Origin of the sequence: Allobosea sp. MMO-172 (genome assembly GCF_037147855.1) — a bacterium.
Taxonomy (GTDB): domain Bacteria; phylum Pseudomonadota; class Alphaproteobacteria; order Rhizobiales; family Beijerinckiaceae; genus Allobosea.
This window is the reverse complement of sequence record NZ_JBBCUM010000005.1, coordinates 166,730-222,862: the sequence shown is the minus strand read 5'-3', so window position 1 is coordinate 222,862 and position 56,133 is coordinate 166,730. Positions and strand designations below refer to the sequence as shown.

Sequence of the window (56,133 nt, the reverse complement as noted above, 5' to 3'; positions counted from 1 at the left end):
AAGATCACCGAGGCCTTGGCGCTGCGAGCCGTGATCGCCCCGCCCGCGAAATTGCCGAAGAAGCCGCCGACGCCATAGGCCAGCAGGACGAGCGAGATCGCCTCGACCGAGAGCTTGGGGATCTGCTCCAGGAACGGGCGGACATAGGTGAAGCCCGCGAAATGGCCGGAGATCACCACGACGATGCCGGCGAGCACGATAGCGATGCTGGGCTGGCCGAGCAGGCGGAACAGCGTGCGGATATCGGGCGAGCCCCGCGCCGGCAGCCGCGGCAGCACCGCGATCTGGACGACGAGCGTCGCGACGCCGACCAGCGCCGAGAGCCAGAACACGAAGCGCCAGCCCATCACGTTGCCGAGATAGGCGCCGATCGGCGCGGCACTGACGGTGGCGAGGGAAACGCCGGCGAAGATCAGCGACATCGCCTTGGGCAAGGCGCTCGGCGGCACGAGCCGCATCGCGGTCGCCGCGACCATCGACCAGAAGGCGCCGAGCCCGATGCCGAGCAGGACGCGGGCGAAGAGCAGCGTCGGCAGATTGGTGGCGACAGCCGCAATGATGCTGGAGACGATCAGCAGGCCGGTCAGCGACCAGATCACGAGGCGCCGGTCGATGCCGCGCGTCACGATGGCCGCGGCGAGACCCGCGATGGCGCCGACCACGGCAGTCGCGGTCACCGCCTGCCCGGCCGCGCCGACGGAGACGCCGACATCGGCCGCCATCGGGGTGAGGAGGCTCGCCGGCAGGAACTCGGCCGTGACGAGGCCGAAGACGCCGAAGGTGAGGGACGTGACGGCAGCCCAGGCCGGCTTGTCGCGGGCCTCCTCGGCTGTGTCGTCGAATTCGAGTGCAGTGGCAGACAGGGAATCTGACATGGGGTTCTCCATGAGGTTGCCGGAAGATGGGCGTGGCCCCATGGAGTTTCCATGCTATATCATCCGCATCTCATGACCGTTCGTCCAGGATTGCCATGACTGCTTCCACCGACCACCTGACCGAGATGCTGCGGGGCCTGAGGCTCGACGGCGTCGATTACAGCCGCTGCCAGTTGGCGGCCCCCTGGGGCGTCGTCTACCCGCCGACCCATCAGGCCTATTTCCATTTCATCTCGCGCGGCAGCTGCTGGCTGAAGACGCCGGCCGGCGAATGGCTGCAGCTCGCGGATGGCGATGCCGTGCTTTTGCCGCGCGGCGGCGGCCATGTCCTGGCCAGTTCGCCCGAGGTCCTCGCCTCCCCGCCCTGCGACTGCCGGGTGCTGGAGGCCTATGGCAATGTCTTCGATGTCGAGGGCGGCGGCTCGGGCGCGCATATGCTGCTCTTCACCGGCCGGATGACCTTCAATGTCGATCTCGACCATCCGCTGCTGCGCCTGATGCCGGACCTGATGCGGATGAGCGATTTCATCGCCGACGAGCCCGGCCTCCCGCACCTGCTGGAGGCGATGGGCCGCGAGGTCATGATGGACAGGGTCGGGGCAGGCGGCATCCTCGCCCGCCTCGCCGATGTGCTGGCGGCGGCGATCATCCGGGCCTGGGTCGAGCGCGGCTGCGGCGCCGCCAAGGGCTGGGTCGCGGCCGCACGCTGCCCGACCATCGGCAAGGTGCTGGCGGCGATCCACGCCCATCCCGAGACCGACTGGACGGTCGAGAGCCTCGCCGAGTTGATGGGCGCCTCGCGCTCGGGCTTTGCCGAGCGCTTCGCCGAGGTCGTCGGCGAGACGCCGGCCCGCTATGTCGCGCAGGTCAGGATGCATCAGGCGCGGCAATGGCTCGCCCGCGACAAGTTGCGGATCGCGGTGGTGGCGCAGCGCCTCGGTTACGAGTCGGAAGCCTCGTTCAGCCGCGCCTTCAAGCGCATCACCGGCCTGGCCCCGAGCCAGGTGCGCACCGCAGGCGAAGCGCCGCCAGCCGCGATGTTCACGCCGGCGGTGGCAGCGGCGGAGTAAAGCTCAGCCGCCCACCAGATCGAACCAGCCGGCCTCGTCGATCACCTCGACGCCGTGCTTGGCCGCATCCTTGAGCTTCGATCCCGCACCGGGACCTGCGACGAGCAGATCGGTCTTCGACGACACCGAGCCCGCGACCTTGGCGCCGAGCCGCTCGGCCATTGCCTTGGCCTCGTCACGGGTCATCCGCTCCAGCGCGCCGGTGAAGACCACGATCTTGCCGGCGACCGGGCTGGCCGAGGCCACCGCTTCAAGCGGCTGCGGCGAGACCTGAGCTAGCAGGCGGTCGAGCAGTTCCTCGTTATGCGGCTCGCCGAAGAACTCGACCAGCGCCTCGACCACGGTCGGGCCGACGCTGTCGATGGCGCCGAGCTCCTGCCGCTCGGGCGAGGCCTCGTCGGCGGCGGCGATGCCGGCCGCGCGCAGTGCCTCGAACGAACCGTAATGCCGCGCCAGCAACCGCGCCGTGGTCTCGCCGATATGGCGGATACCGAGCCCGAAGATGAAGCGGTTGAGCGGCGGCGTGCGCCGATCCTCGATCGCATCGAACAGCTTCTTCGCACTGACGGCGCCGAAGCCTTCCTTGTCCTTGAGCTTCTTCAGGTTCGCCGCATCGCGGACGGCCAGCGTGAAGATATCGGCCGGCTCCCTGACGGGAAGCTCGGCATCGCCGTGGAAGAACTCGATCTGCTTATCGCCAAGCCCGTCGATATCCAGCGCGTCGCGCGAGACGAAATGCTTCAGCCGCTCGACCGCCTGCGCCGGGCAGATCAGGCCACCGGTGCACCGGCGGATCGCGTCCTCCTTGCCGCTGCGCGGATTGAGCTCGCGCGTCGCATGGCTGCCGCAGGCCGGGCAGAGCGTCGGGAACTCGTAGGGCTTCGAATCCGCCGGCCGCCTGGCGAGATCGACCGCCTCGACGCGCGGGATCACGTCGCCCGCCCGCTTCACCGTCACCGTGTCGCCGACGCGGATATCGGTGCCGTCGCGGATCGGCAGCCCCTTGGAATCGAAACCGTGGATATAATCCTCGTTATGCAGCGTCGCATTGGTCACGACGACGCCGCCGACTGTGACCGGCTTCAGGCGCGCCACCGGCGAGAGTGCGCCGGTACGGCCGACCTGGATGTCGATCGCCTCCAGCACGGTCGTCGCCAGTTCGGCGGGGAATTTATGCGCGATCGCCCAGCGCGGCGCGCGCGAGACGAAGCCGAGCCGGGCCTGCAGCGCGAGCTCGTCGACCTTGTAGACCACGCCGTCGATATCGTAGCCGAGCGTCGCGCGCTGGCTCTCGATCAGGCGATATTGTGCGATCAATTCCGCCACGCTCTCGCAGCGCTTCATCAGCGGGTTGGTGCGGAAGCCCCAGCGCCGGAAGGCCTCGACCACGCCGAATTGCGTCGGCGCCGGCAGCACCGGCATCTCGCCCCAGGCATAGGCGAAAAAGCGCAGGGGCCGCGCAGCGGTGACGCTGACATCGAGCTGGCGCAGCGAGCCCGCCGCCGCATTGCGCGGATTGGCGAATTCCGGCAGCCCTTTCTCGCGCTGGCGCTCGTTGATACCGGCGAAATCGGCGTGTCCCAGATAGACCTCGCCGCGCACTTCGGCGATCTCAGGCACATCCGGCCCGGCAAGCGTTTTGGGGATTTCGGAGATGGTGCGGGCGTTCAGCGTGACATCCTCGCCCTCCTCGCCATCGCCGCGCGTCGCGGCCGCGACCAGCTCGCCCTTCTCGTAGCGCAGCGAGAGCGAGAGCCCATCGATCTTGGGCTCGGCCGTGAAGGCGATGCCGTCTTCCTCCTTGCGGCCAAGGAAGCGGTAGACCCGTCCCACGAACTCGGCGACGGCCTCGTCGGAGAAGGCGTTGTCGAGCGAGAGCATCGGCACGCGATGGCGGATCTTGGCGAATTTGCCCGACGGCTTGGCGCCGACCTTGGCGCTGACGTCGCTCTCCTGCGCCAGCGCCGGAAAGGCCTCCTCCAGCGCGACGAGCCGGCGACGCTTCGCGTCATAGGCGGCGTCGTCCATGATCGGCTGGTCGTCCTGGAAATAGGCGTCGTTCGCGGCCTGCACCTGCGCCGCCAGCAGCTTGTGCTCGGCCTTCGCCTTGCGCGACGTCAGCTCCGCGATCGGCGTTTCGGAGGGGGCGGAATCTTCAGCGTCGCTCATGGCAAACCATTAGGCGAGATGATCGTGACGAGGAAGGGCAGCAGCCTTTGCGACAGATGCAAGGCTGCGCCGCCCCGAAAGCCTGCGACAAACCAGGCGTTCGCGCGTATAATTCCCGAGCTGGGAATTGGAAGCTCGACGCCGCAGGCCGTTGACGCCAAGGTTCACGTCGACAGCCATTGGCGAACCGGGCCGGAACCGGGAGACACGCCATGGCCAATCTCGACGGCACAGTTCACGACATTGTCTCGCTCTCGCAGCCGCGCATCAGGACCATCACCACGCGGGACCTGACCGAGGCGCTCCTGCGTGGCTGGGAGGATTTCAAGGCGCAGCCGAGCCACCTCGTCTTCATCGCCCTGATCTATCCCGTTGCCGGCATCCTGCTGGCGCAGCTCACGGTGAGCTACAACATCTTCCCGCTGCTGTTTCCGCTGCTCTCGGGCTTCGCGCTGCTCGGCTCCTTCGCCGCGATCGGGCTCTACGAAATCAGCCGCCGCCGCGAGAAGGGCATGGACTCGTCCTGGATGCATGCCTTCGCGGTGCTGCGCTCGCCCTCGATCGGGCAGATCGCCCTGCTCGGCGCCATGCTGACCGGGATTTTCCTCGGCTGGCTGTTCAGCGCCTGGTTCCTGTATCGCGGCCTGCTCGGCCTGCCGGCCGATGTCTCGACCGCCGATTTCCTGCGCGCCACGTTCACGACGGCGGATGGCTGGATCATGATCGTGATCGGCAATGCGATCGGGCTTCTGCTGGCGATCCTCGCCTTCTCGATCTCGGTCGTGTCCTTCCCGCTCATCATCGACCGGCATGTCGATGCACCAACCGCGATCCGCACCTCGATCGCCGCCGTCGAGGCCAATCCGCGCGTGATGATGTATTGGGGCCTGATGGTGACCGGCTTGCTCGTGCTCGGCTGTCTGCCGATGCTGGTCGGCCTGATCGTGGTCATGCCGGTGCTCGGCCATGCCACCTGGCATCTCTACCGCAAGGTCGCGGGCTGAGGTCCACGCGCGCCAAGGGGAACCTTTGGCGCCCAAAACGGGTTCACCCCCTGCCAGATCGAGCCGCAAGGCTCCATTCCGTCAGGGGTTTTCATGAACAACATCATTTATCTCGTCGGCCTCGTCGTGGTCGTGCTCGCCATCCTCTCCTTCCTCGGCCTGCGCTGAGGAGGGAGAGCGGGGACGTTTTCGACCCGCGCCGACGCGCGAGGCTCAGCCGCGCGGGCCACCACGCGGCTTGCCCTTGCCGAAAGGCTTGGGGCCGCCCGGGCGCCCGCCTTCGGGCTTGCCGGCGAAAGGCTTGCCCTTCCCCGCAAACGGCTTCTTGAAACCGCCGTCCGGCTTGCCATCGTCGCGACGCGGCGGACGCGCGTCATCGCGCGGAGGCCTGCTGTCGGCGCGGTAGGGCTTGCGGTCCTCGCCGCGCGGTGCGCGTTGATTCGCGTCCCGGGGCTCGAAGCGCGGCCGCTGCGGCCTGTCCTGGGCAGCCTGATCGTCACCCCAGCTCTTGCGCGGCGCGGCCGGACGCTCGGCCTTGTCGGCGAAGGACTTGGCTGGGCGGCGCTCGGCCTCGGTCGTCGGCTCGATCACGATCTTGTCGCGATCGGGGATGCGAACCGAATCGTAGAAGCGGTCAGCGACATCGGCATCGATCTCGACCTTGGTCTCGCGGTCGAAGATGCGGATCGCACCGACCTCGTCACGCGTGATCCGGCCACGGCGGCACAGCATCGGCAGGAGCTGGCGCGGATCGGCGCCCTGCTTGCGGCCGATATCGAGACGGAACCAAACGGTATCGCCACGCGGGCCGGCAGGCTTGCGCGGACGCTCGCCATCCTCGCCCTCGTCGCGCCCGGCGCCGAACGGGCGGCGCTTGGCAGCGTAATCCTCGTTGGTACGGGCCGGACGGCGCTCGTCGCGGCCGAAGCCGGGATCACCGACCTCTTCCGCCGCCGGCAGGCGGGCGCGATAGAGCCGCACCAGCGCAGCAGCGATGTCGCGCGCCTCGCGGCCTGCCATCAGCGCCTCGATCATGCCGGCATCGTCCTCGGAGCCGTCGCCATTCAGCAGCGGGTCGGAGAGCAGGCGCTCCTGATCGAGGACGCGGATCTCCTCCTCGGTCGGCGGGCCGATCCACTCGGCCTCGACCTTGGCCTCCATCAGCAGGCGCTCGGCCTTGCGGCGGCGCGACTGCGGCACGAGCAACACGCTCGTGCCCTTGTTGCCGGCGCGGCCGGTGCGGCCCGAGCGATGCTGCATCACCTCGGAATCGTTCGGCAGTTCGGCATGGATGACGAGGTCGAGCCCCGGCAGGTCGATGCCGCGCGCGGCCACGTCGGTCGCGACGCAAACCCGCGCCCGGCCGTCGCGCAGCGCCTGCAGCGCCGCGTTGCGCTCGTTCTGGCCGAGTTCGCCGGAGAGCGCGACCGAAGTGAAGCCGCGCTCCAGCAGGATCGCCTCGAGATGGCGCACCGCATTGCGGGTGTTGCAGAATACCAGCGCCACCGGCGCATTGTGGAAGCGCAGCAGGTTGACGACCGCGAGCTCGGCCTCCTTCGGGAAGACGCGCACGGCCTTGTAGGCGATATCGGCATGGCCGCGCCGGGTCGCTTCCACCTCGATACGCAGCGCGTCGTGCTGGTAGCTCTGGGCGAGCTGGACGATCGCCTTCGGGAAGGTCGCCGAGAACAGCAGGCTGCGGCGGCTCTCGGGCGCGGTCTTCAGGATGAATTCGAGATCGTCACGGAAGCCGAGATCGAGCATCTCGTCGGCCTCGTCGAGCACGACGGCCTTCAGCGCGGAGACATCGAGGCGGCGACGCTCGATATGGTCGCGCAGGCGGCCGGGCGTGCCGACCACGATATGCGCGCCCTCGTCGAGCAGCATCGCCTCGCGGCGCGGGTCCATCCCGCCGACGCAGGAGATCACCCGCGCCCCCGTCTGGGCATAGAGCCAGGCGAGCTCGCGCTGCACCTGCAAGGCAAGCTCGCGCGTCGGCGCGATGATCAGGGCCAGCGGCTCGGCCGCGGGGCCGAGCTTTTCGGCGGTGCCCAGCAGGGTCTCGCCGATGGCAAGGCCATAGGCGATGGTCTTGCCGGAGCCGGTCTGCGAGGAGACCAGCAGGTCACGCCCGCGGGCGGCATCCTCGATGACGGCGCTCTGCACCGGCGTCGGGTCGGAATAATTGCGATCGGCGAGCGCGCGCGCGAGCGGCGGGCTCGTGAGGGAAAACGACATGCGATAAAGGCCTAAGGGTTGCGGCGCCGATGAGGGAACGGCGCGAAAGCGTGAGCGATGGGTTCAGGCGGCACTAGAGCATCGGACCGAAAGGCAGAATGCGCTTTTCGGCAAATCCGATGCCAAAACAAAGAGCTAGATCGCCCCCCGTCGTCCCGAAGGACATATGGCGATCTAACGGGCATGCTGCACCATCGGATGACAGCGGCTCATAAAGCAAAGCGATACAAAAGGAAATGCGGCATTCCCGCGCCCCGCGCAGGGCTGAGCCGGGCCGGGCGCGCCTTGCCGGCTGGGTGGCGGCCCCACTAGCTTCCCGGCCAGACTGAACGCGCCTGATGCCGAAGCGGAGAACACCGATGGTCCAGCAGTCCCGCCGCATCGGCGCCTATGAGGTCTCGATCCTGCATGACGGCGTCTTCGAGGCACCGCTCGATGTCCTCATCCACGCCGATGGCGAGGCCGCCCGCGACGAGGCGGTCGCGCGTTGGGGCAAGCCGAAGGTCAGCATCGCCGTGAACTGCTTCGCGTTGAAGGGGCCGGACGGGCTCACCTTCGTGGATGCCGGCACCGGTCCGTCCTGGGGCGCGGCGATGGGCCATGCCCCAACCGCCATGGCGGCCGCGGGGATTGCGCCCGAAGACGTCGCCCGCATCCTGATCACCCATCTCCACGGCGACCACGCGCTCGGCCTGTTCGACGGCGACAAGCCCTTCTTTCCGAATGCGGAGATCGTCGTGCCCGAAGCCGATTTCGGCTTCTACGGCGACGAGGCCAATCGCACACGGACGCCGGAGAAGAAGCAGGGCGCCTTCGCGATCACAGCCACATTGAAGAAGCTCTATGCCGGCCGTATCCGCGCCGTCCCGGCGGGCGAAGCCCATCCGGGCATCACATTGGTCCCCCTGCCCGGCCACACCTTCGGCCATAGCGGCTACCTGATAGAAGGCGAAAGCGAGAGCCTGCTGCTCTGGGGCGATGCGCTGCATCTCTCCGACCTTCAGGCTTCCGACCCGGAGATCGGTTTCGTCTACGATTTCGACGCCGGCACGGCACTGGCCTCCCGCCGCGGCATCCTGGGGCGGGCCGCACACGAGAACTGGCTCGTGTCCGGCGGACATGTCGAAGGGTTCAGGCGGGTCGTGAAGAAGGGCGCGGGCTACGAACTGTTCGCCGCGTAGACGGCCTTTCAGCCGCGCAAGCCCGCGGCCTGCAGCAGGCGCCCGGCCGCCGCGCGAGCTTCCTCGGTGATCGAGGCGCCAGCCAGCATCCGCGCGATCTCCTCGCGCCGCGCCTGGTCCTCCAGTGCCGTGACCCGGGTCACGGTGCGCGAGGCTTCGCCCTCCCCCGCCGATTTGGCGATCAGGAAATGCTGCCCGGCCTTGGCCGCGACCTGCGGCGCATGCGTCACCGAGATCACCTGCACCCGGCCGGCCAAACGCGCCAAACGCTCGCCGATCGCATCGGCGACTGCACCGCCGACACCGGTATCGATCTCGTCGAAGACCAGGGTCGGCGCCGAGCCGCGCTCGGCGAGCACGACCTTGAGCGCCAGCATGAAGCGCGAGAGCTCGCCGCCCGAGGCAACCTTCATCATCGGCCCCGGCCGCGTGCCCGGATTGGTCTCGACCCAGAACTCGACCTTGTCGAAGCCTTCCGGCCCGCGCGCGCTCGCATCGCTGTCGATCCGCGTGATGAAACGGGCCCGCTCCAGCTTGAGCGGCGGCAATTCGGCCTTCACGGCCGCATCGAGCCGCGCCGCCGACGCTTGCCGCGCCTCCGACAGAGCCTGCGCCAGCCCGATGAAGGCCGTCTCCGCCTCGCTCAACTCCGCTTCGAGCCGCGACAGCGACGATTCGCTCTCGTCCAGCGCGGCGAGATCGCTCGCCATGGTCGCCGCCAGCACGGAGAGCCCGTCGACCGGCACGTCGTATTTGCGGCCGGCAGCCCTCAGCGCGAACAGCCGCTCCTCGATACGTTCCTGCTCGCGCGGATCATATTCGGCGGCGCGCGTCGCGGCGGCGAGTGCCTCGCCGGCCTCTTCCAGCGCGACAATCGCCGTGTTGAGCGCCGCGATCGAGGGGTCGACCAGCTCCGGCGCCTGCCCAGCCCGGCGCTCCAGACGGCGCAGCACGGCGGCTAACGTCGGTACGGCCGAGGATTGCCCGCCGACCGCCTCATAGGCTTCGTTCAGGTCGCGCGCGACCTTCTCGGCCTGCATCATGCCCTGGCGGGTGGCGGCGAGCGCATCCTCCTCGCCCGGCTGCGGCGCAAGCCTGCCGAGTTCCTCGACGGCATGGCGCAGGAAGTCCGCTTCCTTGCGCGCCGCCTCGACGCGAAGGCGCTGCGATTGCAGGGCCTGCCGGGCGCGCTTGAGCGTCTCGCTGGCGCCGGCGACGGCCTCGGCCTGTGCTTCCAGCCCGCCGAAACCATCGAGGATCGTGCGGTGCTGCGCCGGATCGGTCAGGGCGCGGTCGTCATGCTGGCCGTGGATTTCGACGATGGCCGCGCCGACCATCCTGAGGATCTGCACGGAAACCGGCTGGTCGTTGATGAAGGCGCGGGTGCGTCCGTCCGCATATTGCACACGGCGCAGGATGAGATCGCCGTCGGTGTCGATCTCCTGCGCCTGCGCCAGCTTGCGGGCGGGATGCACCAGCGGCAGGTCGAAAACCGCGCTGACCTGCCCTTGCGCCTCGCCATGGCGCACGAGCGAGCCGTCGCCGCGCCCGCCGAGCGCCAGCGCGAAGCCGTCGAGCAGGATCGACTTGCCCGCGCCGGTCTCGCCGGTAAGGACACTCAGCCCCTCATGGAAGCCGAGATCGAGCCTGTCGATCAGAACGATGTCGCGAATCGAGAGCTGCGCCAGCATCGGCGCTCACGCCTGTCTTCGGAGCCGGCAGGGTTGCCCGTGGCCCGTCATGCGAGGGGCCTCCTCTTTCGTCAGAGGCGGTTCAGCCCGACAATACCGCCGACCGTGCGCGAGAAGCCCTGGAAGGCGCGGCTGATATAGGAACCGCGATCCTCGCGAGGCTCCAGGCCGCCGCTCTGCAGCAGGGCGTAGGCGTCCTTGTACCAGGGGCTGTCCGGGAAGTTGTGCCCGAGCACGGCCGCGGCCGTCTGCGCCTCGTTGGTGATGCCCATCGCCATATACGCCTCGGCGAGACGCATCAGTGCCTCCTCGACATGGCGCGTGGTCTGGTACTTGATGATCACTTCGCGGAAGCGGTTCACCGCGCCGGTATAGTTGCGCTTCTCCAGATAGTAGCGCCCGACATTCATCTCCTTGCCGGCGAGCTGGTCGCGCGCCACCAGGAGCTTCTCCCGGGCGTCGAGCACGTATTCCGACTTCGGATAGTTGGCGATCAGCTGCTCCAGCGCCTGGATCGCCTGCGCCGTCCGCTCCTGGTCGCGGGTCGCGTCCGGGATCTGGTTATAATAGGACATCGCCATGATGTACTGGGCATAGGCTGCGTCCGGGCTCGCCGGGTTCTGCGCGATGAAGCGCTTCGAGGCGGTGATCGCCTCTTCCCACTTGTTGGCCTGGAAATTGGTGTAGGCCGTCATCAGCAGGCCCTTGCGGGCGTAAGGCGAGAACGGCGCGGTCTTGTCGATATCCTCGAACTTCTTCGAGGCCCCCTCGCTGTCGCCGTTCTGCAGGCGGGCGAGGCCTTCGTTATAGAGCTTGTCGGCCGGGGTCGGCGGCGTCAGGTCCGGCTTGTAGACCTCCGGCTTGTCGAAGGGATTGAGCGAGGACAAGGTATCGCAGCCGCCGAGCAGCATGGCGGCGCCCAGCGCAAGAGCGATGCCCCTGCGCGGCGAAGAACCGCGATGGATTGCCGGAAGGCTTTGCCGCGTCACGCTCACGTCGTCCGTCCTCTTTCGATCGTCCCTCAGGCATCGGATCGCCACTTTGCGTCTGAAAGGACGCATGGCGATCAAGCCTCCGGGAAGCATGCCTTACCTCAGACGCTTCCCCCGCGCCACTGCCGAAAATCGGTTATGACGGGATTCCGCATCGCTGCGGCATCTGGGACAAAAACCGGGCGATAGGAAGGCGAAGCCGCGTTCCGCCGCGGCTCAGTGCAGATCCGGCGCGAAGGCGGCCGGAGCGGCGGCAGCCATCTGCACGGCGCGCGGCGCCGCGAAGACCGGCTGGGATTCGACGATCGCGAAATTCGCGCGGTCGGCGAACAGCGCCTGGAGGATCTGAACATTCATCCGGTGACCGCCGCAATAGGAGCGGAACTCGCCGATGATCGGATAGCCGGCGAGCGCGAGATCGCCGATCGCGTCGAGCACCTTGTGGCGCACGAACTCGTCGCCGTAGCGCAGGCCCTCGGGGTTGATCACCTTGTCCTCGCCGACGGCGACGGTGTTCTCGAGCGAGGCGCCCTGGGCGAAGCCCGCCTTCCAGAGCTGCTCGACATCGCGCATGAAGCCGAACGTGCGGGCCTTGGAAATCTCGCTGGCATAGCTTTGCGCGTCGAGATCGAAGACCTTGCGCTGGCGGCCGATCACGACGCTGTCGAAATCGATCTCGACATCGAGGCGGAAACCATGCTCGGCCGGGGCGAGCTCGGCGAAGGCGCGACCCTGCTCGATGCGGACCGGCTGCAGAACCTTGAGATAGCGGCGCGGCGCGGCGAGCGAGGTCATGCCGGTCGCCTCGATGGCGGCGACGAACTCGCGGGCGCTGCCGTCCATGATCGGCATTTCCGGCCCGTCGATCTCGACCAGCACGTTGTCGAGGCCCATGCCGGCGCAGGCCGACATCAGGTGCTCGATCGTCGAGACCGAGGCCGGGCCACGATCGCCGATGACCGTGCAGAGCTCGGTGGCGCTGACCTTGGTGTGCTTGGCGTGGATGAGCTGGGGGGGCATGCCCTCGATGCCCGTGCGCAGGAAGACGACGCCGGAATTGGCGCTGGAGGGCTTGAGGCAGATGCTGGCGGGGGCTCCGGAATGGACGCCGATCCCGGTCAGGGTCACGGCTGCGCGCAGGGTCGTCTGCCGATCGAAGCTCATTCCGTCATCCAATCCTGATCATCGGGATCGCCTCTCGTCCGCCTTGGCGGGGTGGCAGGATCACGATGTCTATCCAAGGCCGGCACCGGAGCGAACCCGGCGACGCTGTCGTTCTGATGCGCCGCAAGATAAGCTTTTGGAGCCGCCTCTCAAAATCACGCTTTCTTTCGCTGTGTTACAGCGCTGCTCAGGCGGAGCGGGTCATATAAAGCGCTGAAAGATAAACATTTTCTAACAGCGAAAAACCCGCCGCGGATGATCCGCGGCGGGCTTGTTACAAAGCCGTGAGGGGCTCGGGTCCGTCAGTTCGCCTGGCGACGGAGGAAGGCGGGGATCTCGAGATGGTCTTCCTCGCTGGAGCGAGTCGGCGCGGCGCGGCCATGCGGGTCGAGCTGGCCCTGCGCCGGGCGCGAGGCCGGCTGCGGCGCCGGACGGCGCATGTACTCGGCATGAGCAGCGCTCGGCGCGGCCGCCTGTGGCATCGGGGCCTGCGGCATCTGGCGGACGGGCGCCGGGGCGGGAGCCATCTCGGCTTCCTCATCCTTGCGGCCACCGAAACCGACCGAGGCCAGGCGCTGCATCAGTGACATGCGCTTCTGCTCGACGGCGGAGGGCGGCTGCGGCGCGGGCTGGGCGCCGCGATGCGCATTGAGTTGGGCCTGGCCCGGAGCCGGCAGGTCCTCGACGCGCGGCATGCGGGTCGGGCGAACGACGGCGCGCTCCGGCATCGGCGGGATGAAGCTCTCGTCGAAATGCAGGCTCGGCTCGGCATGGTGGATCGGCTCCGGGGCCGGCGGAGCGACCATGACGGGGCGCGGCTGCACCGGCTCGATGCGGATGTCCTGCGCGACCTGGGCGATCGGGGCGGGTTCCGGCATCGGCATCGGCGCGGGAGCGACGCGGGCCGTCTCGATCACGGGGGCCGGCGGGGCGACCGGGCGGGCGGTGGCGACGGCGGCGTTGCTGCGCAGGCGGGCCTCGGCCTTCAGGCGCTCGGCGACCTGGGCGATGCGGGCTTCGGTGTCGTCGTTCTCGACCAGCGACGAGATCGGCTTGTCGATGCCGGTCGCGACGACCGAGACGCGCACGGTGCCTTCCAGCGATTCGTCGAAGGTGGCGCCGACGATGATGTTGGCCTCGGAATCGACCTCCTCGCGGATGCGGGTGGCGGCCTCGTCGACCTCATAGAGCTTCATGTCGCGCCCGCCCGTGATCGAGATCAGCAGGCCGCGCGCGCCCTTCATCGAGACATCGTCGAGCAGCGGGTTGTTGATCGCGGCCTGGGCCGCGGTCAGCGCGCGCTTCTCGCCCTGGGCCTCGCCGGTGCCCATCATCGCCTTGCCCATGCCGCGCATCACGGCGCGGACGTCGGCGAAGTCGAGATTGATCAGGCCGGGGCGAACCATCAGGTCGGTGATGCAGGCGACGCCCGAATAGAGCACCTGGTCGGCCATGCCGAACGCATCGGCGAAGCCGGTGGTCTCGTTGGCGACGCGGAACAGGTTCTGGTTCGGGATGACGATCAGGGTGTCGACCGCCTCGTTCAGCTCGCCGATGCCGGCCTCAGCCATGCGCATGCGGCGCTGGCCCTCGAACTGGAACGGCTTGGTGACGACGCCGACGGTCAGGATGCCCATGTCGCGGGCGACGCGGGCGATCGCGGGGGCCGCGCCGGTGCCGGTGCCGCCGCCCATACCGGCGGTGATGAAGACCATGTGGGCGCCCGCCAGATGGTCACGAATCTCGTCGATGACCTCTTCGGCCGCCGCGCGGCCGACTTCCGGCTGCGAGCCGGCGCCGAGGCCCTCGGTGACCTGCAGACCCATCTGGACGATGCGGGAGGCGCGCGACAGGGCGAGAGCCTGCGCATCGGTGTTGGCGACGACGAAGTCGACGCCGTCGAGGCCGGCCTCGATCATGTTGTTGACCGCATTGCCACCGGCGCCACCGACGCCGAACACCGTGATCCGGGGCTTCAGTTCCCGGATGTCCGGGGCTTGCAGATTCATCGCCATGGTTGCCTCTTTTGATCCCTTGTCCGGCGCCTGGCGGGAGCCGTCCCGATTGCTACGTTTGACGCCGTGGCTCGTCCTTGAGGACGAGCCGTACTCACTAAAAACTGTCTTTCAGCCAACGCCCGACACGCGAGAAGTAGTTGTCCGTCCCGGTCAGGGGCAGGCGCCCGCCGACCGCGCGCGGCTCGAAATGCTCGACATGGGCGACCTGCGGATAGACCAGCAGGCCGACCGCCGCCGCGAAAGCCGGGCCCTTGCCCGCTTCCGGCAGGCCCTTGATCCCGAGCGGCCGGCCGGTCCGGACCTGGCCGCCGAGGATGCGCCGCGCCACTTCCGGCAGGCCGGTGAGCTGGCAGGCGCCGCCGGTGAGGACGACACGCCGCCCGGCCTGGGCCGAGAAACCGGCATTGTTCAGCCGGTCGCGCACCAGTTCGAGGATCTCCTCGACGCGCGGCTTGATGATCCGCACCAGATGCGACTTGGCGAGATGGTTCGGCATGTCGCGCTCGTCGTCATCGACCTGCGGCACGGCGATCATGTCGCGCTCGTCGGAAGCGCTGGAGATGCAGGAGCCGTGCAGCGTCTTGAGCCGCTCGGCCGCCGAGACGCGGGTCGAGAGGCCGCGCGCCACGTCCATAGTGATGTGGTTGCCACCGACCGCGATCGCGTCGGCATGGACGAGATGCCCGCCCGAGAAGACGCCGAGCGAGGTCGAGCCGCCGCCGAGATCGACGAGCACGACGCCCATTTCCGATTCGTCGTCGACGAGGACCGAGAGGCCGGACGCATAGGGGGTCGCGACGACCGCCTCGACTTCGAGATGGCAGCGCTCGACAGCGAGCATGACGTTGCGCGCCGCCGCCGCCTCGCTGGCGACGACATGCATGTCGACCGAGAGCTTGCCGCCGATCAGCCCACGCGGATCGAGCACGCCCGGCACGCCGTCCAGCGCATAGCCGGTCGGCAGGGCATGGAGCACGGCCTTGCCGGGACGCAGGGCATGGGTCGCGGCAGTCGCGAGCACGCGCTTCACGTCGCCGTCGCCGACGGAGCCGGAGCGCAGGTCGACGCTGGCGGCATAATGCTGCGAGCCGATGCGCCCGCCGGTCAGGTTGACGATGACCGACTGCACCTCGACCTTGGCCATGCGCTCGGCCGCATCGACCGCCGCGCGGATGGCGCGCTCGGCGCTTTCGAGATCGACGATCGCGCCGCCCTTGAGGCCGAGCGAGCGCTGATGGCCGATGCCGATGATGCGGGCGACATGGGTGCGCCCGCGCAGCCGCTCGTTGGTCTCGGCCGGGCTGAGCTCGGCGATCAGGCAGACGACCTTGCTGGTGCCGATGTCGAGAATCGACAAGGTCGCGCTCTTGCGCGACGACAGCGGACGCATGCGGGGGGTCAGACCCTGGGAGGTGACGTGGTTCACGCCTCGCCTCCCTTCTTCTTGGACTTGCTCTTGAGCTGGTCGGCGCGCGCCGCGGCGGCCTCTTCCGAGAGCCGCATCGTCACCCGGTCGGGCTGGCGCAGATCGATGGCGAGCACATCCTTCTCGAGGATGCGGTAATCGCTCTCCAGCGACACGAGGCGCTGCACCGCGGCTTCCGGCTTGGTCTCGGGCAAGCGCACATCCATGCCGTTGTCGAGTTTCAGGTTCCAGCGACGCCCGGAGACGAGCGTGGCTGCGCGGATATGCTGGGCGAAGGCGCCGGCCTGACTGCGGATCGCCAGATATTCGGCGGCGCGGTTATTGGCGTCCTTACCGACGACCAGCGGCAGATAGGCGAAACGGCCATCGTCCATCTTGTCGATCACCGTGCCGTCGGCCGCGATCACGAAGAGCTCGCCCTTCACCTGCCAGAGCGCATAGGGCTCGCGCTCGGTGAGGGCGATCGAGACCTCGCCCGGATAGAGCTTGCGGACGGCAGCCTCGCGAATCAGCGGCGTCGCCTCGAGCTGCTTGCGGGCCTCGTCGGCGTCGAAGAACACCAGCGAGGTCTTCGAATCGATGCCGGCCGCGACCAGGACCTCCTGCTCGGACAGTCCCGAGAGGCCGGAAATGGTGACGCGGTCGATGCCGAAGCCGAGCGCCCGCGCGAACATGTGGCGCGGCTCGCCGTAATTGTCCTGCATGGCCTGCCAGTGGCCGCCGAGCACGAAGCCGCTGCCGAGGCTGAGCGTCAGGAAGCCCAACGCCAGCCAGGTGCCGAGGCTCTGCGGCAGGCGCTGCGCCAGCGGCACCGCGACGGCGCTGCGGCGCGAGCGGCGCATCCAGCGGCCCTGGCGCTGCTCGCCCACCAGAAGCTGGGGGGCGGCAGGCGCGACCGGGAGCCGGGAGAGCGGCCGGGCAGGCGCATATCGGGGCATGGCAACGGTCTTCGTCGACATCGCTTTCACCGATCGAGGGAGGCGTCCTCCACCATCCATTTGACGAGCTCACCGAAATCCAGGCCCGCATGGGCAGCCAACTCGGGCACCAGGCTGGTTTCGGTCATCCCGGGCTGCGTATTGACCTCCAGCCAGACGAGCGTGTCGCTCTCGTCGTGGTAACGGAAGTCAGATCGGCTGACGCCCCGGCATCCGATTGCTTGATGCGCCGTTAACGCACACTCTTCGATCTGCTGGTAAATTTTCGGTAAAATTTGCGCCGGACAGATGTGGATCGAGCCGCCTTTCGCGTACTTCGCGTCGTAGTCGTAAAACTCGCCGGTTGCGGCTTGTATTTCGGTCACACCGAGGCTGCGGTCGCCCATCACGGCGCAGGTCAGCTCGCGCCCGGCGATGAAGGTTTCGGCCAGCAGCATCTCGCCGCAAGGCCAGTCCGGCCGGGCGATTTCCTGCGGCGGATGCTCCCTGCCCTTCTTCACGATGACGACGCCGACGGAGGAGCCCTCGTCGATCGGCTTCAGCACGTAGGGCGGCGGCAGGACATGCTTCTTGGCGGCCGCGAATCGCGAGACGTTGACGCCGTGCGCGACCGGCACGCCGGCCGCCTTAACCACCGTCTTCGCCCGGTCCTTGCGGATCGCGAGCGCCGAGGCCAGTACACCGGAATGGCTGTAGGGAATGCGCAGGATCTCCAGAACGCCCTGGATCGTGCCGTCCTCGCCGAAGCGGCCATGCAGGGCATTGAAGGCGACATCGGGCTTGAGCTTCGCCAGCACCTCGGCGATGTCGCGCTGCACGTCGACGCGCGTGACGCGATAGCCGACGCTCTCCAGCGCCCGGGCACAGGCCGCGCCGCTGTTGAGGCTGACCTCCCGCTCGACGGACCAGCCGCCCATCAGCACTGCGACGTGTTTGCTCATGAGGGCCCCCGCTCGATGCGATGGGCCCAACCTCGTTAAACATGGTTAACAGCGCGTTAACCATGACGCGCCCGGCTTTGACGCGAAGCTTCGGATCGCAGCCCTGAAGCCGCATGAAGCCCGCTGCGGCCGGGCCTAGCCGATCTTCGCGAGCAGCCGCCTGAGCTCCGCTCGCTCCTCTCCCGAAAGCGCGCTGACCAGCCGCTCCTCGGTCGCGACATGGCTGACGACGATTCGGTCCACCAGCGCGAAGCCGGCATCGGTCAGCACGATCCGCAGCGCCCGCCGGTCGGCCGGATCGGGCTGGCGCTCGATCAGCCCGCGCTTCTGCAAGCGGTCGAGCCGGTTGGTCATCGCCGAGGTCGAGATCATCATGTCGGCGGCAAGTTCGGAGGGCGAGAGCGCCCGCCCCTTGCCCTGGCGCCGCAGCGTCAGCAGCACGTCATGGCCGGCGAGATCGAGATCGTCCCCCGCGAGATTGGCGGAAACCCCTTCGCGCACCCGGTCCGCCGCGCGCCAGAGATCGCCACACACTGCCATGACGCTGGTATCGAGGTCGGGCCGTTCCCGCCGCCACTGCGCCAGGATCGAATCCATCGGGCCACCCTGCGCGTCCCGGCGCTCTTGACTCATTTTCATGCCTCGCCCAATTACACGACATCAAATAATTTGACATCGAAATATATCACTTCGAATCACAATACCACCTGCCCCTCGCCGGGCAAGCCAAACGGATACCCTGCCATGGAACCGAGGATCGCCAGTTTCCCGATCGACCCGGTCTTTCTCGACCGCTGGTCGCCCCGCGCCTTCCAGCCCGAAGAGATCGACCAGAACGCCCTGCTGACGATGCTGGAGGCCGCGCGCTGGGCGCCCTCGGCCTATAACGAGCAGCCTTGGCGCTTCCTCTACGCCCGGCGCGGCGACGCGCATTGGCCGGAGTTCCTGGCCGCGCTCGACGATTTCAACCGCGAATGGGCGCAGAACGCGGCGGCCCTCGTCTTCGTGCTGTCGGATGCCGGCGCCGGCACAGCCGATGCACAGGCGCAATCCCCGGCGCTGCGCAGCTTCGACACGGGCGCAGCCTGGTCCCAGCTTGCCCTTCAGGCCACGCGGCTCGGCTATCACGCCCACGCCATGGCGGGGCTTGAATACGATGTCGCGCGCCGCAACCTCGCCGTGCCCGGCCGCTTCCGCATCGAGATCGCCGTCGCAATCGGCCGCCGCGGCACGCCGGACCTCCTTCCGCCGGCTCTGCGCGAGCGCGAGCAGCCGAGCCCGCGCCGCCCCCTGACGGAAACCGCCTTCGCCGGCCCCTTCCCCACCTGACCGTCCCGTGACCATCATCCCGCCCGGGAGCCCGCCATGTCGCTCAGCCTCAACAGAACCCTGCTGACCACGATCCTCGTGCCCTGCATCTGGGGCACCACCTACATCATCTTCACACAGACGCTGCCGGTGGATCATCCGCTGCTCGTCGGTGCGCTCAGGGCCCTGCCGGCCGGATTGCTGCTGATGGCGCTCGGCCCCGGCTTGCCGCCGCGTGACAAGCTCTTGCCGCTGGCGGCGCTCGGCCTCGCCAATATCGGTATCTTCTTCGCCCTGCTTTTCGTCAGCGCGGCGCGCCTGCCCGGTGGCCTCGCCGCAACAGTCGGTTCGACCCAGCCCCTGATCGTCGGCCTGCTCGCCTGGCCCCTGCTCAGCCGGCGTCCGGGCCGCGGGCAGATATTGGCAGCGCTCGCCGGCCTCGTCGGCGTCGCCCTACTGGTGCTCGATCCGCATGCGAAGCCGGATGCGATCGGCATCATCGCCGGCCTCCTGAGCGCGGCCTCAATGGCGACGGGCACCGTGCTGATCGAGCGCTGGGGTAAGATGGGTTCACCTCTGGCGATCGCGGCCTGGCAGCTCACGCTCGGCGGCCTGATCCTGCTGCCGGTCGCCCTGATCGCAGAAGGCCTGCCGCCGGCCCCCACCGCCCTGAACGGGCTCGGCTTCGCCTATCTCGTGCTCATCGGCACGGCCCTGACCTATTGGCTCTGGATCAGGGGCATCACGACGCTCGGCGCCGGCGTCGCCTTCCTCGGGCTGCTCAGCCCGACCATGGCGACGATTCTGGGCGCCCTGTTGCTGGGCGAATGGCTGAGCCCGCTGCAATTCCTGGGCATCGCGATCGTCTTGGGCTCGACGATCGCCGGAATGATCCTGTCGCGCCGCCGCGCGGCGGCAGTCCCGGCTACGCCGCAACCCCGAGCCGCTTGATCTCCCACTGCAGCTCGAAGCCGGAGTTCTCCTTGACCCGGCGGCGAACCTCCTCGCCGAGCCCCTCGACATCGGCGGCCGTCGCGCCGCCGGTGTTGATCAGGAAGTTGCAGTGCATCTCGGAGACCTGCGCCCCGCCGACGCGCAGGCCACGGCAGCCGGCGGCATCGATCAGCTTCCAGGCCTTGCCGCCCTCGGGGTTCTTGAAGGTCGAGCCGCCGGTGCGTTCCTTGATCGGCTGCGCCGCCTCGCGCGCCTGCGTGACCCGGTCCATCTCCGCCTGAATTTCAGCCTGATCGCCCGGCCGGCCCTGGAACAGGGCCGAGGTGAAGATGATGTCGCGGGTCGAGGCTGCGCTGTTGCGATAGGTGAAGCCCATATCCGCATGGCTGAGCGTCACGATCTCGCCCTTGCGGGTGACGCCACGCACCGAGACCAGCACATCGGTGGTCTCGCCGCCATGTGCGCCAGCATTCATGCGCAGCGCCCCGCCGATCGAACCCGGAATGCCGCGATAGAAGGCGAGCCCATCGAGCGAGGCATCCGCCGCCGCGCGAGCGACCTTCACGTCCGGCACGGCTGTGCCGGCACGCAGACGATCACCGCTCTCCAGCGCGATTTCGCCGAAAGCCTTGCCGCCGAGCCGGATCACGACGCCGGGAATGCCGCCATCGCGCACGATCAGGTTGGAGCCGAGGCCGATCACCGTGACGGGGATTTCCTCCGGCAGCTTCGACAGCAGATAGGCGAGATCCTCGTCATCGGCCGGCGTGAACAGGATCTGCGCCGGGCCGCCGACGCGGAACCAGGTCAGGCCCGAAAGCTCCTGATTGGCGAGGAGGCGACCCCGCAGATCGGGAGCCGAGGCGCGGATATCGGAGGAGAGGTCTGCGAAGGGCATGGCGTCGCTTTAGAGCATGATGGTCCGGGACGGAACTGCCCGTCATGCTCGGCTCAGGCCCGAGCATGACGGCGCAATTGCGGCGATCCCGGCTTATCCCTTCAACGCTGCCAGCTCGCCCGGCAGCGCGTAGGCCCATTGCGTGATGTTGCCCGCGCCGAGACAGACGACATAGTCGCCCGGCCCCGCCAGCTCCGCCACCATGCCGGCGAGCTTGTCGGAACTCTCCAGCGGCAGGGCATGGCGATGGCCACGGGCCTTGATGCCGGCGACCAGCGAATCGCGATCCGCCCCCGCGATCGGCGCCTCGCCGGCCGCATAGGTATCGGCGACGATCACCGTGTCGGCATCGTTGAAGCAGGCGGCGAAATCGTCGAACAGGCTCGACAGGCGGGTGTAGCGATGCGGCTGCACGATCGCGATGACCTTGTTCTTGGTCGAGGCGCGGGCGGCCTTGAGCACGGCAGCGATCTCGACCGGATGGTGGCCGTAATCGTCGAAGATCAGTGCACCGTTCCACTCGCCGGTCTTGGTGAAGCGGCGCTTGACGCCGCCGAAGCCGGCGAGCGCCTCGCGGATGCGTGGCACGGGAATGCCGAGATCGTAGGCGACCGCGATCGCGGCCGTGGCATTCAGCGCGTTGTGGTGGCCCGGCATCGGCATCACGAGATCGCGGACGACCTCGTCGCGGCCGGTCTTGCGGTCACGGATCAGCAGCGTGAACTTCGCCTGCCCGCCCGAGAGATCGATATCGATCAGGCGGAAATCGGCCTGCGGATTCTCACCATAGGTGACGACGCGGCGATCGGTGATCTGGCCGACCAGCCCCTGCACAGTCGGATGGTCGATGCACATCACCGCGAAGCCGTAGAAGGGCAGGTTCTCGACGAAGGAGCGGAAGGCCGCCTTGATGGCATCGAACGTGCCGAAATGGTCGAGGTGCTCGGGATCGATATTGGTGACGATCGCGACGTCGGCCGGGAGCTTCAGGAAGGTGCCGTCGGACTCGTCGGCCTCGACCACCATCCAGTCGCTCTCGCCCATGCGGGCATTGGTGCCATAGGCGTTGATGATGCCGCCGTTGATCACGGTCGGGTCGAGCCCGCCCTTCTCCAGCAGCGTCGCCACCAGCGAGGTCGTGGTCGTCTTGCCATGGGTGCCGGCGATGGCGACGCAGCTCTTCAGGCGCATCAGCTCGGCCAGCATCTCGGCGCGGCGCACCACCGGCAGGCGCTTCTCGCGCGCGGCCAGCAGCTCCGGATTGTCGCGCTTGATCGCGGTCGAGACCACGACGACCTCGGCCTCGCCGAGATTCTCCGCCTTGTGGCCGACGAAGGTGGTGATGCCCTTGTCGGCGAGGCGCTTGACGTTGGCGCCGTCGGAAGCGTCCGAGCCCTGCACCTTGTAGCCGAGATTGTGCAGGACCTCGGCGATGCCGGACATGCCGATGCCGCCGATGCCGACGAAATGGATGGAGCCGAGCTTCGGCGGCAGCTTCATGGTCCTGGAATCCTGTCAGTTCGAATGATTGGCCGTAGCGATCACGAGATCGGCCAGGCGGTCGGCGGCGTCGGGGATGCCGGCGCTCTTCGCGTTTGCCGCCATCGTCGTCAAGTGCGTGGGTTGCGCGATCAGCTTGGACAATTCGGCGGCAAGATGGCGGGGTGTGAATTCAGGCTGGAGGATACGGGTCGCCCCGCCCACGCCTTCGAGGAAGGCCGCGTTCGCCGCCTGATCCTGGTCGAGCGAGCCCGGCAGCGGCACCAGCAAAGCCGGCCGGCCGATCACGGTGAGCTCCGCCACGGTCGAGGCGCCCGAGCGGGCAATGACGAGCTGCGCCGCCGCCATCTGCGCCGGCAGATCCTTGAAGAAGGGCGCGATGGTCGCCTGGACGCCGAGCATCTCGTAGGTGCCGCGCACGCGCTCGTCGTCCTCGGCCCGCGCCTGCTGGACGATGGTCAGGCGCGCCCGTTCGGCCTCGCTCAGGAGCTCGATCGCCGGCGGCACGATATCGGCCATGATGCGCGCGCCCTGGCTGCCGCCGAAGACGAGCAATCTGATCTTGCCCTCGCCCGGCCCGTCATAGTCGCGGCCCGCCGCCTCGATCACGGCCGGGCGCACGGGGTTTCCGACATGACGGCACTTGGCCTGCTGCGCCTCGGTGAGCCCGCCGACCCGCGCGAAGCCGGTGGCGATCACATCGGCTCGTCCGGCAAGGAAGCGGTTGGCGCGGCCGATCACGGCGTTCTGCTCGTGAATCAGGGTCTTCACACCGGCAAGCGAGGCGCCCAGCACCGGCGGCACCGTCGGGTAGCCGCCGAAGCCGACGACGACGGCGGGCTTCACCTGCCCGATGATCCGCCGCGCCGCGAACGTGCCCTTGGCGATGGCGAACAGCGCCTTGGCCTTCTGAACCGGCGAGCGGCCGGACGGCGTCGCCGCCGGCACGGCATGCACCGCCTCGGCCGGGAAACTCCCGGCGAATTCGGCGGCGCGCGTGTCGGTCATCAGCACGACGCGCATGCCCTTGGCGTGCAGTGCGTGGCTCAGCGCCTCCGCCGGGAAGAGATGGCCGCCGGTTCCCCCGGCAGCCAGCATGATCAGTTTGCCCATCAGGTCAGCGCCCGAAATCGACGGCGCGCGGACGACGGCGGGTCAATGCCAGCAGGAAGCCGGTTCCGACCGCGAGTGAGAGCAGCGAGGAGCCGCCATAGGAGATGAAGGGCAGCGTCATGCCCTTGGCCGGCATCATGTGCAGGTTGACCATCATGTTGATCGCCGCCTGGATGCCGAAGAGCAGGGCAAGGCCAGTGACCGCGAGACGGATGAACGGGTCCTCCGCCTTCTGCGCTACGAACAGCGCCCGGATCACGATCGCCGCGAAGAGCGCGACCAAGAGCATGCAGACCACGATGCCGAATTCCTCGGCGGTCACCGCGAAAATGAAGTCCGTATGCGCGTCGGGCAGGATGCGCTTCACCGTGCCCTCGCCCGGGCCTTTGCCGAGCCAGCCACCCTGCGCGAAACTCTCCAGTGCCGTGTCGACCTGGAAGGAATCGCCCGAGCCCTTGTCCATGAAGCGCTCGATGCGGGCGCGGACGTGCGGCACCAATTCATAGGCGACGAGGATGCCGACGGCACCGATACCGCCGAGCCCGATCACCCAGAACCAGTGCAGGCCGGCGACGAAGAACAGCCCGCACCAGACGAGGCTGACCAGCATGGTCTGGCCGAAATCAGGCTGCAGGACGAGCGGCACGATGGTGATCGGCAGCAGCAGCAGCGCCAGGATCGTGCCCGGCAGGTCCGGCCGGCGCGTGCCCTCGGCGAAGGCCCAGGCGGCCATGATGACGAAAGCGGGCTTGAGGAACTCGGACGGCTGGACCGAGCCCAGCGGGCCGAGCGTCAGCCAGCGCTTGGCGCCCTTGACCTCGACGCCGAAATAGAGCGTCGCCACCACCATCGCGAGCGAGCCGAGATAGATCAAAAGCGCGGCACGCCGGACTTGCCGCGGCGTCATCAGCGACACCCCGAGGAAGATCGCCATCGCGCCGACGAGATAGGCCGCCTGCCGGTTGACGAAATGGAAGGTCGAGAGGCCGAGCCGCTCGGCCACCGGCGGCCCGCCCGCCATCAGCAGCACGACGCCCGAGACCATCAGGGCGACGAGCGCGGTCAGGATGAGGCGATCGATCGACCACCACCAGCGGCCGCTGAGAGAAGGTTCCGCGCGCGAGACCATGACGGGTATCCCATCGACAAATTCGGCGCGGCCGAAACCGCGCTTGCGTGACGAATCACTCTGTCAATGAATGGTTAACCGATTGATTCCGATGCCCCGGATCGGCTGGGGAAGCGCATCGCGATCCACAGCCGCGCATGGCCCTTCGTGGTCTGTTCGATGCAGTCTCGGCCACCCCGATCAGCCCCTCGCCTCAAATCGGACTCGTGCTGTCGGTCAGATGCAAGGGCCGCTCCTGACACGCATTGTCGGCTCATGCCGGGAGTTTCACGCCGCACGCGTCTCGACAGCGAAAGGACTGACCATGGCCATCGCCGAGAATACGATCAGCAAGAACACGATCTGCCTGTGGTACGACAAGGACGCCGAGGCCGCCGCCCGCTTCTATGCCGAGACCTTCCCGAATAGTTCCGTACAGGAGGTCTTCCGCGCCCCGACCGATTTCCCCTCGGGCAAGGCCGGCGACGCTCTAACTGTCACCTTCACGGTTCTCGGCATACCCTGCCTCGGTATCAATGGCGGACCGATGTTCAAACACAGCGAAGCCTTCTCCTTCCAGGTCGCGACCGACGACCAGGCGGAGACCGATCGCTACTGGAACGCCATCGTCGGCAATGGCGGGCAGGAAAGCGAATGCGGCTGGTGCAAGGACAAATGGGGCCTGTCCTGGCAGATCACGCCGCGCGTGCTGACCGAGGCGCTGGCCGTCGGCGGCGAGGAGGCGAAACGTGCCTTCGCCGCGATGATGACGATGCAGAAGATCGACGTCGCGAAGATCGAGGCCGCCCGGCGCGGTTGAGCACACGACATCTCCGGCTGCTGCCGAATGAAGGACGTGGCCACGCCGCAATTCCGTCACCCCGCCCGTGATCGATCCCGCAGCGGCGCGATTCAAGCGTTGCTTGATTCGCACCCGGGAAGACAACTTGCGGAAGATCTGGCGTGGTGTTGCCTTCGGTGTGCTCGCGCTCGCCGCGCTCCTCTATGTCGGCAACACGAACTATCTGGCACCGGCGCGCAGCGGCGGGCCCGTCCTGCTGGCGCATCGCGGCATCGCCCAGCAATTCGATACGGCCGGGCTGACACGGGACGGCTGCACCGCGACGCGCATGCTGCCGCCGACCCATGGCTATCTCGAAAACACGATTGCTTCGATGCAGGCGAGCTTCGAGGCGGGCGCCGACATCGTCGAACTGGACGTCCACCCGACGACCGACGGGCAGTTCGCGGTCTTCCATGACTGGACGGTCGATTGCCGTACCGATGGCCGCGGGGTCACGCGCGAGCACAGCATGGCCGATCTCCGGAGGCTCGACCTCGGCTACGGCTACACCGCCGATGGCGGCAAGACCTTCCCTTTCCGTGGCAAAGGCATCGGCCTCATGCCCTCGCTCGACGAAGTCCTGCAGCGGTTTCCCGACCGGACTTTCCTGATCAACGTCAAGAGCAATGACCCGGCCGAGGGCACGAAGCTCGCCGCAGTCCTCAACGCCCTGCCGCCGCAGCGGCGCGCCACGCTTCTGGTCTATGGCGGCGACAACCCGATCGCGACCCTGCGGGCGCAGGCGCCGGACCTCAAGGCGATGTCGCGCGCTTCGCTGAAGACCTGCCTGCTGCGCTATCTCGGCACAGGTTGGACCGGCTCGGCGCCGGATGCCTGTCGCTCGATGGTCGTGTTCGTGCCGATCAACCTCGCGCCCTGGCTCTGGGGCTGGCCGAACCGTTTCCTCGCCCGGATGGAGGCAGTGGGCAGCCCCGTCTTCGTGCTCGGCGGCTATCGCGGCGGCGAGCATTCAACGGGCATCGACAGCAAGGCCGATATCGAGCGCCTGCCGGCTGGTTATGCCGGTGGCGTGTTCACCAACGAGATCGAGGCGATCGCGGCCGCGCTCAAGCCCCGCAAGCCGGCGGCGCCCTGATGGGCCGCGGCGGCTAGCGCTTGCCGCCGAAGGGCTCGAAGCCCGGCAGCTCCGCGACCAGCTTGCGGAAGCTGTCGCCGCGCACCTCGAAATTCGGGAACTGGTCGAAGGAGGCGCAGGCCGGCGAGAGCAGCACCGCGATCTCGCCCTCGCCCGTCGCCGCCAGCGCGTCGCGCGTGGCGTCCGCCACCGCCTTGTCGAGCGTGACGCTGCGCTCGTAAGCGACGCGCCCGTCGTCGTCGAAGGTCGCGGCGAAGAGATCGCTCGCCGCGCCGATCAGATAGGCCCGCGCGATATTCGGGAAATAGCGCCGGAGCGACTCGATGCCGCCATCCTTGGCCTTGCCGCCGAGGATCCAGAAGATGCCGTGGAACGAGGTCAGCGCCTTCTCGGTCGAGTCGGCATTGGTCGCCTTGGAATCATTGATGAAGACGACGCGACCGATCCGACCGAGCTCCTCCATGCGATGCGCCAGACCCGGATAGGTCTTGAAGCCATCGGCGATCTCGTCGGCGCTAAGACCAAGCGCAGAACAGGCTGCAAAGGCCGCCGCAGCGTTCTGGGCGTTGTGCGAACCACGCAGCGAACCGATGCCCGCGAGATTGGCGACGACACGCGGCTTGCCGTCCTTGACCTCGACGATACGCGTGTCGAGCCGGCCCTGATTGGCGGTGACGCCGGCAAAGACGCCCTCGTCGAGCGGCTGCTCGCCGCTGATCCTGACCAGAGGGCGGCCTCCGGCCGCGCGACGGCGCGCCATCTGCTTCGAGGCGTCGTCATCGACGCCGACCACCGCGATATCGGCCGCGGCGACCAGTCGCTCCTTGATCGCGGCGTAGTTCTCCAGAGAGCCGTGCCGGTCGAGATGGTCCGGCGTCAGATTCATCTGGATGCCGACGGTCGGCTTGAGCGAAGGCGCGAGATCGATCTGGTAGCTCGAGCACTCGATGACATGGATGCGGTTCGCGGCCGGCGGCTCCAGCGCCAGCACGGCCGTGCCGATATTGCCGCCCATCTGCACGTCGCGGCCGGCTTCCCTGAGCACATGCGCGATCAGCGCCGTCGTCGTCGACTTGCCGTTGGTGCCGGTGATGCAGACCACCGGCGAACCCGGCGCGACCTTGGCCCGCTCCAGGAAGAACAGTTCGACATCGCCGATGATCGCGACACCGGCAGCCGTGGCCTTGCCGACAGTCCAATGCGGCTCGGGATGGGTCAGCGGCACGCCGGGCGAAAGCACGAAAGCGGAGAAGCCCGACCAGTCCGCGCTCGCCAGATCGACGACGGCGATGCCCTCGGCCGCTGCCTTCTCCCGGCTCTTCTCGTTGTCGTCCCAGGCCGCGACCTCGGCGCCGCCCGCCTTGAGCGCGCGCGCCGTCGCGAGGCCAGAGCCGCCGAGGCCGAACAGGGCGACCTTGCGCCCCGAAAAGACGGTGACCGGCGTCATCTCAGCGCAGCTTCAGCGTGGCGAGGCCGACCAGCGCCAGCACGACCGAGATGATCCAGAAGCGGATCACGACCTGCGGCTCGGTCCAGCCCAGCTTCTCGAAATGGTGGTGGATCGGCGCCATCAGGAAGACGCGCTTGCCCGTGCGCTTGAACACGAAGACCTGGATGATCACCGAGAGCGCCTCGACGACGAAGAGGCCACCGACGATGGCGAGCACGATCTCGTGCTTGGTCGCGACCGCGATGGTGCCGAGCAGGCCGCCGAGGCCGAGCGAGCCGGTATCGCCCATGAAGATCTGGGCCGGCGGGGCGTTGAACCAGAGGAAGCCGAGGCCCGCGCCGATCACCGCGCCGCAGATCACCGCGAGTTCGCCCGCGCCGGGAATATGGTGGATCTGCAGGTAATTGGCGAAGATCGCGTTGCCGACGAGATAGGAGATGAAGCCGAAGGTGCCGGCCGCGATCATCACCGGCACGATGGCGAGCCCGTCGAGACCGTCGGTCAGGTTCACCGAATTGCCGGCGCCGACCACGACAAAGGCGGTGACCAGCGGGAACAGGATGCCGAGCGGGATGATCGCTTCCTTGAGGAAGGGCATCGCGAAGCCGGAGCCGATCGCAGGCGGCTGCGTCTGCATGATGAAATAGCAGGCGATCAGCGCGACCACGACCTCGATCGAAATGCGGGCCTTGCCCGAGAAGCCCTTGTGCGACTGCTTGGTGACCTTGAGAAAGTCGTCATAGAAGCCGATCGCGCCATAGGCGGCGGTGACGCCGAGCACGATCCAGACATAGGGGTTGCGCAGGTTGCCCCAGAGCAGAACCGCGACGAACAGCCCGGTCAGGATCATCAGCCCGCCCATGGTCGGCGTGCCGCGCTTGGCGAGATGCGATTCCGGCCCGTCGGTGCGGATCGGCTGGCCCTTGCCCTGCTTGATCCGCAGCCAGGAAATGGCCGAGGGCCCGAAGAAGAAGACGAAGAGCAGCGCCGTCGCCGTCGCTCCGCCTGCGCGGAAGGTGATGTAGCGGAAGACGTTCAGCACCGGGAAGGTGCTGGCGAAGTCGGCGAGCCAGACGAGCATGCTGCTTGGTTCTCTTGTCTATTGGTCTTCGGCAGGCACGGCAGGAAAGCGCGCGAGGATCGCCTTGACGATCGGACCCATGCGCGTGCCCAGCGATCCCTTGACCGTGACGGTGTCGCCACCACGAATCGCATCGAGCACGAGCGGCTCCAGTTCGCTCGCGGAGGCGGCATAAGCCCCTCGCATGGCGGAAGGCAAGCTCTCATGGAGCCCTTTCATCAGCGGCCCGCAGGTGAAGACCTTGTCGATCCCGTTCGAAATCAGCGGCTCCGCGAGCCCCCGGTGCAGCTCCAGCCCGGTCGCCCCGAGCTCCAGCATGTCGCCGAGCACGGCGATGCGTCGGCCCCGACCTTCGACCGGAAGGCGGCCGAGATTCTCGATCGCGGCCCGCATCGAGGCCGGGTTGCCGTTATAGCTCTCGTCGAGCAGCGTGACCTTGCCGCCCGGCGTCTGCAGCACCTGCCGCGCGCCGCGTCCGGCCGGCGGCGTGAGATCGCCCAGCGCCAGCGCAGCCAGCGCGAGATCGGCGCCGAGCGCATGCACAGCGGCCAGCACCGCGAGCGAATTCAGCACGATATGCTTGCCTGGGCTGCCCAGGCGATAGGTGACGGGCTCGCCGAAGACGCGGGCCTCGACCGTCGACATGTCGGGCTTCAGCGCGCAGGAGATCAGTTTGACATCGGCATCCGGGCTCTCGCCGAAGGTGACGATCCGCCCGGCCGGGCCGGACCTGGCGATGTCGCGCAGCAATTCGGATTGCGGGATGTCGGCATTGACGATCGCCGTGCCGCCCTTCTCCAGCTCCCAGTAGACGCCCGCCTTTTCCTCAGCGATCCCCTCCAGCGAGGCGAAGGCGGCGAGGTGCACGGGCTGGATCGTGGTGACGATGGCGACCTGCGGGCGCACCATCCGCGCGAGCGGCACGATCTCGCCGGGGCTGTTCATGCCGATCTCGTAGACGCCATAGGCGACGTCGGCGGGGGTGCGGCAGAGCGTGAGCGGCACGCCCCAGTGATTGTTGTAGGAGGCGACCGGCGCATGGGTCTTGCCTTGGCGCGAGAGCACGAGGCGCAGAGCCTCCTTGGTACCGGTCTTGCCGACCGAGCCGGTGACGGCGACGACGCCGGCCTTAAGCTCGGCCCTGCGCGCCGTGCCGGCATGCTCCATCGCCTTCAGAACGTCCGGCACGACGGCAAGGGCGCCCGCGCCTTCGAACTGCGCCGCATGCGCCTCGTCGACCACGGCGAGCGCCGCGCCCTTGTCGAGCGCGCCCTTGACGAAATCATGCCCGTTGCGGGCCTCGCCGGTGATAGCGAAGAAAACGTCGCCCGGCTCCAGCGTGCGGGTATCGATCGAGGCGCCGGTCACGACCGGCGGCACCGCGCCCTCGGGCTTCGCGCCGAGTGCCGCGATCAGCTTGTCTCCGGTCCAGAGCGGGGCGCTCATGATTTCAACTCCAATAGCGCCTTGCGGACCACGTCATGGTCCGAGAAGGGCAGCGTCCGGTCGCCTATGATCTGGCCGGATTCATGGCCTTTTCCGGCCACGACCAGCAAATCCCCAGGCTGCAGCATCTTCACCGCGGCGTTGATCGCTTCCTCGCGGTCGCCGATCTCCTTCAGCTTGGGCGAAGCGGCCATGATCTCGGCCCGGATCGCCGCCGGGTCCTCGCTGCGCGGATTGTCGTCGGTGACGATGGCGATATCGGCCTTCTCGGCCGCAATCGCGCCCATCAGCGGGCGCTTGCCCTTGTCGCGGTCGCCGCCGCAGCCGAAGACGCAGATCAAGCGTCCCGTCGCATAGGGCCTGAGCGTGGTCAGCACGGCCGCCAGCGCATCGGGCTTATGGGCGTAATCGACGACGACGAGCCCGCCATTGGCCTCGCCGACGCGTTCGAGCCGCCCGGCGACGCCCTTCAAGCCGGAAATCGCCTTGAGCGACGCAGCCTTGTCCTCGCCGGTCGCGATGGCGAGCCCGGCGGCGACCAGAGCATTGCCGGCCATGAAATCGCCGACCAGCGGCAGATCGACCGACAGCTCGCGCCCGTCGAAGCCGACGGTCAGCCGCTGCGAGAACCCGTCGCGCTCGTTGCGCCGCAGGGTCAGCGTCTCGCCCTTGCGGCCGATGCCGATGATCGGATGCCCGGCCATGGCAGCAGCCTCCGCCGCCTCCTCCGCATAGGGCTCGTCGCGATTGATCACGACCGGCGCACCGTCGGGCAGCAATTCCCAGAGCCGCAGCTTCGCGGCGAGGTATTCCTCGACGCTGGGATGATAGTCGAGATGATCGCGCCCGAGATTGAGGAAGGCGCCGGCGCTCAGGCGCACGCCGTCGAGGCGGCGCTGGTCGAGCCCATGCGAGGAGGCTTCCATCGCCAGATGCGTAATGCCCTCGCCCGCGAGCTTGTCGAAAGAGGCGTGCAGCGAGAGCGGGTCCGGCGTCGTCAGCGAGCCGTAATCGGCGCCCTTGGCGGTCACCACGCCGATCGTGCCGACGCTCGCCGATTCATGGCCAAGCGCCTGGAAGATCTGCCGCGTGAAATCCGCCACCGAGGACTTGCCGCTGGTGCCGGTCACCGCGACGATGGTCTTCGGCTGGCGCGGATGGATTTTCGCCGCAGCCAGGGACAGCGCGAGGCGCGGGTCTTCGACCTGCGCGAAAGCGACGCCGGCCGGCAGATCGGCCGGACGCGGGCCCCCGGAGACGATCGCGACCGCGCCATGCCCGACCGCATCCATGATGAAGCGCGCGCCATCCGCCTTGGCGCCGGCGAGCGCGACGAAGACGTCGTCGCCCGTCACCTTGCGGCTGTCGAAGGCGACGCCATGCACCTGCTGGCTCGCGGCCTCAGCCTCGAAAATCTCGGGGAAGAGGTCTCCGAGGCTGTATCCGGTCATCGTCATGGCCACCGTTATAGACTTGAAACGCTTTTGGCTCAGCGCGAACCCCAGGCGCCGAGCCGCGCCATCAGCGGGAACGGCGACGGCGGCGGGTCGAAGCGCGGGTTGAGCCCCAGGATCGGGCCGGCGCGCTCGATCACGCGGCCGGTCGTGACGCCGGCATTCCACGCCGCGGTCGAATAGCCGCCGCTCTCGGCATAGCCCTTCGGCTCGTCATAGATCGCGAGGAACAGGTATTTCGGCTTGTCGGAGGGCGCAATCGCCGTGAAGGTCGTGAAGTTCTTGTTCTTGGCGTAGCGGCCGTTGATGACCTTTTCGGCCGTGCCGGTCTTGCCGCCGACGAAATAGCCGGCGACGTCGGCCTTGCGGGCCGAGCCCTTCTCGCCGTTGAGCCGCATGATGAAGCGCATCGCTTCGGAGGTCTCGGGCTTGATCACGCGGGTCGCGACCTGCCGGGCTTCCTCCTCGCTGCGCTTCAGGAAGGTCGGCTTCATCAGGTAGCCGCCATTGACCAGGGCGGCGACGGCCGACAGCGCCTGCAGCGGCGCGACAGCGAGGCCGTGGCCGAAGGCGATGGTCGCGGTGTTGATCTCGCCCCAGCGCTGCGGAACGATCGGCGCCGCGCTTTCCGGCAGCTCGGTCGTCATCCGGTCGAGCTGCATCATCTTCTTGAGGAAGGCCTTGTGGCCCTCGACGCCTACGGCCAGCGCCATCTTGATCGAGCCCATGTTCGACGAATGCAGGAAGACTTCCGGCACGGTCAGCGTCCGGCCGGTGCCGTGGTATTCCTTGATGACCTGCCGGCCAAACCGCATCATGCCGCCCGCGGTCGAATAGCTCGAATTGATGTTGGCCTTGCCGGAATCCAGCGCCATCGCGATGGTCAGCGCCTTGAAGGTCGAGCCCATCTCGTAGACGCCGACATTCATCCGGTTGATCCGGTCCTTCTCCAGCGCGTCGACCGGATTGCCGGGATCGAAATCGGGCAGCGAAACCAGCGCGATCACCTCGCCGGTATTCACGTCCATGATCGCGCCGGCAGCGGCGATGGCCTTGAAGCGCTCCAGCCCCTTGGAGAGTTCGTCGCGCAGCAGATGCTGGACGCGCAGGTCGATCGAGAGCTTCACCGGCTTGAGGTCGGACGCCTCGGTGGCGAGCCCCGCGCCGTTCAGGTCCTGCAGGCCCTGCGAGTCGATGTATTTCTCGATGCCGGCGATGCCGACATTGTCGATATTGGCGAAGCCGAGCACATGCGCCGCGGCGGTGCCGTTGGGATAGACCCGCTTGTTCTCGGGCACGAAGCCGATGCCGGGGATGCCGAGCCGGTGGACCTCCGCCTGCTGGCGCGGCGTGATCTCGCGCTTGACCCAGACGAAGCCCTTCTTGGTGCCGAGCTTGTCGCGCAGGTCCTTGGCGTCGAGGTCCGGTAGCACGGCCGTCAGCAGCTCGGTCGCCTCGTCCTTGTCGAGGATGCGGCGCGGCTCGGCGAAGACCGAGACCGTGCGGATATCGGTCGCCATCACCTCGCCGTTGCGGTCGACGATGTCGGGCCGGGCCGCCGAGATGGCGTTGGAGGTGGCGCGGCGCAGGCCCACCTGCTCGTTCGGCGCCACGCCGAGATAGACGAGGCGGCCGGTGATGGCGAGGAACAGCGCCGAGAAGCCGAGGATGACGAGGCCGACGCGCGGCTCGCTCTTCTCGCCGCTCATGCGGAAGACGTCGCGCAGCCAGGCGAAGCGCCCGCGCTTGACGACGATCTCCTCCGTTCCGGCCTGCGCTTCCACCGGTGCCTCCTGATCGATCGAGCGGCTCATGGCATGGCTCCCGGCGTGGTCGTGCCCGCCTTGGTGTTCCGAGGCGTCTCGGTCGGCAGGCCAAGCCCGAGATCCTCCAGCTTGCGGCCAATCGCATCGACCTTCGGGCCGCGGTTCGGGACGTCGGAGGGCTTGACCACCTGCGTCACCACGAAGGGCTGCAGGTCGAGATGGCGCTCCGCCAGCATCTGGACGCGGTCGGGCCGGTTCAGGAACTGCCACTCGGCCTTGAGCACGGCGATGGCGTCGCGCTCGCGCTGGGTCTTGGACTTAAGCTTCTGGAGATGCTCGGTCGCCAGCGTCGTCTCGTATTTGATCGAATAGGCATAGACCGCCGAGGAGACCAGCGCGCCGATGGCGATGACATGCAGGAGCTTGATCACGCTCAGGGCCTCCGGCGCGGCTGCGGGTCGGGGACGGTGGAGAGCGCGACGAGCCCGGCATCGGCCTGGCGCGACGGCGCGTCGTTGCGTTCGGCGGCGCGCAGCTTGGCCGAGCGGGCGCGCGGATTGGCCCGCATCTCGGCCTCGGTCGGCGCGACGGCGCCCTTCTCGACCAGCCTGAAGGTCGGCTGTGCGGCGGCCACCGCCGGCGCATGACGCGAGCCCGCCGGCACCCGGCCGGAACGCTCGGCGAAGAACTGCTTGACGATGCGGTCTTCCAGCGAATGGAACGTCACGACGACGAGCCGCCCGCCCGGCTTGAGCACCGTCTCGGCCGCATGCAGCGCCCGGACCAGTTCGCCGAGTTCGTCATTGACCGCGATGCGCAGCGCCTGGAACACCCGCGTCGCCGGATGCGCCCCACCGGGCTCGCCCCGCACGATGCCGGCGACGAGATCGGCCAATTGCTTGGTGGTCGTGATCGGCGCCTTGCGGCGGGCCTCGATCACGGCCCGGGCGACGGCGCGCGAGCGGCGCTCCTCGCCATAATGATAGAAGATGTTGGCGAGCAGCCCTTCCTCGGCCTCGTTGACGAGGTCGGCGGCGCTCCGCCCGGCGCTGCTCATCCGCATGTCGAGCGGCCCGTCGAAGCGGAACGAAAAGCCACGCTCGGCCTGGTCGATCTGCATCGAGGAGACGCCGATATCGAGCACGACGCCGTCAAGCGGCGCCATCTTGAAGCGCTCGGCCTCCTCGGCAAGCTCGCCGAAATTGGCCTGCGACAGCGTCAGGCGCCCGGCCATCGCGGCCACGAGATCGGCCCCGCCGGCGACCGCCGAGGGATCGCGGTCGAGCCCGAGCAAGGTCCCATCCGGCGCGGCGTCGAGGATCGCGCGCGAATACCCCCCTGCTCCGAAGGTGCCGTCGAGATAGCGCCCGCCAGCCTGCGGCGCGAGCGCGGCCAGAACCTCGGCGAGCAACACGGGCACATGACGAACCGGTCCGCCAATGGCTCCGCCGGAACGGTCGCCATGGTCCGTCATGTGCCCGAGCCTCCGGTTGGAATGGTCAAACTGCCGAGCGTGCGCTTCACGTCGCGCAGACGCGTCCGCGCCGCCTCGAGATGCGCGCGGAACCGCTCCGGCTCCCAGATCTGGAACTTGTGGCCGTGGCCGACGAAGGTCACGGCGTCGCCGATGCCGGCATGCGCCTTCAGCGCCTCGCTCAGCACCATCCGCCCCTCCGTGTCGATCTTGAGCACCTCCGAGGTGCCGTTCAGCGCCGTCGACAGCAACTCCCACTCGTCCGAGAACGGCGAGAAGCGCGCGAGGATGTCGTCGATCGTGGCCCGCAGCGCGTTGCCGCCGGCATCCAGCGCCGGCAGGTCGAGCGACTGATGGACATAGAGGCCCTCGTAGCCGTCCTTCACCAGGACCGACCGGAAGCTCGATGGAATGGAGACGCGCCCCTTGGCGTCGAGCCGGTTGGTGAAATTCGAGACGAAGCGGTCCGTCAACGCCGCCTCCCGGCCTGCTCTTCAAGGCGCCACCGCTGAGATGGGCAAGCGGCAAAAAGACTCCCCGTCGAGGCGGGCAAGGCAGGCCAGCGAGCCAAATTCCGCGCGGCACACGGAGCCTGACCCTTGGTTTGCCTGCCGGCTTCGACGGGATGATTTGGGATAGCATGGGCCTATATGGGCGTCAATGGAATCACAGGCGCAACGACGCACCTGCGAGGACTCTCCGCCATCACAGCTCGTTAAGGTTAAGTATCCGTAAGCACGCGCAATTCGGCATCGCCCGGCCCTATGGGCAGGTGGAAAAACGCATCAGCGCTGCGAAAAATTTTTACGAAAGCGGGCGGCTATTTCCGGCGAGCCGCAAAGCGGTGCCAATCGCAGGCCATCGGAAGGCATCACGATTGTCATTCCGGGGCGCGCCGGACGCGTGAACCCGGAACCCACGTCTCGGTGGACATTCGATGCGCGGTTGCCGGCAGCTCACCCGGTCGTGGATTCCAGGTTCTTCGCTACGCGAAGCCCCGGAATGACAAATGTAGCGCCTGCGGCAACGCGCACACCCTCAATCCTCGCGGGACGATGCCAGCAGTGCATCACGGACGAGGCCGAGCTGATCGCGCAGCCGCCCCGCATCGGCGGCCGTGCCACCGAGCGCCTCGCCGACAGCGCCCTGCACGCAGCGCCCTTGCTCGCGCAGGCCCTCGCCCTTCTCGGCCAGACGGATGCGCACCTGCCGCTCGTCGCGAGCGTCACGCTCACGACGGATCAGGCCGGAGGCTTCGAGCCGCTTCAGCAGCGGCGTCAACGTGCCGGAATCGAGCATCAGGCGCTCGCCCAGCTCCTTCACCGTCAGCCCATCCTGCTCCCAGAGCACCAGCATCACGAGATATTGCGGATAGGTCAGCCCGAGCGCGGCCAGGATCGGGCGATAGGCCCGGTTGAAGGCATGGCCGACCTGATAGATCGCGAAGCAGAGCTGCTGCTCCAGACGCGGCACCCCCTCCCCGGCCTTGTCCTGCTTCGCCATCGCGCCCTCGCCGATCACCTTGCTTCACGGAAAGCCGAAAGCAGCCCCATAATCAACCGCCTTCGGCTTCGCTCAAATTAATTGTTGACAATCTAATTGCGCACAATCTATATGGCAAGCATCGCCTCACCCAAGGAAGGAGACCTGATCATGAAGACGCTCTACACCGCCCATGGTTCCGCCACCGGCGGCCGCGAAGGCCAGGCCGCGACCGATACCGGCAACGTCAAGCTCGTGCTGAACACGCCCAAGGAACTCGGCGGCGGCGGTGGCGAAGGCACCAATCCCGAGCAGCTTTTCGCCATGGGCTACTCGGCCTGCTTCCTCGGCGCGCTGAAGTTCGTCGCCGGCAAGGAGAAGGTGAAGATCCCGGACGACGCGAAGGTTTCCGCCGATATCGGCATCGGCGCCCGCGACGACGGCCAGGGCTTCGGCATCACCGCCAAGCTGACCGTCTCCGTGCCCGGCCTCGACAAGGCCGCGGTCGAAGACCTCGTCAAGAAGGCCCATGTCGTCTGCCCCTACTCGCACGCGACGAAGGGCAACATCCCGGTCGAGACGACGGTGGCCTGAGGGCTCACCATCAATCAATACGCGCCGTCATCCCGGACGCAGAGGAGCGGAGATCCGGGATCCATGCCTGAGCCTTCCTCGGAAGCGCTCCGGAATGGATCCCGGGTCTCCCTCCGGTCGCCCGGGATGACGCGCTCTTGAAACGATGTCGAAAAGCCGGGAAGCAAGGTGCCAGTCGGCCTGTAAGCCGGGTTCTGGATGGCCGGAGGATCGCTCCCCCGACGTGACGGCCATTCCTCTGGGACGCGCATTGCTGCGCGCCTCGAGCAACCAACCCGGACGACAAGGCACAGAAACCTGCCCCTGCCCGCTTGCGCGGGCAGCATCGTCCCTATTCGGTTTTGCTCCCGGTGGGGCTTGCCATGCCGTCCCCGTTGCCGGGTCCGCGGTGCGCTCTTACCGCACCTTTTCACCCTTACCCTACGCCGGAGCGCTGGGCGGTTCGATCTCTGTGGCGCTTTCCCTGGGGTCGCCCCCGCCGGACGTTATCCGGCACCGTGTTTCCGTGGAGCCCGGACTTTCCTCCCTCGCGAGCGAGAGCGGCCGCCCGGCCGACTGGCGAGGGGGAGATGCGCGCTGGCGCGCCCGGCGTCAAGCGAAACCGGGCGGCTAGAGCATCGGACCGAAAAGTGGAATGCACTTTTCAGAGAAATCCGATGCTGGAGTAAAGAGCGAGATCGCCACTTTGCGTCCGATAGGACGCAAGGCGGTCTAGGGTCAGTTGCGGGCGGTGATCGTGCGCACCTTGGCGCAATAGGTGCGGTTGGCGCCGCTCATCCGGGTCGTCATATGGCCGCTCTGATACTTCATGATCGTGCGGCAGGTGTCGCCGCCGGCCATCTTGTAGGCCATGGCGAGATACTTCATGCCGTAGCGCGCATTGGTCTCGGCATCGAGCAGCCCGCTCGCGCTGCCGGAATAGCCCATGCCGCGTGCGGTCTGGTGGCGGATCTGCATGAGGCCGTAATTGCCGGCATGCGAGGCGCGCGGATTGTAGCGGCTCTCGACGCGCACGACGGCATCGGCCAGCGAGAACGGCACGCCGTTGGCAGCAGCATGGCGGGCGACGATCGCCTTGATGCCCTCGGAGCCGGCGGGAGCGGCGAGCGCGCGGCTGGCGCGGGTCTCGGTCTTGTCGGCCTCAGCCTTGGCAACTTCGGTTTTGGCAGCTTCCGCCTTGGCGGCGCGGGTCGGGGGCTTCGCCTTGGGAGCCTCGGCCTGAACGTCCTCGCCCTTGCCATCGGCAGTCTTGGAGCGGGCGATCTCGGCATCGCGGAGAACGATAGCTCTGGGGTCCGTTTCAGCGTTGACGTAACCCTCGGCCCGGGCCACCCCGGAGAGGCTAATCAGGCACGCAGCCGCGAGACCACCACAGATATATCGCATGTCGTTTTAAACCCCATTGAGCCATGACTGGCCGATGGGGGCGCTCAACTGATGGCCGAATGTGTCGATAATCTGACACATCCCACAGAAAAACGCAGAGAAATTAGCGTAAACAGGAATTTATTCTATATTTAACTATTCAGTATTCATATGTATTCGATCGCCTGAAAAACTTCGCCGGCTCCCTGACGCTCGAACCGAATCAAGCAGGCGAATCGGCTGCCGCATTTCAGCCGTATTCCCGGCCGGAAGTGCTTTTTTGGCGCGGCAGGCCGCCGCACCGGGCGCTCTTGCGCGGTATCCCTCCCTCCTTTCATCATCCGCGCATACGGACTCACCGGGATCGGTTTTGTGATGGCTTCCTCTTTCTGGGGCGCTCTGGGCGGCGGCGGGCTCGGGCTCGTGATCGGCGGCCCGCTCGGCGCGCTCGTCGGCGCGCTCGCCGGCCATGTCCTGGTCGATCGCGAGGGCGCGCCTTTCGGGCCGGCGCCGCGCGAGCTGGTCTTCACCACCGGCCTCGTCGCGCTCGCCGCCAAGATGGCGCGCTCGGACGGCGTCGTGACCTGCGACGAGGTCACCGCCTTCCGCCGCATCGTCGAGGTCCCACCCGAGCAGCAACAGCGCATCGAGCGCCTGTTCGACCTCGCCAAGCAGACCAGCGCCGGCTTTGAGGCCTATGCCACGCAGATCGCCGGCGCCTTCAAGGACGAGCCCGCGCTGCTGGAGGACGTGCTCGACGGCCTGTTCCTGATCGCCGCCGCCGATGGCGCGATCCACGAGGCCGAGCACGCCTATCTCCAAGCTGTCGCCGGCATCTTCGGCATCGCCGATACCGATTTCGCCCGGATCGAGGCCCGCCATGCCCGCCGGCCGGACGATCCCTATCTCGTGCTCGGCGCCAATCGCGAGATGGACGACGCCGAGCTGAAGCGCCATTACCGCCGCCTCGTCGCCGAGACCCATCCCGATCGCGAGATCGCGCGGGGCCTGCCCGAGGAAGCGGTCGCCATCGCGACGCGCCGCATCGCCGCCATCAACGCCGCCTGGGACATGATCCAGAAGGAACGCGGCATGAGCCGCAGCCTCGCGCCCGAACCTGCTTGAATTCAGACCTTTCAGAAAATACGCGGGTCATCCCGGACAAGCAGCGAAGCTGCGCTGATCCGGGATCCATGCCTGAACCTTCATCGGAGACGCTCCGGAATGGATCCCGGGTCTTCCTTCGGTCGCCCGGGATGACCGCGCGTTTCCATTGCAATCTGACAAGACTCTAAAGCCCCCGCATGACCGATACAGCCACCCCCGACAGCCGCTTCGCCGCCAAAATCTTCCCGTCGCCGAACCATGGCGAGCGCAAGCACCCGGACGGGACGCCGGGCCGGCGGCCGGACATGCTGATCCTGCACTACACCGGCATGCCGGTCGCGGGCGAAGCGCTGCAATGGCTCTGCAACCCGGTCGCGCAGGTCTCCTCGCATTATTTCGTCTTCGAGAACGGCCACACGCTCCAGCTCGTGCCGGAAGGCCGCCGCGCCTGGCATGCCGGCGCCTCGCACTGGGCCGGTGAGACCGACATCAACTCCTGCTCGATCGGCATCGAGATCGCCAATCCCGGCCATCCCGGCGGCCTGCCCGACTATCCCGAGGAGCAGATCGCGGCGACGCTGAACCTCTGCCGCGATATCTGCGAGCGCTGGTCCATCCCGCCGGAGCGCGTGCTCGCCCATTCCGACATCGCGCCGGGCCGCAAGATCGATCCCGGCGAGAAATTCCCGTGGCGGCGCTTCGCCGAGGCCGGTGTCGGCCTCTGGACGGAACCGGCTCCGATCCGCGGCGGGCGCTTCTTCGCCCGCGGCGAAAGCGGCCAGCCGGTCGAGGCCCTGCAGGCGATGTTCGCCATGCTGGGCTATGGCGTCACCGTCGACGGCGTTTTCGACGAGAAGCTGGAGGCGGTGGTCGCCGCCTTCCAGCGTCACTGGCGTCAGGACAAGGTCGACGGCGTCGCCGATTCCTCGACGATCACGACGCTGCGCGACCTGCTTGCCGCCACGCAGGTCAGCCGGACTGCCTGAGCCGCAGCTAAGCCAAAGATTGCAGGAAGTTAACTCGCCGGACGACGCACTTTCTGGCAAGCTGTCCCTCGCTCGCGCTCAGGCGCGGGTGGGACGGGGAAACGACCTTGCGCAGATGGCTGATCGGAACCGGGCTGATCGTTCTCGCGGCGGCCGGCGGCTACTGGGCCCTGCGCCCGGCCGGCGGCAATGCCAATGAGCCGCCCTACCGCACGACCCCGCTCGATCGCGGCCGGATCACCGCCGCCGTGCGCGCCACCGGCACGCTGACGCCGGTCACCACCGTGCTCGTCGGCTCGCAGCTCTCCGGCCAGATCGTCGAGGTCCTCGCCGACTACAATTCGCAGGTGAAGGCGGGACAGGTCGTCGCCCGCCTGCAAAGCGACCAGATCCGGACGCGCCGCGACGCCGCCCAGGCCGATCTCGAACAGGCCAGGGCCGATCTCGTCGTCAAGACCGCCCAACTCGAACGCGCCCGCGCCGCCCGCATCAAGGCGGATTCCTTCATTCGCGATATCGAGGCGCAGCGTGCCCGCACCACGGCTCAGCTCGCAGACGCCAAACGCACCTTCGAACGGCAGGACCAGCTCTTCAACCGCAGCACGGGCTCGCAGCAGAATCTCGACACGGCCCGCACGCAGGTCGAGGTCCAGACCGCCTCGCTGGCATCCAACGAGGCCCAGCTCGCCTCGGCCCGCGCCGAGCTGAAAGGGCTCGATGCCGATATCCAGCTCGGCGAGGGGCAGGTCCAGTCCGGCCAGGCCGTCATCGCGGCCCGCGACGCCAAGCTCAGGGATATCCTGATCGATCTCGAACGCACCCAGATCCGCTCGCCGGTCGATGGCGTCGTGGTGCAGCGCCAGGTCGATCTCGGCCAGACCGTCGCCGCCTCGCTCTCCGCGCCGACACTGTTCCAGATCGCGCAGGACCTGCGCACCATCGACATCTACGCCAATATCGACGAGGCCGATGTCGGCCGGCTGAAGCCGGGCCAGCCGGTCTCCTTCACCGTCAACGCCTACCCGAACCGCAATTTCCAGGGCCGGGTCGAGATGGTCCGGCTCGGCGCCCAGACCATCCAAAACGTCGTCACCTATACCGGCATCATCCGCGTCGAGAACCGCGACATGGCGCTCCTGCCGGGCATGACCGCCAATCTCCAGGTCGTGACCGAGGACCGGCCCGATGCGCTGCGCGTGCCGAATGCCGCCCTGCGCTTCCGCCCGGCCGGCGCTGCAGGCGCCGCGCCTTCAGGCACGGGCCCGGTTGCGGTTCCGGAAGCTGGCGAGCGGGGGCCCCGCGCCGCCGGCGCCCTGCGCGAGCGCATCGAGGCCGAGTTGCAGCCGACACCCGAGCAGAAGCAGGCGATCGCCGAGATTCTGAGGGAGCGTCGCGGCAATCGCGAGGCCATGGCCGGGCTCTCGCCGGAGGAACGGCGCGCCGCCTTCCGCGCCGCCGGTGCCGAGCTGGTCACCCGGATCGGCGCCGTGCTCGACCCCGAGCGCCGCGCGAAGCTCGAAGCCTTCATGCAGGAAGGCCGGCGCGCGGCGCCAAGCCGTGGCGTTCCCGGCCGCGTCTATGTGCTCGACGAAGCCGGACAGCCCAAGCCCGTGCCCGTCATGCTCGGCCCGACCGACGGCGCCTTCACGGAACTGCTCGGCGGCGAGGTCAAGGACGGTGCGCAGGTCGTGACCGGCGGCGGGCCGCGCGTGACGACGGCACCCGAGCCATCCGCCCCCCGCGCCCGCGGGCCGCGGCTGTTCTGAGGGCGCAGCGATGCCCCTGATCGAAACCCGCGACCTCTCCCGCGTCTACGATCTCGATTCCGGCCGCGTCACGGCGCTGGACCGGGTTTCGCTCGCGATCGAGGCCGGCGATCTCGTCGCGGTGATGGGTCCGTCGGGCTCCGGCAAGTCGACCTTCATGAACCTGATCGGCTGCCTCGACCGGCCGAGCGGCGGCCACTATGTGCTGGACGGCGTCGCGGTCGAGACCTTGTCAGGCGACGGGCTCGCCGAGCTGCGCAACCGCAAGCTCGGCTTCGTCTTCCAGCAGTTCAACCTGCTGCCGCGCATCGATGCCTGCGCCAATGTCGAACTGCCGATGGTCTATGCCGGCGTCGCCCGCGCCGAGCGGAAGCGGCGCGCGCTGGCCGCGCTCGCCCGCGTCGGCCTAGCCGAGCGCGCCCATCACCGGCCGATGCAGCTCTCCGGCGGCCAGCAGCAGCGCGTCGCCATCGCCCGCGCGCTGGTCAACGAGCCGCGACTGCTGCTCGCCGACGAGCCGACCGGCGCGCTCGACAGCCGCACCGCGTTCGAAATCCTCGCGCTCTTCCAGGAGCTGAATCGCGAGGGCGTCACCGTCGTCCTCGTCACGCATGATGCCGAGGTCGCCCGCCACGCACGCCGGCTGATCCGCTTCCGCGACGGCCACCTGCTCAGCGACATCAGGCAGGGGCCGGCCGACGCGCGCGCCGCGCTCGCTGCCTTCGATGCCGGCATCGGCCTGCCGGAGGCCGCCGCATGAGCCTCGCCGAAGCGATCCGCTCGGCGCTGTCCGCCATCGGTGCCAACGCCCTGCGCTCGGCCCTGACGATGCTCGGCATCATCATCGGCGTCGCCGCCGTCATCGCCATGGTCGCGATCGGCTCCGGTGCCCGCGCCCGCGTCACCGGCCAGATCAAGTCGCTCGGCGCCAATCTCGCGATCATCCAATCCGGCAATGTCACGCAGGGCGGCGTCCGGCTCGGCGCCGGCGCTTCCTCGACCCTCACCGACGAGGACGCGGCTGCGATCCTGCGCGAAGTCGAGGACGTTACGGCTGCCGCCCCGGTCCTCGTCACCCGCGCCCAAGCCGTCTATGCCGGCGCCAACTGGTCGACGCAGATCACCGCCACCGACCTCGATTTCTTCGCCGCCCGCGAATGGGAGATCGGCGCCGGCCGCCTGTTCGAGCCCGAGGAACTGCGCAAGGGCGAGATCGTCGCCGTGATCGGCCAGACGGTGGCGCGCAACCTCTTCGGCGACGAAAACCCGCTCGACCAGCAGTTCCGCATCCGCAACGTGCCCTTCAAGGTCATCGGCGTGATGGCGCCCAAGGGCCAGTCCGCGCTGGGGCAGGATCAGGATGACGTCATCTTCGTGCCGCTCGACACCGGCCGGCGCCGCATTGTCGGTCGCAACTATGCCCGCGACCGCTCGGTGCAGAGCATCATGGTCAAGTTCGCCAGCGAGGAGGCGATCGCGCCGGGCATCGCCGAGGTCACCGCCCTGCTGCGCCAGCGCCACCGGCTGATGGAGGATCAGGAGGACGACTTCATCGTCCGCAACCTCACCGAGATCGCCAATACCGCAACCGCCGCCGCAACCACGCTGTCATGGCTGCTCGCCGCCGTGGCTGCCGTGTCGCTCCTCGTCGGCGGCATCGGCATCATGAACATCATGCTGGTCTCGGTCACCGAACGCACCCGCGAGATCGGCCTCAGGCTCGCGGTCGGAGCCCGCCAGAGCGCCGTGCTGACCCAGTTCCTGATCGAGGCGACGACGCTCGCGACCATCGGCGGCGCGGTCGGCGCCGGGCTCGGCATCGCGGCGGCGCTGACCATCGCCCATATCGCCGGCTGGCCTTCGGTGATCTCGATCCAGACCATCCTGATCGCAGTCGGCGTCTCCGGATTGATCGGCGTCTTCTTCGGCTTCTACCCGGCACGGCGCGCCGCCAGGCTCGATCCGATCGAAGCGCTCCGGCGCGAATGAGCCGACGGATTTTCCGGCGCTGCGCAAGGGTCGCTTAACCCCGCCCGCCCTAGGCTGCCCTTGAGGCAGTCAGGAGGCGGACCGTGAACAGCCAGCAGCTCACCGCGGCGACGCAGCCCCTCTACGATCGCGCGGTCGCGGCCGCCGCCGTCGGCGCCTGGGAATGCAATCTCGCCAATGAATCGCTGAGCTGGACGGACGGCGTCTACGACCTGTTCGGCCTGCAGCGCGGTTCCGCCATCTACCGCAGCGCGACGCTGGATCTCTACGAGGAGCGCTCGCGCCGCGAGATGAACCAGCTGCGCAGCAAGGCGATCAGCACCGGCCAGGGCTTCGCGCTGGATTGCCGGATCAAGGCGGCGAATGGCGAGAAGCGCTGGATGCGCCTCATCGTCGGCGTCGGCCATGAGCACGGCCGGCCGATCCGCATCTTCGGCTCGAAGCAGGACGTGACCGCCGAGAAGGGCTTGTGGAGCGAAACCGCGACGCTGGTACGGGCGAACGCATCGACGAACCTCGCCGCGCGCCGCAGCTTCACCGACGCACTTCGGCAGTCCCGATACGAACGCGGCCGCGAGCCCGAGCGCTGCGCCCTCGCCATCTTCGGGATCGACCGGTTCGCGACGCTCGTCGAGACCTATGGCCGGCCCGCGGCCGACGACGTGATCCGCAATTTCGGCGAGCGGCTGCGCCGGCTCTTCCCCGATGCGCTCGCCATCGACCAGACCGGCCCCGGCGCTTTCGCCCTGCTGCTGCGCATGCCCGGCGACAAGGGCTACCTCGCCTCGATGCTCTCCGGCACACGCAAATTGCTGTGCCGGCCGATGCCGCGTGGCAACCTCGTCATCGACTTCACGCTCTCGATCGGTGCAGCCCTGCTGACGCCGGAGGGCTATCGCGAGCAGAACGAAATCTTCGCCGAGGCCGAGGCCGCGCTTCAGGTCGCCGGCATGGCCGGGGGAGACTGCGTCCGCGTCTTCGACGGGCCGGTAGCCGCCGTCAGCCGGGTCGCGCTCGCCGGCTGACAATCACCCAAACGCCTCGCTGAAGCCGGCCCTGCCCGGTCAGGATGCCTGCCCGCGCGCCAACGCCTTGAGCTTGGCGCCGACCTCGGCAATCGCCTGAATCGCCGGAACGTATTCGCGCCCAAGCGGCGTCAATGCGTATTCGACCGAAGGCGGCGAGCCCGGCAACACCTTCCGCGCGACGACGCCCTTGGCCTCCAGGCCGCGTAGCCGGGCGCTGAGCATCTTGGCCGAGATCGCGGGGATGTCGCGGCGCAGCTCGCCGAAGCGTCGCGGGCCACCGCTGAGAAACCAGACGACATTCGGCGTCCAGGCTCCGCCGAGCACCAGCATGCAGGTGCCGACATCGCAGGTCTCAGGTGGTGCCGGAGCTCGATTCCTGCGAATTTTCAAAGCCATGCGAAAAACCTCCGGTAACCGGGAGGATACCGGAAAATGCAGTTACGACAAGTAATGAGGTATACAAAGGTTATCATCGAGACCTAACCATGGCGCATCACCGATCCACGGAGATGAACCGTCATGAAGCTCTATTTCGCACCCGGCGCCTGCTCGCTCTCGCCCCATATCGCGCTTCGCGAGGCCGGCCTGCCTTTCACCCTCGAGAAGGTCGACATCCTCACCGGCAGGACCGCCAGCGGCGAGGATTTCGCTGCGACCAACCCCAAGGGCTACGTTCCCGCGCTGAAGCTGGACGACGGCAATGTCCTCACCGAAGGCGCCGCGATCGTGCAGTACATCGCCGATCTCGCCCCCTCTGCCGGCCTCGCTCCCCGGCCCGCGACGCTGGAACGCGCGCGGCTGCAGGAATGGCTCAACTTTCTCGCGAGCGAGCTCCACAAGGCATTCTCGCCCCTGTTCCGGCCCGGGACGGACGCGGCCGGACGACAGGAGGCCCGGACGGCCATTGCGCGGCGCCTCGGCCATATCGAAGCCGAGCTCGCCGATGGGCGCAGCTATCTGCTCGGAGACGGCTTCAGCGTCGCCGACATCTATCTCTTCGTCATCGCGGGCTGGGCCGAAGGCAAGGACATTCCCCTGTCGGCCTGGCCCCGCCTGACCGCCTTGCTGGAGCGCGTCGCGGACAGGGACAGCGTGCGGGAAGCGCTGAATGCCGAACGCCTCGCCGCCTGATCCAGGGTCCGGCACCATGAACGCGCAATTCGCCCCGATCGAAGCCCTGCTCGGCCAGTATTTCGATGGCCTTCATCACAGCGACGCGGCCCTGCTGGGCCGCGTCTTCCATCCGCAGGCGATCTACGCCTGCGCGAGCGACGGGCGGCTGATCCACATGACGATGGACACCTACCTGCCGATGGTGGCCGCCCGTCCCTCCCCGGCAAGCCGCCAGGAGAAACGGCACGATCGGATTATCTCGATCGCCTTCGCCGGGCCGGTCACGGCGCTGGCCCGCGTGGAATGCGCCATCGGAGAGAAGCGCTTCACCGACCTGCTCAGCCTCGTCCAGCTCGACGGAGAATGGCGCATCATCGCCAAGGTCTTCCATTTCGATCTTGCGCCCGCCGCCTGACGAGGGCGGCGGCTGAACGCTGAACAGCGCCGGCGGTCACAACACTGTCGCAGGGGAAGCACTAGAAGAAAGCGATCGATCGAGACCTCACCTGTGGCCGCGACTGGCCCGGCCTTGCCGGGGCGGTCATGGCCGCGCCGCAAGCCTCGCCGGCGCTCCAGCGCCGGCCGCGCCGGGAATCTCCGATGCAGATCGACATCTTCTCGCAAGTCATCGTGCCAGTGATCGGCGGCCTGGGCATCTTCATGCTCGGGCTGGAATTCATGAGCAACGGCATCCAGTCGCTTGCCGTCAACAAGATGCGGGCGCTGCTCGCGCGGATCGCCGGCACCCCGTCCAAGGGCGTGCTCGCCGGCACTTTCATCACCGGTGTCATCCAGTCCTCGACCGCGATGACCGTCATGGTCGTCGGCCTCGTCAATGCCGGCGTCATCGGCCTCAGGCCCGCGATCAGCGTGATCATGGGCGCCAATATCGGCACGACGCTGGGCAACGGCCTGATCGCGCTGCCGCTCGGGCCGCTCGGCCTGCTGCTGGCCGGCATCTTCGCGCTGGTCCATATCTTCGCCAAGACCGACAAGGTGAAGAACATCGCGCTCGCCTGCATGGGCTTCGCGCTGATCTTCTACGGCCTCAACCTGATGACCGGCGGCCTGCGCCCCCTGCGCAACATGCCGGAGGTGATGAGCGTGATCTCGGCGCTCAAGGCCGATACCTATCTCAACCTGATCTATTGCGTGCTGATCGCCGCCGGCATCACCGCGATGATCCACTCCTCCTCGGCCACGATCGGCATCGTGATGGGGCTCGGCGCCGCCGGCATCCTCGACTGGAAGACCGCGGTCGCCTTTTCGCTCGGCGCCGATCTCGGCACCACCATCACCTCCTGGATGGCTTCGCTCAACCTGTCGAAGAACGCCAAGCGCGCGGCCTACGCCCATATCTCCTTCAACATCATCGGCGTGATGGTGACGATACCGCTCTTCTTCATCTCGATGGACGTGCTGACCTGGGCGATGCAGTGGTTCGGCGGCGATCCGGGCGTGCCCGTGATCAAGGACGGCAAGGAGACCTTCCCGCTCGTGCCGGTCGCTGTCGGCCTCTACTCGACCTTCTTCAACATCTTCAACACGCTGCTGCTCTTCCCCTTCGTCGGCGTGTTCGAGCGCGTGCTGTCGCGGGTCGGCGCAACCTCGGCCGAGGATATCGAGGACTATTCGCAGCCGCGCTATCTGGTGAAAGCGCATGACCATGCTGAGGCCGTGCAGGCGATCCAGCGCGAGACCGGCCGCTATCTCGAGGCCGCCCGCCTCTTCGTCGACATCGCCCGCGGCAAGCCTGACGCCCCGGACAAGATCGAGGAGCACTATGCCGCGATCGACATCCTCAACCGCGACATCCGCGCCTATACCTCCGGCATGTTCACGCCCGAGATGCCCTATGCCCGGGCCGATCTCGTCGCGAGCCTGATCGAGGAAGAGGATTTCACCGCAAGCCTCGGCGAGACGCTTTACCAGATCGCCCGCCGCATCGAGCGCCAGCCCTTCGGCGAGCAGGGCCGCCAGCTCGTCGACACGGTGCTCGACAAGGTCTCCGAGACGCTCGCCACCATCGTCCCGATCGGACAGGAGCGGGCGCCGGCGACCGGCATGGCCGAAGCGCGCAATGCCGAGCTTCTCGCCCTGCGCGAGCGCTGCCTGCGGCTGGGCTCGGAACTGCCCTGGGTCGAGCGCGGCGCCATCCTCGCCCTGCTCGGCAGCGCCGAACGCGCCTTCTTCCTGATCGAGCGCATCGATGCCGAGCGCCGCTCGGTCTCGCGTGAGGTCGTGACGGTGCCGGCCGGCGCGAAAGCCGGGGAAGCCGGCCTCGGTGGCCTGACGCCTGCGGCTGTTCCGGCCTGAGCCACGCAATTTGCAACGCCAGTCGAAAGCCGCCCCGTCGGGCGGCTTTCTTGCGTCAGAGCAGCCTGGTGAAGACGATCTGTCCGTCGAGGCCCCGGCCCATGTCGCGCCAGCCATGGCGGACATAGAAGCGCTCAGCCCGCGTGCCCGCCCCGGTTTCGAGCCAGGCCTGGACATGACCCACCGCCTTCAAGCCGGCCAGCGCCGCATCGAGCAAGGCGCGGCCATGGCCCCGCCCCTCCTGCGCCGGATCGATGAACAGGGCCCAGATCAGGCCGGTCTGGTGGTTGGCGCAGGCGAAGCCAGCGATCTCGCCGGCATCTTCTGCGACGAGGAAGATCGCGTTGTCGCGATACCAGGCGACATCCTCGTCCGTGACCTTCGAGGGGTCGCTCAGGATATTCTCGCGCACGCCCATGCGGATCGCACGGATGCGCGGCTCATCCGCCGCCATCGCCTTGCGGATCAGCCTTCTCTCGTCAGTCGTCACGAACGCTCTCCATCGCTGCGGCGAGGGTGATGCCCGCCGCAGCGCTGGAAGGCAACTACTCCGCCGCCTGCAGGCGATAGGCTGACGTGTCGTAATTGAGGATCGGCGCGAGCCAGCGCTCGACCTCCTCGATCGTCATGCCCTTGCGCTGCGCGTAGTCCTCGACCTGATCGCGCTCGACCTTGGCGACGCCGAAGTAATAGGCCTCCGGATGCGCGAAATAGAGCCCGGAGACCGAGGAGCCCGGCCACATCGCATAGCTCTCGGTCAGCTTGACGCCGACGCGACGCTCGGCCTCCAGCAGCCGGAACAGCGTTTCCTTCTCGGTATGGTCAGGCTGGGCCGGATAGCCCGGTGCCGGGCGGATGCCGCGATATTCCTCGCGGATCAGGTCCTCGTTCGTGAAAGCTTCGTCCGGCGCATAGCCCCAGAACTCCTTGCGGACGAGCTGGTGCATCCGCTCGGCGAAGGCTTCGGCGAAGCGGTCCGCCAGCGCCTTGACCATGATCGAGCGGTAATCGTCGTTGTCGCGCGCGAACTTCTCGGAGATGCGCTCCTCCTCAGCGCCCGCCGTGACGACGAAGGTGCCGATATAATCCGGCGCCACGCCTTCCGGCGCGACGAAATCGGACAGGCACATGTTCGGCTTGCCGTCGCGCTTTGAGAGCTGCTGGCGCAGCCCATGGAAGGTCGCGAGCTGCTCTTGCCGGCTCTCGCCGGTATAGAGGCGGATATCGTCGCCGACGGCATTGGCCGGCCAGAAGCCGATCACCGCCTTCGGGTTGAACCAGCGCTCCTCGACGACGCGCTTCAGCATCGCCTGCGCATCGTCCCAGAGCGCACGCGCCGCCTCGCCCTGCTTTTCGTCCTGCAGGATCGCCGGGTAGCGGCCCTTGAGCTCCCAGGTCTGGAAGAACGGCGTCCAGTCGATCACCGGTACGAGATCGGCGATATCGTAGGTGCGGAAGGTCCGCGTCCCCAGGAAGCTCGGCTTCGGCGGCACATAATTCGCCCAGTCCGTCTTGAAGGCGTTGGCGCGTGCCTTGGCGAGCGGCAGGCGCTGCTTGTCGGCCTCGGAGCGGCGATGCGCCTCGGCGACCTTGGCGTATTCCGCCTGCACACCCGCGACATAGCCCGGCTTCTGCTCCGAGGAGAGCAGGCTTGAGACGACGCCGACGGCGCGCGAGGCGTCGTTCACATGCACCGCCTGGCCCTTCTCATAGGCCGGGTGGATCTTCACCGCCGTATGGACGCGGCTCGTCGTCGCCCCGCCGATCAGCAAGGGGATGTCGAAGCCCTCGCGCTCCATCTCGGAGGCGACAGTGACCATCTCGTCGAGCGAGGGCGTGATCAGGCCGGAGAGCCCGATGATATCGACCTTCTCCTTGCGCGCCGTCTCCAGGATCTTCTGGGTCGGCACCATCACGCCGAGGTCGATCACCTCGTAATTGTTGCACTGGAGCACGACGCCGACGATGTTCTTGCCGATGTCGTGGACATCGCCCTTCACCGTCGCCATCAGCACCTTGCCGGCGGCCGAGCGCTCGGAGCCGCCGTTGAGGCGCTTCTCCTCCTCCATGTACGGCATCAGGTAAGCGACGGCCTGCTTCATCACGCGGGCGGACTTCACCACCTGCGGCAGGAACATCTTGCCCGAGCCGAACAGGTCTCCGACCACGTTCATGCCGGCCATCAGCGGGCCTTCGATGACGTGCAGCGGCTTGGCGGCGTTCAGGCGCGCCTCTTCCGTATCGACATCGATGAACTCGGTGATCCCGGCGACGAGAGCATGCTCCAGCCGCTTCTCGACCGGCAGTTCGCGCCAGGCGAGGTCCTTGCCGGATGCCGCAACCGAACCGTCGCCCTTGAAGCGCGGCGCGGCCTCCAGCAGGCGCTCGGTCGAATCCTTGCGGCGGTTGAGGACGACATCCTCGCAGAGTTCGCGCAGTTCGGGATCGAGATCGTCATAGCTGCCGAGCTGACCGGCATTGACGATACCCATGTCCATCCCCGCCTTGATGGCGTGGTAGAGGAACACGGAGTGCATCGCCTCGCGCACCTTCTCGTTGCCCCGGAACGAGAAGGACAGGTTCGAGACGCCGCCCGAGATATGAGCATGCGGCAGCGTCTCGCGGATTGCGCGGGTGGCATTGATGAAGTCGTTGCCGTAGTTGTCGTGCTCCTCGATGCCCGTCGCCACCGCGAAGATGTTCGGGTCGAAGATGATGTCCTCGGGCGGGAAGCCGATCGTCTCGGTCAGCAACTTGTAGGCCCGCGTGCAGATCTCGATCTTGCGCTGGAAGGTATCGGCCTGCCCGACCTCGTCGAAGGCCATGACGACGACCGCCGCGCCATATTGCCGGCAGATGCGCGCCTGTTCGAGGAAGGCCTCCTCGCCCTCCTTCATCGAGATCGAGTTGACGATCGGCTTGCCCTGGATGGTCTTGAGGCCCGCCTCGATCACCGGGAATTTCGACGAGTCGACCATGATCGGAACGCGCGAGATATCCGGCTCCGAGGCGATCAGGTTGCAGAACTCGGTCATCGCCTTCTCGGAATCGAGCAGGCCCTCGTCCATGTTGATGTCGATGACCTGCGCGCCATTGGCGACCTGATCGCGCGCCACGTCGAGCGCGGCGGCATAGTCGCCGGCCGTGATCAGCTTGCGGAACTTGGCCGAGCCGGTGACGTTCGTGCGCTCGCCCACGTTGACGAAGGGGATGGTCTCGTCGAGCGTGAAGGGCTCCAGACCGGCGAGCCTGAGATAAGGCTTTGTCTCCGGAATCTGGCGCGGCGCCTTGCCGGCAACGGCCTCGGCGATGGCGCGGATATGGTCCGGCGTCGTACCGCAGCAGCCACCGACCATGTTGACGAAGCCGGCGTCAGTGAACTCGGCCAGCATCTTGGCCGTCGCTTCGGGCCGTTCGTCATAGAGGCCGAATTCGTTGGGCAGGCCGGCATTCGGATAGGCGCAGACGAGCGTGTCGGCGATGCGCGACATATCCTTGATATGCGCCCGCATCTCGCGCGCGCCGAGCGCGCAGTTGAGGCCGATGGTCAGCGGGGCGGCATGGCGCACCGCGTTCCAGAAGGCCTCGACCGTCTGGCCCGAAAGCGTGCGGCCCGAAAGATCGGTGATCGTGCCGGAGATCATCACCGGCAGGCGGATGCCCTTCTCGCGATAGACCTGCTCGATCGCGACGATCGCCGCCTTGGCGTTGAGCGTGTCGAAGATCGTCTCGATCAGCAGCAGCTCGGAGCCGCCATCGATCAGGCCCCTAACCTGCTCGGCATAGGAATCGCGGACCTGATCGAAGCTCACGGCGCGGAAGCCGGGATTGTTGACGTCGGGCGAGATCGAGAGCGTGCGGTTGGTCGGGCCGATCGCGCCGGCAACGAAGCGGCGGCGCCCATCCTCCTTCTGCGCGATCATCGCTGCCTCGCGGGCGAGCCGCGAGCATTCGACGTTCAGCTCATAGACGATCGCCTCCATGCCGTAATCGGCCTGGGCGATCGAGGTGCCCGAGAAGGTGTTGGTTTCGACGATATCGGCGCCCGCCCGGAAATAGGCGAGATGGATGTCGCGCAGCGCCTCAGGCTGGGTCAGGGCGATGATGTCGTTATTGCCCTTGAGATCGTGGTTGAAGCCCTTGAAGCGCTCGCCGCGGAAATCGGCTTCCGAGAGCTTCAGGTTCTGGATCTGCGTGCCCATCGCGCCGTCGAGCACGAGGATGCGCTCACGCGCGGCCTGACGCAGCGAGCGCTCGATTTCGGCGCCGTCGACGGGAGCAGGAATGAAGTCGGACATAGGCTTACTCCGCCGCCACGGCCTGCGCCGCCGCCTTCTCGGGCTTCAGGCCGACGAGATGGCAGATGGCATAGACGAGGTCGGCCTTGTTCATCGTGTAGAAATGCAGGTCGGTGGCGCCGCGATCGATCAGATCGAGCACCTGCTCGGCGCAGACGGCGGCCGCGACGAGGCGGCGCGTCGCAACATCCTCCTCCAGCCCCTCGAACCGGTCGGCCAGCCATTGCGGCACGCTCGCGCCGGTCTTGCGGGCGAAGTTGGCGGTCTGCTTGAAGTTCTGGACGGGCACGATGCCCGGCAGGATCGGGATCTCGATGCCCGCCGCGCGCACCTTGTCGAGATAGCGGAAATAGACGTCGTTATCGAAGAAGAACTGGGTGATCGCCCGCGTCGCGCCGGCATCGACCTTCTTCTTGAGCGCATCGATATCGGCATCGAGCGAGGCCGCTTCCGGATGCTTCTCGGGATAGGCCGAGACCGTCACCTCGAAATCGCCGATCCGCTTCAGCCCGGCGACGAGATCCGAGGTCTGGTGATAGCCCTCAGGGTGCGGCTCGTAGGTCGTGCCGAGCCCACCGGCCGGATCGCCGCGCAAAGCGACGACATGGCGCACGCCGGCATCCCAATAGGAGCGGATGACCTCGTCGACCTCGGCTTTCGAAGCCGAGACGCAGGTGAGATGCGCGGCCGGCTTCAGCCCGGTCTCCTCGACCATGCGCTTGACGGTGGCGTGGGTGCGCTCGCGGGTCGAGCCGCCGGCGCCATAGGTCACCGAGACGAAGCTCGGGCCGAGCGGCTCGAGCCGGCGCACGCTCTCCCAGAGCGCGACCTCCATCTCCTCCGTCTTGGGCGGGAAGAATTCGAACGAGACGCGCGGGCGGCGCGAGCCGTGGCGGCTGGGGCGGAAAGCATTCATCACGCAACCTCGAGATTGATCTTGCGGGCCGGCGGATCGGCCTGGACGCGCCGGTCGCGGCCACGCCAGAGCATGACCGGCAGCTGCCCAGAGCCGCCATCGGCAAGGGTGACTTCGCGGGACAAGTCGCAGGAGAGACCGGCCTCGCTGAACCAGGCGGCGATCTGCTGACGGGAAAAGCCGAGCCGGCGATGCGCATGCTCGGTCCGCAGGAACTCCATTTCATGCGGCGCGAAATCGACGACGATCAGCCGCCCGCCGGGCGCCAGCATCGCGGCGGCCTCGCGCACCGCCCGGCCGGGATCGTCGAGGAAATGCAGCACCTGATGGATCACGACGAGATCGAAGGAGCCACGCGCGAAGGGCAATGCATAGATGTCGCCCTGCCGCAATTCGACGCGCGACAGCCCCGCCTGCTCCAGATTGGCGCGCGCCACCGCCAGCATCGCATGGTTGGCATCGACGCCGACGGCGCGGCCGAATTTCGGCGCGATCCGCTCCAGCATCCGCCCAGTGCCGGTGCCGAGATCGAGCATCGCGCCGGGCGAGCCCTCGCCGACGGCCTCCTCGACCGCCGCCTCGACGGCATGATCAGGCACATGCAGGCCGCGCAACCGGTCCCAGTCGCGCGCGACGCTGGCGAAATAGCTCTGAGCTGCCTCGGCCCGCGTCGCCCTGACGGCAGCGAGCCGCTCGCGATCCGCCGCGAGCACCGGGTCGCTCAGGTCGAGCCAGGCGGCGAGCGACGCGGCAAAAGCCCCGCCCGGCCCGGTCTCGTCGAGCCGGAAGAAGGCCCAGGCCCCCTCGCGCGAGCGCCGCACCAAACCGGCCTCGGCGAGCAGCTTGAGATGGCGCGAGATGCGCGGCTGCGACTGCCCGAGAATGTCGGTGAGATCGGAAACCGAAAGCTCGCCCTCGGAGAGCAGCGCGAGAATGCGCAGCCGCGTCTCCTCGCCGGCGGCCCTCAAGGACGCGAGAAGCACATCGGAAGACAATGTCGTCGGCTGCCGCACGCGCTGGCGTCCTCTGTCGACAAGGAAAAAGATATAAAGATATCTTTATATCGAACACGCCGTTCGTGCAAGCGGATTGTCGTGCGGAAGATAGGACGGGAGCGGCTACCGCGATATCCGCCCTCGATCCACGAGAGCGCCCTTGCGAGCGTCACAACCCAGATGCCATGCTTCCTGACGAGGTACCTGCGGGAGCGAAGCAAGGATGCACAGCGGCTCATGCCTTTGCGGCGCGGTCACCCTGACGGTGGCTGGCAGCCTGCCTGATCCGAACTTCTGCCATTGCCGCATGTGCCGCAAGCACTCGGGCCATTATTTCGCGTCCACGGACGTGCCCAGGGCTGCCTTGACGATCACCGGCGAGGAGAAGCTGACATGGTTTCAATCGTCGGAGAACGTCCGGCGCGGCTTCTGCTCGGCATGCGGTTCGTCCCTCTTCTGGGATCGGCCGGATCGGGATTGGATCGCCGTGGCCATGGGCGCTTTCGACGGGCCGACGGAAACCGCTGCAACTCTGCATATCTACGTTGCCGATAAGGGCGACTATTACGAGATCGCAGACGGCCTGCCGCAATACGACACCGCCCCACCGCGCGCCTGAGGCCTTGAGAGCGGGCGATTGATTTCGACCCGTTGCGGACCATCAATGATCGGGGCGCTACAACTCCGGCCACCCACTGATACGGAATGACGGAGACCGGTCGCCCGGCAGCCCCTATTGGGCCGATGATTGCAGATGGCTGACAAGGAAGATGGCGCTGATGGCAAGCCCCAGCCAGAAAATCCAGCCGACCACGACAGCGATATCCGGGTTTAGCATTGCCTGGCGACCAGCACGCCACCACACTGAAAAGGGCCGCTTGCCGTAATCTTCCACTGCGAGGCGGCCGAATGTGAGCCCCTGCACGAGGGCCTTGCCTGTATAGTATCCGGCAAATTTCGAGATCGCGAACCATAGGAA

At 67.6% G+C, this 56,133-nt stretch carries 49 protein-coding genes and 1 other RNA gene (2 of these 50 only partly in view); 18 read left to right on the top strand and 32 right to left on the bottom strand.

The window, feature by feature from the left end; genetic code table 11:
• Positions 1-875 carry the 5' portion of an MFS transporter gene (locus WFK61_RS10125; RefSeq protein WP_336811399.1) on the bottom strand. 370 nt of this gene lie to the left of the window's left edge, so only the first 875 of its 1,245 coding nucleotides appear in the window; it begins with the start codon at positions 873-875; the stop codon falls past the left edge of the window.
• A gap of 95 nt (positions 876-970) precedes the next feature.
• On the opposite strand from WFK61_RS10125, the gene WFK61_RS10120 reads away from it, so the two are divergent.
• Positions 971-1,945, top strand: coding sequence for an AraC family transcriptional regulator (locus WFK61_RS10120; RefSeq protein ID WP_336811398.1), 975 nt, complete (start codon positions 971-973; stop codon positions 1,943-1,945).
• Positions 1,946-1,948: 3 nt separating this feature from the next.
• Here WFK61_RS10120 and ligA read toward each other — a convergent pair whose 3' ends face one another.
• Entirely contained in the window at positions 1,949-4,114 is a 2,166-nt protein-coding gene (gene ligA, locus WFK61_RS10115) for an NAD-dependent DNA ligase LigA (protein ID WP_336811397.1), read from the bottom strand.
• 212 nt (positions 4,115-4,326) lie between these two features.
• Between ligA and WFK61_RS10110 the strand changes: the two genes are divergently transcribed.
• Complete coding sequence (locus tag WFK61_RS10110; RefSeq protein WP_336811396.1) at positions 4,327-5,118, top strand: DUF2189 domain-containing protein; 792 nt, start codon at positions 4,327-4,329, stop codon at positions 5,116-5,118.
• Positions 5,119-5,331: 213 nt separating this feature from the next.
• On the opposite strand, the gene WFK61_RS10105 is transcribed toward WFK61_RS10110, so the two are convergent.
• Positions 5,332-7,356: a DEAD/DEAH box helicase gene (locus WFK61_RS10105; protein ID WP_336811395.1), complete on the bottom strand. Its 2,025-nt coding sequence runs from the start codon at positions 7,354-7,356 to the stop codon at positions 5,332-5,334.
• 359 nt (positions 7,357-7,715) lie between these two features.
• On the opposite strand from WFK61_RS10105, the gene aidB reads away from it, so the two are divergent.
• Complete coding sequence (gene aidB / locus WFK61_RS10100) at positions 7,716-8,537, top strand: AidB family quorum-quenching N-acyl homoserine lactonase (protein WP_336811394.1); 822 nt, start codon at positions 7,716-7,718, stop codon at positions 8,535-8,537.
• Between the two features lie 8 nt (positions 8,538-8,545).
• Here the strand turns inward: aidB and recN are convergent, their stop codons facing one another.
• The 8 genes from recN to WFK61_RS10060 all read right to left on the bottom strand — a co-directional run bounded on the left by recN (position 8,546) and on the right by WFK61_RS10060 (position 18,340).
• Positions 8,546-10,228 carry a DNA repair protein RecN gene (gene recN / locus WFK61_RS10095; RefSeq protein ID WP_336811393.1) on the bottom strand — a complete coding sequence of 561 codons (1,683 nt, stop codon included), beginning with the start codon at positions 10,226-10,228 and terminating at the stop codon, positions 8,546-8,548.
• A gap of 71 nt (positions 10,229-10,299) precedes the next feature.
• A complete protein-coding gene (locus WFK61_RS10090) occupies positions 10,300-11,217 on the bottom strand; it encodes an outer membrane protein assembly factor BamD (protein ID WP_442896288.1) in 918 nt (305 codons plus the stop codon).
• 219 nt (positions 11,218-11,436) lie between these two features.
• Positions 11,437-12,384, bottom strand: coding sequence for a UDP-3-O-acyl-N-acetylglucosamine deacetylase (gene lpxC, locus WFK61_RS10085; protein WP_336811391.1), 948 nt, complete (start codon positions 12,382-12,384; stop codon positions 11,437-11,439).
• Positions 12,385-12,686: 302 nt separating this feature from the next.
• The gene (gene ftsZ / locus WFK61_RS10080; protein WP_336811390.1) at positions 12,687-14,399 is read right to left on the bottom strand and encodes a cell division protein FtsZ; all 1,713 of its coding nucleotides are present in this window, start codon (positions 14,397-14,399) and stop codon (positions 12,687-12,689) included.
• Positions 14,400-14,496: 97 nt separating this feature from the next.
• Positions 14,497-15,792 (bottom strand): cell division protein FtsA, encoded by a 1,296-nt coding sequence (gene ftsA / locus WFK61_RS10075; protein WP_336811525.1) that lies wholly within the window; start codon positions 15,790-15,792, stop codon positions 14,497-14,499.
• Positions 15,793-15,824: 32 nt separating this feature from the next.
• On the bottom strand, positions 15,825-16,787 hold the full coding sequence (locus WFK61_RS10070) for a cell division protein FtsQ/DivIB (RefSeq protein WP_336811389.1): 963 nt from the start codon (positions 16,785-16,787) through the stop codon (positions 15,825-15,827).
• Between the two features lie 5 nt (positions 16,788-16,792).
• Positions 16,793-17,707, bottom strand: a complete 915-nt coding sequence (locus WFK61_RS10065) for a D-alanine--D-alanine ligase (RefSeq protein WP_336811388.1) — start codon at positions 17,705-17,707, stop codon at positions 16,793-16,795.
• Positions 17,708-17,842: 135 nt separating this feature from the next.
• A complete protein-coding gene (locus tag WFK61_RS10060) occupies positions 17,843-18,340 on the bottom strand; it encodes a MarR family winged helix-turn-helix transcriptional regulator (RefSeq protein WP_336811387.1) in 498 nt (165 codons plus the stop codon).
• Between the two features lie 111 nt (positions 18,341-18,451).
• Here WFK61_RS10060 and WFK61_RS10055 point away from each other — a divergent pair, with 111 nt between their 5' ends.
• Both WFK61_RS10055 and WFK61_RS10050 read left to right on the top strand, forming a co-directional pair.
• Positions 18,452-19,036: a nitroreductase family protein gene (locus WFK61_RS10055; protein WP_336811386.1), complete on the top strand. Its 585-nt coding sequence runs from the start codon at positions 18,452-18,454 to the stop codon at positions 19,034-19,036.
• A gap of 36 nt (positions 19,037-19,072) precedes the next feature.
• The gene (locus WFK61_RS10050; protein ID WP_336811385.1) at positions 19,073-19,966 is read left to right on the top strand and encodes an EamA family transporter; all 894 of its coding nucleotides are present in this window, start codon (positions 19,073-19,075) and stop codon (positions 19,964-19,966) included.
• Here the strand turns inward: WFK61_RS10050 and murB are convergent.
• The 4 genes from murB to WFK61_RS10030 all read right to left on the bottom strand — a co-directional run bounded on the left by murB (position 19,941) and on the right by WFK61_RS10030 (position 24,609).
• Entirely contained in the window at positions 19,941-20,867 is a 927-nt protein-coding gene (murB, locus tag WFK61_RS10045; RefSeq protein WP_336811384.1) for a UDP-N-acetylmuramate dehydrogenase, read from the bottom strand. The genes WFK61_RS10050 and murB overlap by 26 nt on opposite strands.
• A 93-nt stretch (positions 20,868-20,960) precedes the next feature.
• Positions 20,961-22,367, bottom strand: coding sequence for a UDP-N-acetylmuramate--L-alanine ligase (gene murC / locus WFK61_RS10040; RefSeq protein WP_336811383.1), 1,407 nt, complete (start codon positions 22,365-22,367; stop codon positions 20,961-20,963).
• Positions 22,368-22,382: 15 nt separating this feature from the next.
• A complete protein-coding gene (gene murG / locus WFK61_RS10035) occupies positions 22,383-23,480 on the bottom strand; it encodes an undecaprenyldiphospho-muramoylpentapeptide beta-N-acetylglucosaminyltransferase (RefSeq protein ID WP_336811382.1) in 1,098 nt (365 codons plus the stop codon).
• Between the two features lie 4 nt (positions 23,481-23,484).
• The gene (locus WFK61_RS10030) at positions 23,485-24,609 is read right to left on the bottom strand and encodes an FtsW/RodA/SpoVE family cell cycle protein (protein ID WP_257734476.1); all 1,125 of its coding nucleotides are present in this window, start codon (positions 24,607-24,609) and stop codon (positions 23,485-23,487) included.
• Positions 24,610-24,913: 304 nt separating this feature from the next.
• Here WFK61_RS10030 and WFK61_RS10025 point away from each other — a divergent pair, with 304 nt between their 5' ends.
• Positions 24,914-25,408 carry a VOC family protein gene (locus WFK61_RS10025; RefSeq protein WP_336811381.1) on the top strand — a complete coding sequence of 165 codons (495 nt, stop codon included), beginning with the start codon at positions 24,914-24,916 and terminating at the stop codon, positions 25,406-25,408.
• Between the two features lie 127 nt (positions 25,409-25,535).
• On the top strand, positions 25,536-26,528 hold the full coding sequence (locus tag WFK61_RS10020) for a glycerophosphodiester phosphodiesterase family protein (protein ID WP_336811380.1): 993 nt from the start codon (positions 25,536-25,538) through the stop codon (positions 26,526-26,528).
• Between the two features lie 13 nt (positions 26,529-26,541).
• On the opposite strand, the gene murD is transcribed toward WFK61_RS10020, so the two are convergent.
• The 9 genes from murD to WFK61_RS09975 form a co-directional block, all read right to left on the bottom strand.
• Positions 26,542-27,975, bottom strand: coding sequence for a UDP-N-acetylmuramoyl-L-alanine--D-glutamate ligase (murD, locus tag WFK61_RS10015; RefSeq protein ID WP_336811379.1), 1,434 nt, complete (start codon positions 27,973-27,975; stop codon positions 26,542-26,544).
• Position 27,976: 1 nt separating this feature from the next.
• On the bottom strand, positions 27,977-29,059 hold the full coding sequence (gene mraY, locus WFK61_RS10010; RefSeq protein WP_336811378.1) for a phospho-N-acetylmuramoyl-pentapeptide-transferase: 1,083 nt from the start codon (positions 29,057-29,059) through the stop codon (positions 27,977-27,979).
• Positions 29,060-29,077: 18 nt separating this feature from the next.
• Positions 29,078-30,505, bottom strand: coding sequence for a UDP-N-acetylmuramoylalanyl-D-glutamyl-2,6-diaminopimelate--D-alanyl-D-alanine ligase (locus WFK61_RS10005; protein WP_336811377.1), 1,428 nt, complete (start codon positions 30,503-30,505; stop codon positions 29,078-29,080).
• On the bottom strand, positions 30,502-31,956 hold the full coding sequence (locus tag WFK61_RS10000; protein WP_336811524.1) for a UDP-N-acetylmuramoyl-L-alanyl-D-glutamate--2,6-diaminopimelate ligase: 1,455 nt from the start codon (positions 31,954-31,956) through the stop codon (positions 30,502-30,504). The genes WFK61_RS10005 and WFK61_RS10000 overlap by 4 nt, the downstream gene beginning before the upstream one ends.
• A gap of 38 nt (positions 31,957-31,994) precedes the next feature.
• The gene (locus WFK61_RS09995) at positions 31,995-33,773 is read right to left on the bottom strand and encodes a peptidoglycan D,D-transpeptidase FtsI family protein (RefSeq protein ID WP_336811376.1); all 1,779 of its coding nucleotides are present in this window, start codon (positions 33,771-33,773) and stop codon (positions 31,995-31,997) included.
• On the bottom strand, positions 33,770-34,156 hold the full coding sequence (gene ftsL / locus WFK61_RS09990) for a cell division protein FtsL (RefSeq protein WP_336811375.1): 387 nt from the start codon (positions 34,154-34,156) through the stop codon (positions 33,770-33,772). The genes WFK61_RS09995 and ftsL overlap by 4 nt, the downstream gene beginning before the upstream one ends.
• A 2-nt stretch (positions 34,157-34,158) precedes the next feature.
• Positions 34,159-35,199 carry a 16S rRNA (cytosine(1402)-N(4))-methyltransferase RsmH gene (rsmH, locus tag WFK61_RS09985; RefSeq protein ID WP_336811374.1) on the bottom strand — a complete coding sequence of 347 codons (1,041 nt, stop codon included), beginning with the start codon at positions 35,197-35,199 and terminating at the stop codon, positions 34,159-34,161.
• On the bottom strand, positions 35,196-35,672 hold the full coding sequence (locus WFK61_RS09980) for a division/cell wall cluster transcriptional repressor MraZ (protein WP_336811373.1): 477 nt from the start codon (positions 35,670-35,672) through the stop codon (positions 35,196-35,198). The genes rsmH and WFK61_RS09980 overlap by 4 nt, the downstream gene beginning before the upstream one ends.
• A gap of 565 nt (positions 35,673-36,237) precedes the next feature.
• Positions 36,238-36,702, bottom strand: a complete 465-nt coding sequence (locus WFK61_RS09975; RefSeq protein WP_336811372.1) for a MarR family winged helix-turn-helix transcriptional regulator — start codon at positions 36,700-36,702, stop codon at positions 36,238-36,240.
• Positions 36,703-36,852: 150 nt separating this feature from the next.
• Between WFK61_RS09975 and WFK61_RS09970 the strand changes: the two genes are divergently transcribed.
• Positions 36,853-37,275: an organic hydroperoxide resistance protein gene (locus tag WFK61_RS09970; protein WP_336811371.1), complete on the top strand. Its 423-nt coding sequence runs from the start codon at positions 36,853-36,855 to the stop codon at positions 37,273-37,275.
• A gap of 167 nt (positions 37,276-37,442) precedes the next feature.
• On the opposite strand, the gene rnpB is transcribed toward WFK61_RS09970, so the two are convergent.
• Positions 37,443-37,834: RNase P RNA component class A (gene rnpB, locus WFK61_RS09965), an RNA gene on the bottom strand.
• A 158-nt stretch (positions 37,835-37,992) separates the two neighbouring features.
• On the bottom strand, positions 37,993-38,661 hold the full coding sequence (locus WFK61_RS09960) for a lytic transglycosylase domain-containing protein (protein ID WP_336811370.1): 669 nt from the start codon (positions 38,659-38,661) through the stop codon (positions 37,993-37,995).
• Between the two features lie 354 nt (positions 38,662-39,015).
• On the opposite strand from WFK61_RS09960, the gene WFK61_RS09955 reads away from it, so the two are divergent.
• The 6 genes from WFK61_RS09955 (at position 39,016) to WFK61_RS09930 (ending at position 45,513) form a co-directional block, all read left to right on the top strand.
• Positions 39,016-39,765 (top strand): TerB family tellurite resistance protein, encoded by a 750-nt coding sequence (locus WFK61_RS09955; RefSeq protein WP_336811369.1) that lies wholly within the window; start codon positions 39,016-39,018, stop codon positions 39,763-39,765.
• Between the two features lie 179 nt (positions 39,766-39,944).
• Entirely contained in the window at positions 39,945-40,733 is a 789-nt protein-coding gene (locus WFK61_RS09950; protein WP_336811368.1) for an N-acetylmuramoyl-L-alanine amidase, read from the top strand.
• Positions 40,734-40,840: 107 nt separating this feature from the next.
• Positions 40,841-42,499, top strand: coding sequence for an efflux RND transporter periplasmic adaptor subunit (locus WFK61_RS09945; RefSeq protein ID WP_336811367.1), 1,659 nt, complete (start codon positions 40,841-40,843; stop codon positions 42,497-42,499).
• A 10-nt stretch (positions 42,500-42,509) separates the two neighbouring features.
• Complete coding sequence (locus WFK61_RS09940) at positions 42,510-43,259, top strand: ABC transporter ATP-binding protein (RefSeq protein WP_336811366.1); 750 nt, start codon at positions 42,510-42,512, stop codon at positions 43,257-43,259.
• Positions 43,256-44,488 carry an ABC transporter permease gene (locus WFK61_RS09935; protein ID WP_336811365.1) on the top strand — a complete coding sequence of 411 codons (1,233 nt, stop codon included), beginning with the start codon at positions 43,256-43,258 and terminating at the stop codon, positions 44,486-44,488. Before WFK61_RS09940 ends, WFK61_RS09935 begins: the two co-directional genes overlap by 4 nt.
• Before the next feature lie 83 nt (positions 44,489-44,571).
• A complete protein-coding gene (locus WFK61_RS09930; RefSeq protein WP_336811364.1) occupies positions 44,572-45,513 on the top strand; it encodes a diguanylate cyclase domain-containing protein in 942 nt (313 codons plus the stop codon).
• Positions 45,514-45,552: 39 nt separating this feature from the next.
• Here the strand turns inward: WFK61_RS09930 and WFK61_RS09925 are convergent, their stop codons facing one another.
• Positions 45,553-45,912, bottom strand: coding sequence for a winged helix-turn-helix transcriptional regulator (locus tag WFK61_RS09925; protein WP_336811363.1), 360 nt, complete (start codon positions 45,910-45,912; stop codon positions 45,553-45,555).
• A 123-nt stretch (positions 45,913-46,035) separates the two neighbouring features.
• Between WFK61_RS09925 and gstA the strand changes: the two genes are divergently transcribed.
• The 3 genes from gstA to WFK61_RS09910 all read left to right on the top strand — a co-directional run bounded on the left by gstA (position 46,036) and on the right by WFK61_RS09910 (position 48,945).
• Positions 46,036-46,647, top strand: a complete 612-nt coding sequence (gene gstA / locus WFK61_RS09920; RefSeq protein ID WP_336811362.1) for a glutathione transferase GstA — start codon at positions 46,036-46,038, stop codon at positions 46,645-46,647.
• A gap of 16 nt (positions 46,648-46,663) precedes the next feature.
• Positions 46,664-47,044, top strand: a complete 381-nt coding sequence (locus tag WFK61_RS09915; RefSeq protein ID WP_336811361.1) for a nuclear transport factor 2 family protein — start codon at positions 46,664-46,666, stop codon at positions 47,042-47,044.
• Positions 47,045-47,229: 185 nt separating this feature from the next.
• Positions 47,230-48,945, top strand: coding sequence for a Na/Pi cotransporter family protein (locus WFK61_RS09910; protein WP_336811360.1), 1,716 nt, complete (start codon positions 47,230-47,232; stop codon positions 48,943-48,945).
• Between the two features lie 55 nt (positions 48,946-49,000).
• On the opposite strand, the gene WFK61_RS09905 is transcribed toward WFK61_RS09910, so the two are convergent.
• The 4 genes from WFK61_RS09905 to WFK61_RS09890 are packed head-to-tail and all read right to left on the bottom strand — an operon-like array spanning position 49,001 to position 55,172.
• Positions 49,001-49,435, bottom strand: a complete 435-nt coding sequence (locus tag WFK61_RS09905; protein WP_336811359.1) for a GNAT family N-acetyltransferase — start codon at positions 49,433-49,435, stop codon at positions 49,001-49,003.
• Between the two features lie 55 nt (positions 49,436-49,490).
• Positions 49,491-53,243: a methionine synthase gene (gene metH, locus WFK61_RS09900; protein ID WP_336811358.1), complete on the bottom strand. Its 3,753-nt coding sequence runs from the start codon at positions 53,241-53,243 to the stop codon at positions 49,491-49,493.
• A 4-nt stretch (positions 53,244-53,247) separates the two neighbouring features.
• Positions 53,248-54,159, bottom strand: a complete 912-nt coding sequence (gene metF / locus WFK61_RS09895; RefSeq protein ID WP_336811357.1) for a methylenetetrahydrofolate reductase [NAD(P)H] — start codon at positions 54,157-54,159, stop codon at positions 53,248-53,250.
• Complete coding sequence (locus tag WFK61_RS09890) at positions 54,159-55,172, bottom strand: ArsR/SmtB family transcription factor (RefSeq protein WP_336811356.1); 1,014 nt, start codon at positions 55,170-55,172, stop codon at positions 54,159-54,161. The genes metF and WFK61_RS09890 overlap by 1 nt, the downstream gene beginning before the upstream one ends.
• A gap of 205 nt (positions 55,173-55,377) precedes the next feature.
• On the opposite strand from WFK61_RS09890, the gene WFK61_RS09885 reads away from it, so the two are divergent.
• Positions 55,378-55,773 carry a GFA family protein gene (locus WFK61_RS09885; protein ID WP_336811355.1) on the top strand — a complete coding sequence of 132 codons (396 nt, stop codon included), beginning with the start codon at positions 55,378-55,380 and terminating at the stop codon, positions 55,771-55,773.
• Positions 55,774-55,887: 114 nt separating this feature from the next.
• Here WFK61_RS09885 and WFK61_RS09880 read toward each other — a convergent pair whose 3' ends face one another.
• Positions 55,888-56,133, bottom strand: partial view of a hypothetical protein gene (locus WFK61_RS09880; RefSeq protein ID WP_336811354.1) — the 3' portion only. The gene runs 33 nt beyond the window's last position; 246 of the gene's 279 nt are visible here — the last part of the coding sequence; its start codon lies off the right edge, out of view — the gene reads right to left on this strand; its stop codon occupies positions 55,888-55,890.

Excerpts from the sequence above, each read along its gene's own strand:
- WFK61_RS10120 (WP_336811398.1), top strand. The coding sequence starts at position 971 with ATGACTGCTTCCACCGACCACCTGACCGAGATGCTGCGGGGCCTGAGG.
- ligA (WP_336811397.1), bottom strand. The coding sequence starts at position 4,114 with ATGAGCGACGCTGAAGATTCCGCCCCCTCCGAAACGCCGATCGCGGAG.
- WFK61_RS10110 (WP_336811396.1), top strand. The coding sequence starts at position 4,327 with ATGGCCAATCTCGACGGCACAGTTCACGACATTGTCTCGCTCTCGCAG.
- WFK61_RS10105 (WP_336811395.1), bottom strand. The coding sequence starts at position 7,356 with ATGTCGTTTTCCCTCACGAGCCCGCCGCTCGCGCGCGCGCTCGCCGAT.
- aidB (WP_336811394.1), top strand. The coding sequence starts at position 7,716 with ATGGTCCAGCAGTCCCGCCGCATCGGCGCCTATGAGGTCTCGATCCTG.
- recN (WP_336811393.1), bottom strand. The coding sequence starts at position 10,228 with ATGCTGGCGCAGCTCTCGATTCGCGACATCGTTCTGATCGACAGGCTC.
- lpxC (WP_336811391.1), bottom strand. The coding sequence starts at position 12,384 with ATGAGCTTCGATCGGCAGACGACCCTGCGCGCAGCCGTGACCCTGACC.
- ftsZ (WP_336811390.1), bottom strand. The coding sequence starts at position 14,399 with ATGGCGATGAATCTGCAAGCCCCGGACATCCGGGAACTGAAGCCCCGG.
- ftsA (WP_336811525.1), bottom strand. The coding sequence starts at position 15,792 with ATGCGTCCGCTGTCGTCGCGCAAGAGCGCGACCTTGTCGATTCTCGAC.
- WFK61_RS10070 (WP_336811389.1), bottom strand. The coding sequence starts at position 16,787 with ATGTCGACGAAGACCGTTGCCATGCCCCGATATGCGCCTGCCCGGCCG.
- WFK61_RS10065 (WP_336811388.1), bottom strand. The coding sequence starts at position 17,707 with ATGAGCAAACACGTCGCAGTGCTGATGGGCGGCTGGTCCGTCGAGCGG.
- WFK61_RS10060 (WP_336811387.1), bottom strand. The coding sequence starts at position 18,340 with ATGAGTCAAGAGCGCCGGGACGCGCAGGGTGGCCCGATGGATTCGATC.
- WFK61_RS10055 (WP_336811386.1), top strand. The coding sequence starts at position 18,452 with ATGGAACCGAGGATCGCCAGTTTCCCGATCGACCCGGTCTTTCTCGAC.
- WFK61_RS10050 (WP_336811385.1), top strand. The coding sequence starts at position 19,073 with ATGTCGCTCAGCCTCAACAGAACCCTGCTGACCACGATCCTCGTGCCC.
- murB (WP_336811384.1), bottom strand. The coding sequence starts at position 20,867 with ATGCCCTTCGCAGACCTCTCCTCCGATATCCGCGCCTCGGCTCCCGAT.
- murC (WP_336811383.1), bottom strand. The coding sequence starts at position 22,367 with ATGAAGCTGCCGCCGAAGCTCGGCTCCATCCATTTCGTCGGCATCGGC.
- murG (WP_336811382.1), bottom strand. The coding sequence starts at position 23,480 with ATGGGCAAACTGATCATGCTGGCTGCCGGGGGAACCGGCGGCCATCTC.
- WFK61_RS10030 (WP_257734476.1), bottom strand. The coding sequence starts at position 24,609 with ATGGTCTCGCGCGCGGAACCTTCTCTCAGCGGCCGCTGGTGGTGGTCG.
- WFK61_RS10025 (WP_336811381.1), top strand. The coding sequence starts at position 24,914 with ATGGCCATCGCCGAGAATACGATCAGCAAGAACACGATCTGCCTGTGG.
- murD (WP_336811379.1), bottom strand. The coding sequence starts at position 27,975 with ATGACGCCGGTCACCGTCTTTTCGGGGCGCAAGGTCGCCCTGTTCGGC.
- mraY (WP_336811378.1), bottom strand. The coding sequence starts at position 29,059 with ATGCTCGTCTGGCTCGCCGACTTCGCCAGCACCTTCCCGGTGCTGAAC.
- WFK61_RS10005 (WP_336811377.1), bottom strand. The coding sequence starts at position 30,505 with ATGAGCGCCCCGCTCTGGACCGGAGACAAGCTGATCGCGGCACTCGGC.
- WFK61_RS10000 (WP_336811524.1), bottom strand. The coding sequence starts at position 31,956 with ATGACCGGATACAGCCTCGGAGACCTCTTCCCCGAGATTTTCGAGGCT.
- WFK61_RS09995 (WP_336811376.1), bottom strand. The coding sequence starts at position 33,773 with ATGAGCCGCTCGATCGATCAGGAGGCACCGGTGGAAGCGCAGGCCGGA.
- rsmH (WP_336811374.1), bottom strand. The coding sequence starts at position 35,199 with ATGACGGACCATGGCGACCGTTCCGGCGGAGCCATTGGCGGACCGGTT.
- WFK61_RS09975 (WP_336811372.1), bottom strand. The coding sequence starts at position 36,702 with ATGGCGAAGCAGGACAAGGCCGGGGAGGGGGTGCCGCGTCTGGAGCAG.
- WFK61_RS09970 (WP_336811371.1), top strand. The coding sequence starts at position 36,853 with ATGAAGACGCTCTACACCGCCCATGGTTCCGCCACCGGCGGCCGCGAA.
- WFK61_RS09960 (WP_336811370.1), bottom strand. The coding sequence starts at position 38,661 with ATGCGATATATCTGTGGTGGTCTCGCGGCTGCGTGCCTGATTAGCCTC.
- WFK61_RS09955 (WP_336811369.1), top strand. The coding sequence starts at position 39,016 with ATGGCTTCCTCTTTCTGGGGCGCTCTGGGCGGCGGCGGGCTCGGGCTC.
- WFK61_RS09950 (WP_336811368.1), top strand. The coding sequence starts at position 39,945 with ATGACCGATACAGCCACCCCCGACAGCCGCTTCGCCGCCAAAATCTTC.
- WFK61_RS09940 (WP_336811366.1), top strand. The coding sequence starts at position 42,510 with ATGCCCCTGATCGAAACCCGCGACCTCTCCCGCGTCTACGATCTCGAT.
- WFK61_RS09935 (WP_336811365.1), top strand. The coding sequence starts at position 43,256 with ATGAGCCTCGCCGAAGCGATCCGCTCGGCGCTGTCCGCCATCGGTGCC.
- WFK61_RS09925 (WP_336811363.1), bottom strand. The coding sequence starts at position 45,912 with ATGGCTTTGAAAATTCGCAGGAATCGAGCTCCGGCACCACCTGAGACC.
- gstA (WP_336811362.1), top strand. The coding sequence starts at position 46,036 with ATGAAGCTCTATTTCGCACCCGGCGCCTGCTCGCTCTCGCCCCATATC.
- WFK61_RS09915 (WP_336811361.1), top strand. The coding sequence starts at position 46,664 with ATGAACGCGCAATTCGCCCCGATCGAAGCCCTGCTCGGCCAGTATTTC.
- WFK61_RS09910 (WP_336811360.1), top strand. The coding sequence starts at position 47,230 with ATGCAGATCGACATCTTCTCGCAAGTCATCGTGCCAGTGATCGGCGGC.
- metH (WP_336811358.1), bottom strand. The coding sequence starts at position 53,243 with ATGTCCGACTTCATTCCTGCTCCCGTCGACGGCGCCGAAATCGAGCGC.
- metF (WP_336811357.1), bottom strand. The coding sequence starts at position 54,159 with ATGAATGCTTTCCGCCCCAGCCGCCACGGCTCGCGCCGCCCGCGCGTC.
- WFK61_RS09885 (WP_336811355.1), top strand. The coding sequence starts at position 55,378 with ATGCACAGCGGCTCATGCCTTTGCGGCGCGGTCACCCTGACGGTGGCT.